This is a genomic window from Akkermansiaceae bacterium (assembly GCA_024233115.1).
In the GTDB taxonomy this organism is placed as follows: domain Bacteria; phylum Verrucomicrobiota; class Verrucomicrobiia; order Verrucomicrobiales; family Akkermansiaceae; genus Oceaniferula.
The window spans coordinates 288,358-346,028 of sequence record JACKQB010000006.1; the positions used below are offsets into that span (position 1 = coordinate 288,358).

45 protein-coding genes and 1 pseudogene (1 of these 46 running past the window's edge) are annotated in these 57,671 nt (G+C 57.0%); 30 read left to right on the forward strand and 16 right to left on the reverse strand.

Annotation, left to right across the window (positions count from 1 at the left end; all coding sequences use genetic code 11):
* From H7A51_17285 to H7A51_17300, 4 genes are all read left to right on the forward strand, one after another.
* A protein-coding gene (locus tag H7A51_17285) for a hypothetical protein (protein ID MCP5537973.1) crosses the window boundary here: on the forward strand, positions 1-957 show its 3' portion. It extends 120 nt beyond the left edge of the window; 957 of the gene's 1,077 nt are visible here — the last part of the coding sequence; its start codon lies off the left edge, out of view; the stop codon is at positions 955-957.
* Between the two features lie 77 nt (positions 958-1,034).
* Positions 1,035-2,081, forward strand: coding sequence for a transposase (locus H7A51_17290; protein MCP5537974.1), 1,047 nt, complete (start codon positions 1,035-1,037; stop codon positions 2,079-2,081).
* A 280-nt stretch (positions 2,082-2,361) separates the two neighbouring features.
* The gene (locus H7A51_17295; GenBank protein MCP5537975.1) at positions 2,362-3,345 is read left to right on the forward strand and encodes an oxidoreductase; all 984 of its coding nucleotides are present in this window, start codon (positions 2,362-2,364) and stop codon (positions 3,343-3,345) included.
* Between the two features lie 228 nt (positions 3,346-3,573).
* Positions 3,574-4,170, forward strand: a complete 597-nt coding sequence (locus tag H7A51_17300; GenBank protein ID MCP5537976.1) for a hypothetical protein — start codon at positions 3,574-3,576, stop codon at positions 4,168-4,170.
* Between the two features lie 26 nt (positions 4,171-4,196).
* Here the strand turns inward: H7A51_17300 and H7A51_17305 are convergent, their stop codons facing one another.
* Positions 4,197-5,312: a permease gene (locus H7A51_17305; GenBank protein MCP5537977.1), complete on the reverse strand. Its 1,116-nt coding sequence runs from the start codon at positions 5,310-5,312 to the stop codon at positions 4,197-4,199.
* Positions 5,313-5,391: 79 nt separating this feature from the next.
* Between H7A51_17305 and H7A51_17310 the strand changes: the two genes are divergently transcribed.
* Positions 5,392-6,228, forward strand: coding sequence for a hypothetical protein (locus tag H7A51_17310; protein MCP5537978.1), 837 nt, complete (start codon positions 5,392-5,394; stop codon positions 6,226-6,228).
* Positions 6,229-6,252: 24 nt separating this feature from the next.
* On the opposite strand, the gene rdgB is transcribed toward H7A51_17310, so the two are convergent.
* Positions 6,253-6,831 carry an RdgB/HAM1 family non-canonical purine NTP pyrophosphatase gene (rdgB, locus tag H7A51_17315; GenBank protein ID MCP5537979.1) on the reverse strand — a complete coding sequence of 193 codons (579 nt, stop codon included), beginning with the start codon at positions 6,829-6,831 and terminating at the stop codon, positions 6,253-6,255.
* An 86-nt stretch (positions 6,832-6,917) separates the two neighbouring features.
* Between rdgB and H7A51_17320 the strand changes: the two genes are divergently transcribed.
* The 4 genes from H7A51_17320 to H7A51_17335 all read left to right on the forward strand — a co-directional run bounded on the left by H7A51_17320 (position 6,918) and on the right by H7A51_17335 (position 10,787).
* Positions 6,918-7,361: a DUF953 domain-containing protein gene (locus H7A51_17320; protein ID MCP5537980.1), complete on the forward strand. Its 444-nt coding sequence runs from the start codon at positions 6,918-6,920 to the stop codon at positions 7,359-7,361.
* A 133-nt stretch (positions 7,362-7,494) separates the two neighbouring features.
* Positions 7,495-8,625, forward strand: coding sequence for a DUF58 domain-containing protein (locus H7A51_17325; GenBank protein MCP5537981.1), 1,131 nt, complete (start codon positions 7,495-7,497; stop codon positions 8,623-8,625).
* A gap of 99 nt (positions 8,626-8,724) precedes the next feature.
* Entirely contained in the window at positions 8,725-10,542 is a 1,818-nt protein-coding gene (locus H7A51_17330) for a transglutaminase domain-containing protein (GenBank protein MCP5537982.1), read from the forward strand.
* Positions 10,543-10,586: 44 nt separating this feature from the next.
* Complete coding sequence (locus tag H7A51_17335) at positions 10,587-10,787, forward strand: hypothetical protein (GenBank protein MCP5537983.1); 201 nt, start codon at positions 10,587-10,589, stop codon at positions 10,785-10,787.
* A 190-nt stretch (positions 10,788-10,977) separates the two neighbouring features.
* Here the strand turns inward: H7A51_17335 and H7A51_17340 are convergent, their stop codons facing one another.
* The gene (locus tag H7A51_17340; protein ID MCP5537984.1) at positions 10,978-12,033 is read right to left on the reverse strand and encodes a peptidylprolyl isomerase; all 1,056 of its coding nucleotides are present in this window, start codon (positions 12,031-12,033) and stop codon (positions 10,978-10,980) included.
* 112 nt (positions 12,034-12,145) lie between these two features.
* Between H7A51_17340 and H7A51_17345 the strand changes: the two genes are divergently transcribed.
* The 6 genes from H7A51_17345 to H7A51_17370 all read left to right on the forward strand — a co-directional run bounded on the left by H7A51_17345 (position 12,146) and on the right by H7A51_17370 (position 18,613).
* Positions 12,146-13,087: a hypothetical protein gene (locus H7A51_17345; protein MCP5537985.1), complete on the forward strand. Its 942-nt coding sequence runs from the start codon at positions 12,146-12,148 to the stop codon at positions 13,085-13,087.
* 100 nt (positions 13,088-13,187) lie between these two features.
* Positions 13,188-15,161, forward strand: a complete 1,974-nt coding sequence (locus H7A51_17350) for a hypothetical protein (GenBank protein ID MCP5537986.1) — start codon at positions 13,188-13,190, stop codon at positions 15,159-15,161.
* 47 nt (positions 15,162-15,208) lie between these two features.
* Positions 15,209-15,886: a type II secretion system protein gene (locus tag H7A51_17355; GenBank protein MCP5537987.1), complete on the forward strand. Its 678-nt coding sequence runs from the start codon at positions 15,209-15,211 to the stop codon at positions 15,884-15,886.
* Between the two features lie 12 nt (positions 15,887-15,898).
* Positions 15,899-16,123 carry a hypothetical protein gene (locus H7A51_17360; GenBank protein ID MCP5537988.1) on the forward strand — a complete coding sequence of 75 codons (225 nt, stop codon included), beginning with the start codon at positions 15,899-15,901 and terminating at the stop codon, positions 16,121-16,123.
* 9 nt (positions 16,124-16,132) lie between these two features.
* A complete protein-coding gene (locus H7A51_17365) occupies positions 16,133-17,071 on the forward strand; it encodes a hypothetical protein (GenBank protein ID MCP5537989.1) in 939 nt (312 codons plus the stop codon).
* A gap of 15 nt (positions 17,072-17,086) precedes the next feature.
* Complete coding sequence (locus H7A51_17370; protein MCP5537990.1) at positions 17,087-18,613, forward strand: sulfatase; 1,527 nt, start codon at positions 17,087-17,089, stop codon at positions 18,611-18,613.
* Positions 18,614-18,621: 8 nt separating this feature from the next.
* Here the strand turns inward: H7A51_17370 and H7A51_17375 are convergent, their stop codons facing one another.
* Together H7A51_17375 and H7A51_17380 are read right to left on the reverse strand one after the other, a co-directional pair.
* A complete protein-coding gene (locus tag H7A51_17375) occupies positions 18,622-19,536 on the reverse strand; it encodes a MoxR family ATPase (protein MCP5537991.1) in 915 nt (304 codons plus the stop codon).
* A gap of 75 nt (positions 19,537-19,611) precedes the next feature.
* A complete protein-coding gene (locus H7A51_17380) occupies positions 19,612-20,811 on the reverse strand; it encodes a hypothetical protein (protein MCP5537992.1) in 1,200 nt (399 codons plus the stop codon).
* Between the two features lie 242 nt (positions 20,812-21,053).
* Here H7A51_17380 and H7A51_17385 point away from each other — a divergent pair, with 242 nt between their 5' ends.
* From H7A51_17385 to glmS, 3 genes are all read left to right on the forward strand, one after another.
* Positions 21,054-22,406, forward strand: coding sequence for a phosphoglucosamine mutase (locus H7A51_17385; GenBank protein ID MCP5537993.1), 1,353 nt, complete (start codon positions 21,054-21,056; stop codon positions 22,404-22,406).
* 83 nt (positions 22,407-22,489) lie between these two features.
* Positions 22,490-23,353: a hypothetical protein gene (locus tag H7A51_17390; protein ID MCP5537994.1), complete on the forward strand. Its 864-nt coding sequence runs from the start codon at positions 22,490-22,492 to the stop codon at positions 23,351-23,353.
* A 72-nt stretch (positions 23,354-23,425) separates the two neighbouring features.
* Entirely contained in the window at positions 23,426-25,261 is a 1,836-nt protein-coding gene (gene glmS, locus H7A51_17395; GenBank protein MCP5537995.1) for a glutamine--fructose-6-phosphate transaminase (isomerizing), read from the forward strand.
* A 238-nt stretch (positions 25,262-25,499) separates the two neighbouring features.
* On the opposite strand, the gene H7A51_17400 is transcribed toward glmS, so the two are convergent.
* Genes H7A51_17400 through H7A51_17410 form a run of 3 tightly spaced genes read right to left on the reverse strand, consistent with a single transcriptional unit; the run spans position 25,500 to position 28,283 of the window.
* On the reverse strand, positions 25,500-26,732 hold the full coding sequence (locus H7A51_17400; protein MCP5537996.1) for a M28 family peptidase: 1,233 nt from the start codon (positions 26,730-26,732) through the stop codon (positions 25,500-25,502).
* Positions 26,733-26,748: 16 nt separating this feature from the next.
* Positions 26,749-27,345, reverse strand: a complete 597-nt coding sequence (gene purN / locus H7A51_17405) for a phosphoribosylglycinamide formyltransferase (protein ID MCP5537997.1) — start codon at positions 27,343-27,345, stop codon at positions 26,749-26,751.
* A 56-nt stretch (positions 27,346-27,401) separates the two neighbouring features.
* On the reverse strand, positions 27,402-28,283 hold the full coding sequence (locus H7A51_17410) for a helix-turn-helix transcriptional regulator (GenBank protein ID MCP5537998.1): 882 nt from the start codon (positions 28,281-28,283) through the stop codon (positions 27,402-27,404).
* A 154-nt stretch (positions 28,284-28,437) separates the two neighbouring features.
* Here H7A51_17410 and H7A51_17415 point away from each other — a divergent pair, with 154 nt between their 5' ends.
* The 7 genes and pseudogenes from H7A51_17415 to H7A51_17445 all read left to right on the forward strand — a co-directional run bounded on the left by H7A51_17415 (position 28,438) and on the right by H7A51_17445 (position 39,784).
* On the forward strand, positions 28,438-29,127 hold the full coding sequence (locus tag H7A51_17415; GenBank protein ID MCP5537999.1) for an RraA family protein: 690 nt from the start codon (positions 28,438-28,440) through the stop codon (positions 29,125-29,127).
* Between the two features lie 38 nt (positions 29,128-29,165).
* A complete protein-coding gene (locus tag H7A51_17420; protein ID MCP5538000.1) occupies positions 29,166-30,332 on the forward strand; it encodes a mandelate racemase/muconate lactonizing enzyme family protein in 1,167 nt (388 codons plus the stop codon).
* Between the two features lie 12 nt (positions 30,333-30,344).
* Positions 30,345-31,130, forward strand: coding sequence for an SDR family oxidoreductase (locus H7A51_17425; protein ID MCP5538001.1), 786 nt, complete (start codon positions 30,345-30,347; stop codon positions 31,128-31,130).
* Positions 31,131-31,154: 24 nt separating this feature from the next.
* A complete protein-coding gene (locus H7A51_17430; protein MCP5538002.1) occupies positions 31,155-34,454 on the forward strand; it encodes a glycoside hydrolase family 2 in 3,300 nt (1,099 codons plus the stop codon).
* 42 nt (positions 34,455-34,496) lie between these two features.
* Entirely contained in the window at positions 34,497-37,481 is a 2,985-nt protein-coding gene (locus tag H7A51_17435; protein ID MCP5538003.1) for a glycoside hydrolase family 2, read from the forward strand.
* 1,007 nt (positions 37,482-38,488) lie between these two features.
* Positions 38,489-38,563 (forward strand): annotated as a pseudogene (locus tag H7A51_17440) (PEP-CTERM sorting domain-containing protein).
* Between the two features lie 120 nt (positions 38,564-38,683).
* Positions 38,684-39,784, forward strand: coding sequence for an aminopeptidase (locus H7A51_17445; protein ID MCP5538004.1), 1,101 nt, complete (start codon positions 38,684-38,686; stop codon positions 39,782-39,784).
* A gap of 145 nt (positions 39,785-39,929) precedes the next feature.
* On the opposite strand, the gene H7A51_17450 is transcribed toward H7A51_17445, so the two are convergent.
* The gene (locus H7A51_17450; GenBank protein MCP5538005.1) at positions 39,930-40,772 is read right to left on the reverse strand and encodes a hypothetical protein; all 843 of its coding nucleotides are present in this window, start codon (positions 40,770-40,772) and stop codon (positions 39,930-39,932) included.
* A gap of 395 nt (positions 40,773-41,167) precedes the next feature.
* Here H7A51_17450 and H7A51_17455 point away from each other — a divergent pair, with 395 nt between their 5' ends.
* Positions 41,168-42,631 carry a family 10 glycosylhydrolase gene (locus H7A51_17455; protein ID MCP5538006.1) on the forward strand — a complete coding sequence of 488 codons (1,464 nt, stop codon included), beginning with the start codon at positions 41,168-41,170 and terminating at the stop codon, positions 42,629-42,631.
* A gap of 105 nt (positions 42,632-42,736) precedes the next feature.
* Here H7A51_17455 and H7A51_17460 read toward each other — a convergent pair whose 3' ends face one another.
* The 3 genes from H7A51_17460 to H7A51_17470 form a co-directional block, all read right to left on the reverse strand.
* Positions 42,737-43,516, reverse strand: coding sequence for a PEP-CTERM sorting domain-containing protein (locus tag H7A51_17460; protein MCP5538007.1), 780 nt, complete (start codon positions 43,514-43,516; stop codon positions 42,737-42,739).
* 211 nt (positions 43,517-43,727) lie between these two features.
* The gene (locus tag H7A51_17465) at positions 43,728-44,510 is read right to left on the reverse strand and encodes a PEP-CTERM sorting domain-containing protein (GenBank protein MCP5538008.1); all 783 of its coding nucleotides are present in this window, start codon (positions 44,508-44,510) and stop codon (positions 43,728-43,730) included.
* Between the two features lie 176 nt (positions 44,511-44,686).
* A complete protein-coding gene (locus H7A51_17470; GenBank protein MCP5538009.1) occupies positions 44,687-46,150 on the reverse strand; it encodes an arylsulfatase in 1,464 nt (487 codons plus the stop codon).
* Between the two features lie 440 nt (positions 46,151-46,590).
* Between H7A51_17470 and H7A51_17475 the strand changes: the two genes are divergently transcribed.
* Together H7A51_17475 and H7A51_17480 are read left to right on the forward strand one after the other, a co-directional pair.
* Positions 46,591-47,796 carry a glycoside hydrolase family 88 protein gene (locus H7A51_17475; GenBank protein MCP5538010.1) on the forward strand — a complete coding sequence of 402 codons (1,206 nt, stop codon included), beginning with the start codon at positions 46,591-46,593 and terminating at the stop codon, positions 47,794-47,796.
* 153 nt (positions 47,797-47,949) lie between these two features.
* On the forward strand, positions 47,950-48,603 hold the full coding sequence (locus H7A51_17480; GenBank protein MCP5538011.1) for a PEP-CTERM sorting domain-containing protein: 654 nt from the start codon (positions 47,950-47,952) through the stop codon (positions 48,601-48,603).
* Positions 48,604-48,652: 49 nt separating this feature from the next.
* Here the strand turns inward: H7A51_17480 and H7A51_17485 are convergent, their stop codons facing one another.
* Positions 48,653-49,510, reverse strand: coding sequence for a PEP-CTERM sorting domain-containing protein (locus H7A51_17485; GenBank protein ID MCP5538012.1), 858 nt, complete (start codon positions 49,508-49,510; stop codon positions 48,653-48,655).
* Positions 49,511-49,733: 223 nt separating this feature from the next.
* On the opposite strand from H7A51_17485, the gene H7A51_17490 reads away from it, so the two are divergent.
* Positions 49,734-51,002, forward strand: a complete 1,269-nt coding sequence (locus tag H7A51_17490) for an SGNH/GDSL hydrolase family protein (GenBank protein ID MCP5538013.1) — start codon at positions 49,734-49,736, stop codon at positions 51,000-51,002.
* A gap of 112 nt (positions 51,003-51,114) precedes the next feature.
* Here H7A51_17490 and H7A51_17495 read toward each other — a convergent pair whose 3' ends face one another.
* Positions 51,115-51,345, reverse strand: a complete 231-nt coding sequence (locus H7A51_17495) for a hypothetical protein (protein ID MCP5538014.1) — start codon at positions 51,343-51,345, stop codon at positions 51,115-51,117.
* A gap of 74 nt (positions 51,346-51,419) precedes the next feature.
* Between H7A51_17495 and H7A51_17500 the strand changes: the two genes are divergently transcribed.
* Positions 51,420-51,752 (forward strand): hypothetical protein, encoded by a 333-nt coding sequence (locus H7A51_17500; GenBank protein MCP5538015.1) that lies wholly within the window; start codon positions 51,420-51,422, stop codon positions 51,750-51,752.
* 85 nt (positions 51,753-51,837) lie between these two features.
* Here the strand turns inward: H7A51_17500 and H7A51_17505 are convergent, their stop codons facing one another.
* Together H7A51_17505 and H7A51_17510 are read right to left on the reverse strand one after the other, a co-directional pair.
* Positions 51,838-53,370 carry a hypothetical protein gene (locus H7A51_17505; protein MCP5538016.1) on the reverse strand — a complete coding sequence of 511 codons (1,533 nt, stop codon included), beginning with the start codon at positions 53,368-53,370 and terminating at the stop codon, positions 51,838-51,840.
* Positions 53,371-53,373: 3 nt separating this feature from the next.
* Positions 53,374-57,030, reverse strand: a complete 3,657-nt coding sequence (locus tag H7A51_17510) for a hypothetical protein (protein ID MCP5538017.1) — start codon at positions 57,028-57,030, stop codon at positions 53,374-53,376.
* Positions 57,031-57,671: the final 641 nt, after the last annotated feature.

A 57,671-nucleotide genomic window follows, 5' to 3' on the forward strand; every position in this document is an offset into this window, starting at 1 on the left:
TATGCCCTTCACAAACAATGGGGCAATGGGAATCACGGTGTCGTGAGACAGAATATATTTATTGCAAAGGATGTGGTTGCTGGGAAGAGCAAGAATGTCCTCATCTGCCGCGGTCATGGTGATGAATACGATGGCCCAGTAAAAGGCTGGGAGGGCAATGAAACACGAGTTGGTGGAGTCTTGGTGTCGAAGGCGTTCTTTGCCTCGGGGAAATTCGAGGTTGTCATGAAGATTGGAACGTCGGAATCCACGTCTACTAGTCCAAGCGATCCTAAGTGTCCTGTTGGAATGGTTCCAGCTATTTGGACCTATGCATACCGCTGGGTTGATTCGGGTAAATCCGACCCTGACTCGTTCACCCGAAGTAATCCCCTATTCAATCCCCACATGAGAAACGAGTATTGGTCGGAAATCGACATGCCCGAGTTCGGCAAGGGGCAGGATTTTTCAACTGGTCTGTATAATACCTTTTTGAACGTCAATCATCAGAGCCGGAAATATCCCACGAATAATGCAGTTGACGGTAAGTATCACACATACACCTCGGTCTGGCGCACGCATCTCATCCCGATGGATGGGGTGACCGATAGCCAGGTTGCAGAATCTGAAGGGTTTTGGTGGATTCAAGACAAGTCGATACCTTTCGGCAGCTATCGAGGCAATCCGCTAAAACGACTCGGCAGAGATCGTTACGCTCTCTACGCGGGTAACGTAGTTAATCATTTTATAGACGGAGAATACGTTGGAAGCAACCCCACCTTTGTGCCCGTGATGGCCGCACAACTCAATATCGGCGTATGGTTCCCAGACTGGGGCGGTGCTTCACCGTGGGCGGAATCTCAGGTATCAATTGCCTCCGTAAAAGTGTGGCAGTTTGGTGACGCCGGCGATGTCCGAGGAATTCTGAAAGAAGACATTCCAGCCAATATGGACTCGGATGGCGTCCCTTTGAAATGATAGAAGGAAAGGTGTCAGGCAAAGAAACAGACCATTAACTCCTTGCCTTGCCCCGTCTCCACCGGTAGAATCCGCTCATGCCCCGGCAAGTCAGAGTGCAGTATGAGGATGCTATTTACCACGTGATGGCGCGGGGGAACCGGCTGGACAAGATCGTTCGCAGTGACGCGGACCGCGAGGTTTTTGAGGCGACACTCGGGGAGGTGGTGGGCAGGACAGGTTGGCGGCTCTATGCCTATGCGCTGATGGGCAACCACTACCACCTCGTTTTCAAGACTCCGAAAGCCAACCTTGTGGAGGGTATGGCGTGGTTCCAGAACACGGTGACCAAGAGGCACAACGCGCGCAACAAACTGCGGGGGCATCTTTTCAGCGGACGCTACAAGGCGGTGCTGGTAGAGGAAAATGACTACCTGAGCACACTCATCCACTATGTGCACCTGAATCCCGTCCGGGCGAAACTGGCGGCTGTGAAGGACGGCATCGAGAGCTATCCCTGGTGCAGTCTGCCGGACTATATAAAGCCCGCAGGAAAGCGCCGTAGCTGGCTGGCGGTGGATTCCGGCCTGGCGCACCTTGGCTATGCGGACACGGCGGCGGGGCGGAGAAAATTGTTGGCTGCCACCGAAGGCCTTGTCGACAAAAGACGACTGACGAGGGCGGGTATCCACCAGCCCGAGGGAGCCAGCCTGCAGGTCACACTGGAGCGGGGCTGGTGTTTTGGCAGTGAGGAATTTCGTGAGAGAATGAGTCTTCTTGTGGGTGATGCCAAGCCGGACACCGGATCATCGGTCAGCAAGGCCAACGGCTACACGGGCAAGCAAATCGACGATCATGCCGAGGCGACGGCGCGACTGTGGATCGGGCGCGGGCTTGAGGCGCTTGGGCTCAACCACTCCGATCTGGAGCGCCTCAACAAAACGGACTGGCGCAAGGCAATGATCGTTCGCAGCATTCGCATGCACAGTTCAGTGAAGCTGGAGTGGATCGCCAAGGAGCTTCACATGGGAGTCAGAAGTGGCGTCACCCGAGCCGAGCAAATGCTCAAGATCCTATTGAAAAACGATAAGGCAGTTCAGAAGTTGTGGCTTAAAATGGAGAAAGTGCATCATTTCTTTGCCTGACCCTTTTTTTGACCCTTTTTTCTTTTTTTTGCTTTTTTTTTGTTTTTGCTTTTTGCCACTCATAATCTCCAGGACTTCAAAGGGTCTGATTCGATGAAGATTCAGGCCAATCCCGGCGATGAATTCCCCCCGAATTGCAAGAAGAGAAGACGCAGGAAGCCAACCCCCTAGCCGTCGAGTAGTCAGGAATAGCTCAAAATTCAACCGGTAATCGGTTCATCACAGCCGGCACTGAAAGCTGGCCGTTCCGTGAACCTTGCTGTAAAAAAACACACGACCCATGTTCAAAGGCATATTAATAGAGAAAGACTACGCGGGCTTCCGCGTATCACTGACAGACATCGACGAAGGGCAATTGCCCGAGGGGGATGTGACCGTGCGGGTGAGCCATTCGACGCTCAACTACAAGGATGCACTGGCCATCACAAACAAGGGGCCGGTGGTACGCAAGTTTCCGATGGTGCCCGGCGTTGATCTGGTCGGCACCGTGGAGCACTCGACCCATTCCGGTGTCAAAGCTGGTGATGCCGTGATTCTCAATGGATGGGGCGTCGGGGAATCGCATTGGGGCGGACTCGCCCAGAAGGCACGCCTGAATGGAGACTGGCTGGTCCCCCTGCCGGAGCAGTTCACACCGCAGCAGGCGATGGCGATTGGCACCGCAGGCTACACCGCGATGCTCTGCGTCCTGGCGCTGGAGCGGCACGGTGTCACACCCGCCGACGGAGAGATTCTGGTGACCGGGGCGGCAGGTGGTGTGGGCAGCGTGGCGACGGCGGTTCTGGCCCGGCTTGGCTTCACCGTCGTCGCGGTAAGCGGCAGGGCATCGGAAGCCGACTATCTCAAGGGCTTGGGTGCGTCGGAGGTCCTGGATCGGGCCGTATTCGAGATCCACGGCAAACCCTTGGGCAAAGAACGCTGGGCGGGGGCGGTGGATGTCGTCGGCAGCCGCACACTGGCCAATGTCTGCGCGTCGACCAAATACCGGGGGATTGTCACAGCCTGCGGATTGGCAGGCGGCATGGATTTCCCGGCCACTGTCGCGCCCTTCATTTTACGTGGCGTTAACCTGGCGGGCATCGACAGCGTGATGTGTCCGCGAGCTGACCGACTCGAAGCATGGCGTCGCCTGGGCAGGGATCTCGATGTCTCGAAGCTGGCTACGATCAGCAGGGAAGTCGGCCTGACAGAATTACTGCCTCTCGCTACGAAAATGCTCAACGGTGAGGTGCGGGGGCGGGTGGTTGTCGATGTCAACCGCTGAGCCGCGAAAGCACCGGTTCAAGGTGAGTGGGAAGCATGCCAACCCGGCAAGGGAGACATGTTAGGGTTGTGTTTTACGGTGTAATCACCCGGATCTCTTACATTTTCCTCTTTGCAGACTGTGGGGTCATGGTTATAGTGTAAATTAAGTTATTACTGCGCTCACCACGTGGTGATGGCCAACACCAAACCTGCCGGCTCACCCCCGGCCAACCAACAACGATCCAAAATGAAAAACAGAACCACAATGATGATTGTGGCATTGACGCTTGGCGTCTTTGCCTCCGTATCACCGGCCTATGCCGAGAAAGACGACCGCGCTGAGCGGGCCCGCAGCCTCTATCAAATGGGGATGACCGCCATGAACGAGGGAAACTTCGCCCTTGCCAAGACCAGCTTCCAGGAAGTGCTGCGCATTTATCCCAACCACCCGCAGGCGCGTGCAAAGCTGATCCACCTAACCGAGAACAGAAACACCCTGGAAATCGGCAAGCGCAAGGCCGAGCTGAGCAAGGTGATCATACCTAACGTTGACCTTGACAAGGCCACTATCCAGGAAGCGCTGGAAATGCTCGCTATCCAGACGGAGCGCGAATCGCAGAAGAAAATCACGCCTAACTTCATCGTCCAGGACCCGACAGGTGGGTTCAAGGGGCGCACGGTCACCCTGAGGCTGAACCGAATCCCCGCTGAGACGCTGCTGCGTTACATCGCCGATCAGGCCGGGGGCAACATCCGTTACGACGACCATGCCATCGTGATCACCCCTCGCCACCGGGGAGGGGCCACCGAACCGAAGGAGGAGGATCAACTGCTGGTCGAGTAGACCTCAAATCAAAGCCAGCCCATTTCTCAACCTGCCCAGGCGTTGATGGCCCACGCGACCACCACCACCTGGGGCAGGCTGATCAGTGGCAGCACCAAGGCCATTTTCCACGAGCGCGTGGTTTCCTTGAGTGCCATGATCTCCGTGTAATCGGTGGCGGCGCCTGCCATCAGGAAAGCAAAACCATTACCCGGCGCGGCGGCCCTGGTAACCAGGTCGGCCGCGATCGGGCTGGACCCTTCCGAGCAGACTTCAATGATCGTGGCGGCCACCAGGGTCAGCAATACGCCAATCCAGGTGGGGCCGAACCAATCGCCGAAAACATCCGCTGGAACGAAAGCCCGGATCATCGCCGCCAGCACGGTGCCAAAAAAGATCCAGCGCAGGATCATGGTGGATTCACTGAGCCCGGCTTTGAGCATGTTGCCGAGCAGGGTGTGGTTGATGCGCGACTTCCGGATGGTTGATTTTATTTCAGGCCAGAGAGCAAAGCCATCGGGAAGCTCCACTTGGTGCGGGTTTGCCGGGATGCGCCCTGCCTTGACCATGTTCTCGACCACCAAACCGGTAATGACCGCGATCACCCCCGACAGGATGATAAAGACCAGGGTCCATTTCAGTCCGATCAGGGCAAAGAGAATCAGGGTCAGCGAAAGCGAGTTCCACGGGCTGGCGATGAGAAAGGCGAGGGTTTGTCCGTACGACGCGCCACGTTCATAGAGCTTCATCGCAACCAGCAGGATGCCGTGGTTACAGAGGTCCAGGATCAGTCCGGCCGACATCGCACGGAGGATACCTGAGAGCGTTCCCGGTTTTCCCAAAACCGCGGCGACCCACTCGCGGGGAACCCAGCCAAGGGCACCGACGGCTAATATCCCCAAGGCAAGCCCCCACCACATTTTATTCATCAGCTCAAAGACCCCCTGGCCGAAGTGGGCGAGCTGATGCGAAACACCGGCCAGGTTTTCCGCAAAAAACAAATGCCCAAAATAACCCAGTAACACAAATACCAGCGAACCCCAAAGTAACCAGTCAAAGCTCTTTTTCCCACCACCACAACACGGCGGCTTCTCCTGCTTCTCCTTGACCGGGTTCCCGGGAGGTGGAATTTCTTTTTTCTGGGAACAACAGCAGGATGACATAACGCTTGGTAACTGGAGGTGTGAGATCGCCGCCCCCTGTTTATTCCGTCTCACTGATCCCCGCAAGCCCTCATATCCGATGAATCACCTCCGACACCCCTTTACCCGCCCCTTTACCCGCCCCTTTACCCGCCCCTTTACCCGCCCCTTTACCCGCCTCCTTGCCTACCTTTTGCCGGCTCTTCTTGTCGCCTGCCTTGGTGCATGCGGGAAATGGAACACAGTCCCACAGCCGGTGGCACCCACGCCCGACAAGGTGACGGCCGACGATTCCGCAGCGGCGAAGGAAGTGATAGCGCGCCGCCAGCCGGTGGAAACCACCTGGGTGTTTACCGTTGATTCCACGCGCTCGCAAGGCAGGTTGGACCTCAGCCTCGACCCGCAGGGCTCCTTGCTTGGCGCCCAACCTGCGCAAGACGCCGCGCCTCTCAAGGGGAGGATCCTGGTCAGTGTCAGCACCGATGCAGAGGGCAACCGCAGTATCAGGCTCAAGGATGTCGTCCTCACCAATACCGTAGCGCTGGCCATGCCATTTCATTGGTCGCGACTGCTGGGCAGCATCTCGGTTCATATTCCGATGCACGTCTTGACCATTTCCAAGCATAGCTTCCACAGGACGTGCCGACTGAACAAGGACGGTGGGTTTTCTTTGAAACAGAACTTTTTTACCGTCGGAGGAAATGCCAGGGTCAACGGCTCGGGTCTGGTGCTGAAACGTGCGGTGGGCAAACGTGACGTGGATCTCACGATTCAAAAAACCGGGGATGTAGATCTGTTAGGTTCGATACGCGTGCAAAAAGGCATCGCCACACTGCGCATTCCGTCGGCGGTCATGCGGGACCGTTTCGATCTGGAGGGCAGCATGCTGGACCTCGTGTTTACCGGTGACATCACCGCCACGGCGCAGGTGCGATGAATCGCCGCCCCGGCTGACAGGACGCTAGGACGCGAGCCAGGCCACCACTTTTTCCATCGCCCGGGCGCGGTGGCTAAGCCCGTTTTTGATATCCTCTCCAAGCTCGGCAAAGGTCTGGTCGTAGCCATCGGGTACAAACAGCGGATCGTAACCAAATCCCCCCTGCCCCCGCAGCGCGTCAATGATCCGCCCTTCCACGGAGCCCTCGAAATGGGCTAACACTTTTCCATTTTCCGCCAGCACCATCACGCAGCGAAACCTGGCGGTGCGGTCCCCCTTGTCGTCGAGTTCGCGGAGCAGCCTGGCATTGTTCGCCGAGTCATTGCCGTCTTCACCGGCGTAGCGCGAGGAGTAAACCCCGGGGTCGCCACCGAGCGCATCAACCTCCAGGCCCGAGTCGTCGGAGAGCACCAGCCCCGGCACCTGCGCGCTGATCTGCACCGCCTTGAGGGTGGCATTTTCCAGAAAGGTCGTGCCCGTTTCCTCGACGGCCGGCAGCCCGGGGTGGGATTTCAAGTCGGACACCTGGTATCCATCGCCAAGCATGGCACGGATTTCCCCGGTTTTGTGACTGTTGCCTGTGGCGACGAGTAGTTTTTGCATGCACGGGTGATAGCATTACCTGTGTGGATTTTCGATATTTTTGGAATAAAACATCGTTTGGTGTCGTCTTAGTAGTGATGAAAGCAATGAAACAACTTATGACCGCCGCCTTCGCCCTCGTTACCCTTTCAAGTGCTGCCCTGGCCGGGAGCGAATGGATGACAGATGTCGACGCCGCCTTGGAAAAGGCCAAGAAAGAGAAAAAGCCCGTCATGGTGGAGTTCACCGGCTCCGACTGGTGCCCTCCTTGCAAAATGATGCACAAGAAGGTGTTCTCCAAAAAAGCCTTTACCGACGCTGCGTCCAAGAAATACATCCTTGTGAAAATCGACATCCCGCGTGGCGACAAGGAACTCTATCAGAAAAACCAGAAGGTTCTGGGCAAGTACAAGGTGAGTGGTGTGCCCACCGTGATTCTCTTTGGAGACGACGGTAAGGAGTTCAGCCGCTTCTCCGCATCCCAGTTCCCGACCGTTGAAGCCTTCCTTGCCCAGCTCGACAGCGCGCTGGAGAAAAAGGAAATGGACTAACCGAAAAGACAGCCACCTATTTTTACAATCAAGCGATGGGCCGTGTGAGTAATCATACGGCTCGTTTTTTTTGCCTGCCGGGAGTGTTTTCCGGGTTTGCTTCCAACAGGATTACTGCCAGAGTGGAGTCCGCATGATCAAGCGACCATCCATCACCCGACGTGGAGCCGCCATGGCCGGAGGCACGGTGGCACTCCTGATCGGTGGGCTGCTGGCGGGCGATGGCCTGTTTCTCATCCTCGGGCTTTGCAGCACCCTGACCATCGTCATGGCCTGGTTGTTAGGGAAACTCAGCCTGCGTCATCTGGGTGTGGATATCCACCTGCCCAGCCACGTGGCGGCCGGGGTTCCCTTTGATCTCGAATTCACCCTGCGCAACAACAGGCCGGTCCTGGATGCCTTTAACATAGAAATCCGTCTCATCCTACCCGGACAGACCGCCTATTCAGCGATCGCCCCCTGGACAGCGGCCGGCTCCGCATCCCGTATCACCCAGCCGACCACGATCCCGGGTCGTGGCTACGAGGACACCCATCATCTGACTCTCTCCACCACCTTCCCCCTTGGTCTTTTCGAGAGCAAACGGCAGCGCAACATCAGAAAAGAGGTCACCATCACCCCCAAGCCGATCATCCCTGTGGAACTGAGCAGCCACGGGTCCCTGCATGATACCCTGCCGCGCAGTGGGACCGCTACCGGCCAGACCTTTGGGGAACCCCGGGGAATCCGACCGTGGCAGGCGGGCGACTCTGCACGGCGTATCCATTGGCCGGCCTCGGCCCGGTCCCTGGCGCGGGGCCACGACCTGCGTGTCCGGGAGTTTGACCCGCCGGGCTTTCACCCCGACCACTGCCACATCGTTTTTCACTCCTACGCGACCGGACGTGAAATGCTCAGGGAGGACCGCTTTGAACGCGCTCTCTCCCTGTTAGCCGGCTCATTGACCGAACTTCAGAAGCTCGGCATCCCATGCACACTGACCTGTGATTTTTTTGATTGGCAACCGGTCACCACGACGACACGCATGCAAGTGGTCGACTGCCTCAACACCCTATCCAGAATACGCCGCAGCAGTGGTGTGGAAGCCCATGATCTGGAAAACACGTTTCGCGCAGTCCCTCCCGGCCACACCCTGATGATCATTTCCGATATGATCCCCGATTCCTGGCAGCATCTGTTAGCCAAACACCCGCAAACCCTCATCATCGACATACGCCAGGTTCGTTACCGACACAAAACCCTGCAACAAGCCATACGGCTTTAAACTCAAAGCTTTAAACTCCAAACACCAAGTAACCTTCAACCATTCTTGCCACCTCCACTAGACCTGGAGTTTGAAATTTAAGATTTAATACTTAAAAACATGCGTAGCCTTACCCTGATCATCGCCGTCGCCGGTGCCTATGCCCTCCTGAGAGGATGGCAGGGCTGCCCGTCGATACTGATGCGGGCCTGCCTCGCTGTCGCAACCCTGGTCGCCGGCCTTGCCTTCTGGGGTATCCGTAAAGACGCATCACAGCCAAGGATGCTCAGCCTACGCAAGGCCACCTGGCTGGATTACCTGTCGCTCGGCGCCGCGGTGGTTTTCACCGAAGCCTGTTTTGTCGTGCTGACCAGCACCCTGGCGGCTCCCGCCCAGGAACTGGTCGCCGGTTTCCGGGAGGTCATCGCCGATCCCGCCAAACTTGGCAATGGTGACGATGGTGATGGCCCGGGCGGGGGCGACGGCGATGTGCAGTTCGACGGCGAGCGCTCGGGCGACTGGAAATTCTCCAAACGGATGGACCGCAACCTGCCGCCTAACAGCAATCACAAACCGAGCAACAAACCCGAGGTGTTTCTCGAATTGGAGAACCAGGAGGATGCCACCGCACTATTCAACTCTCGGATTCACCTGCGGTCGTTTGCATTTTCCCGGTTTAACGGCGTTTCATGGTCGGCCCGACGGAAAAGTGAAACCCTGCTGAAGGATCCCATCGTGTTTCCCCGCCCGCCCGGGGTAGCCGACAAGCAGGGCATCAGGTATCGCATTTACCATGCGGTCAGTCGTTCAGGCCAGAACCTGTTCACCTCGCTCCATGGGACGCACAGCACGGACCTCGCGGAACTAACAGAGCTTGCCGAGTCGATCCACCTGTTACCTGAGGTCACGGCAGCTGAGGATGGTTATACCTATACGGCTACTTCTCACTCCATCCATTTTACAGACCTTATCAATGAGCCGATCCATGCAGCCCCGGGCAGCCCTGACGAGCTCGACCTGCCACCCGAGTTTGCCGACCCGATCAAAAAAACAGCGGAGGCATTTATTTACCAACCCACCCTATCGAGCCAACTCGTCGCCCTGCGAAATTTCCTCCAGGATAACTACACCTATTCGCTGGAGACCACCAATGCCACCGGCGCGAATCCTCTGGAGAATTTCCTGTATCTGGAAAAACGGGGGTACTGTGAACATTTCGCCACCGCAGCCGCCATGCTCTGTCGCACCCTGGGAGTGCCGAGCCGCATTGCCTACGGCTGGTCGGGCGGGCGGCTATACAAGGAGCAGAACATGTTTGTTTTCCGGGCCAAGGATGCCCACGCCTGGACCGAAATCAAGCTCGACGGTTACGGGTGGGTTGTGTTTGACACCACGCCAGCCGACAACGCAGCCACCCCCGAAGCCCATGCCGCGCCGGACGGTGAGGAGGCGCCCGACCCGGCCGAGACCATCATGGAGCAGCAACATGCCTTGGAAAACGAGCCGCGGTCTCCACTGAGCCTGGATATCAGCCCATGGGCACTCGCCACCGGCCTCGTGACCGCCGCTATCTGCTGTGCGATCTTTCTGGTCACCCGCGCATTACACCGACCTCCAACGGCACCGGATGGTCGGCCACTCAGGCATTCCCCCCCCGGATATTTGGTGCATTTCAAGCAAGCCTGTGTCGCGCTGGGCTATCCGATGCCCATCGGCCGGACACTGCGGCAGCAGCTTGATCTTTTACAACACAAGCATGCCTCCCCTGGATTTGCGCAGTCGCTGTTGGACTACCATTATGGCAGGCTCTATGCCGACCATGCTCCAGACCCGGCCACGGAGCGTCAGCTCGACCAGGCGATCCGAAAGTGGAAAAATGCCGCTATGGCAAAAACAAAAAGCAGCCCTGGTGAGAACGGGTCGTTATCGCGTATTTGAAATCCAACCTTGCCAGGCCTTGTGCCAGTTGCATATATGCTGGCATGAAACGCTTCCACTTGACCATGCTTCTTGCCCTATTGCTGGTATCCTGTAGTGACTCCCCGGATAAGCTGGCGAACGACCAGATAGCCTACATGGAAGAAATGACCGAACTCGTCAATGACATCGCCGATGGCAAGATTTCTTCCTCAGAGGCGGCCAAGGAAATCAAAGAGTGGGGCGAGAAAGGTGAAAAAATCTAGAAGCGCATCAAGGAACTCCGCGATGCCGGCACTTCTGATGAGGAATTCACCAAAGCGGGGAAAAAGCATGATGAGCGCAGCCGCAAGGCGATGAAAGCCTACTTTGAAGCCATTACAAAATTACAGAAATCCGGACGAATGACCAAGGAGCTTCAGGAAGCCATGCTGAATATCAAATAGGGACACCCCCTTACAAGCCTAACAAATCCCGGTAAATCTCCACCTTCTCGTGGTTGAGCAAACGGAGCTGGTGACGGTATTGCTCGATGGCCTCCTGCCGGCGACTGTCGGAAATAGCAGCGACGATCTCCGGTTTCATCTTTTCAAACGGGAGTAATTCCGGTGCCTTGATCCCGGTGACTTCGATGATGTGCCATCCGAGTTTGGTCCGGTGTAATACCGGTTGATTGGCGGGGATGGTAAATGCGGCGGCGGCAAAATCCCCCGGCAGCCTGTCTCTACGCATCCAGCCGAGATTACCTCCCTGGTCTTTACTGCGTTCGTCCTCACTGAGTGACTTGGCGGCATGCTCGAATGTTTCCTTCCCGGAAAGAATCAGCGCCAGATGCCCTTCCAACTCCCCCTTGGCCTCATCCGATGGATGATCAAGGGTGGCAAGAAAGATGTGCCTGACATGACGGCGCTCGGGCGTGGTCAGCTCCTTTTGATGATCCTCATACCATTGTCTGGCTTCCTTCTCATCCACCGTGATGTGGGATTGGATTTTGGATAACACATACTTTTCCTGCTCAAGGCGGGCCTGCATCCTGAGGCGCAGCTCCTCGCGACTTTCAATCCCTTGAGCCGCCATGGCCTGCTCCAACTGCCCGGGGGAATCAAAGCGTTTGGTAAAACGCGCCAGCTCCGCATCCACTTCGGCATCAGATACCCGGGCCTGCTCGATATTCACCCTGACCTTGATCCTCACCAGTGCCTCGGCGATCAAATCATCCAGGGCCACCCAGCGGAGCGTTTTGATTTCGGCCTCACTGACTTTCCCCGGATCGCGCCCGCTACGCCAGAGATTCTCCCGCACCCGGCGGTCGACCTGGCTGAGATAGATCGGCGCGTTATACACCTTGGCACAGACACCCTCGGCCATGGCTGTGGCTATCTTGTCTTCCTTGCTGGGAAACATCCGGCGCAACTCACCCCTCAGTGGACCCGAGAATACGAAAAAATCGCAGATGAGGTAAAGCATCAGCACGGACCACAATACCATGCGGACGACAAAGGCTTTGCTCATTTTCAACATGCTTGAAATCTATCGTCCTGAACCACTACGGCAACCTTACAATTCTTTTTCAGACAAAAAAGCCCTCGCCCCCCGCTTCTCATGCACACTCATTCCAAACGCTATGAAATACACACGACGCCTCCTGACACTCCCCATTCTACTCGCCTGCGCCCTCCCTGTTTCAGGACAGGAAGCAGCACCACCGGTCGAGAAACCAGCGGAAAAAGCAGCCAAGGACCCCAATGCCACCGAGTTTATCCGCGTCACCCGCGATGATAAAAACGTGCGCCTGCAAACCGGTATCACCACCTACGTCAAGGACGGTGTCACCGTGGATCTGATCGGTGCCATCCACATCGCTGACGCCAAATACTACACCCAGCTCAACAAGGAGTTCACCAACTATGAGGCCCTGCTTTTTGAAATGGTCGGTGGCGACAAAATGAAGGACGGCAAGGCCGATGATGCCAAAAAAGACGCCAAGGACCCGATGATGGCCATGCTCGGCAATGTTTACGGCATGGTCGGGAAATTACTTCAACTCCAGGGGCAGAAGGACGGCATCGACTATTCACCCAAGAACTTCGTCCACGCCGATCTCTCGCTTGAGGACTTCGAAAAACTCCAGGCGGAAAAAGGTGAGTCCCTGCTCGGCTTTGCCCTGCAAAATGCCCAGAACGGAGCCAAGCCAGGAGCCAAACAACCAGATATGCAAAAACTTCTCACCGCCTTCCTCAACGGCAATGCCAACGGCATCAAGCTGGAGCTCGTTGATACCCTCGGGGGCGCTGGCGACCAGATGGCCGGCATGATGGGCCAGAGCGTCATCATCGGCGACCGCAACGCCGCCTGCCTCAAAGTCCTCGACGAGCAAACCAAGGCCGGTAAAAAGAAACTCGGTATCTTCTACGGCGCCGCCCACTTTCCGGACATGGAAAAAGACCTGCTGAAACTCGGCTACAAAAAGACCGGTCACCGCTGGCTCACCGCCTGGGACATTCCCAAACCTGCTAAGGTCGAGAAAAAAGCCCCGGCACCCGTCGAGGTCCCCGACGCAGCCTGAGACCAATCCCCACACCTTTCAAACTGCCCGTGTCACATGATGGATGTGATACGGGCATTTTTTGTGTAACGATGCCCGTGTTCCGTATGTAACCTACCTGATGAGGCTCTTTCTCCCCTTTCTTCTCAGCCTGTTTGCCATGCAGACGAACTCTGCCCGCAGTTGGCAGGATGATGTGATCTATTTTATCATCACCGACCGGTTTTATGACGGCGACCCTACTAACAACAGCCCGGCAGGCGCCGCCAAAGGGCTGGTCGACCCAAAACAGGAGAATATCGACCTCTATCATGGTGGAGACTTCAGGGGGATCGAACTCGCATTGACCCACAACTATTTCACCAACCTCGGCATCACCGCCATCTGGATCACCCCTCCTGTTAAAAACGTGTGGAATACCTCCTATGATTCAGACGACCGGGGGAAAACCGGCTACCATGGATACTGGACACAGGATTTCATGGATATCGACCCCCACCTAACATCGACAACCAAGATCGACGGCACCCCCTACCCCGAAGGCAGGGAGGGCCGGCTCCAACATTACCGCGACCTGCTCAACCTCGCCCACCGGAAAGGCATCCGTGTCATCCAGGACATCGTCTGCAACCATGCAGGTCCCGTGTTTTACTACGATGCCAACAACAACCGGCAATTCGACCGCTTCGGCAAACGCGAATGGATCGCCCCCTACAAAGAAAACGGATACCACGCCAATACGCGCTGGGCGAACATCCCGCAATGGAACGTGCAACGCACAGGACCCACCGGCCCGCTGGAGGTTTGGGGCAAAACCATCCCCTTCAACGGTATCCTGGGTCAACTCCATACCTACGGACGCAAGGGCTTCAACCACGACAGTCTCGGGAAAAACAACGGCGAGGAAGTCGACTGCGATTTTTTCAGCCTGCGAGACATCTACACCCATCCACAGGGTGATCACTACCGGGAAATCGTGGATGAATTTATCCGCATCTACGCCTTTTACATCAATGATATCGGTGTCGACGGATTAAGGATTGATACCGTCAAACACGTGCACCACCAGTTCTGGACCGACTTTTGCCAGGGGCTACGCAAAGCAATCGGCAAACGGTCCAGGCAGACTCTTGTTTTCGGAGAAATCTATGACGGCTCTCCAGAAATGTTAGGAAAATACACCTACCCCTCCCAGGGTTCCGGCGTTTGCCTCGATGGCACCCTCAATTTTCAAATGTGCTGGGCTATTCGCAACTACATGCGCCACGGTGGCGGTGACTACGGACACGCCAACGGCATTGAGAGAGCAATGCATGACCTTTATGCCTCCCCAAAAAACGGCACCCGGCCCTACTATAATCCTGTACCTGGCCCTGGCGGACTCAACGCACGCCAGCAGTCGATCACCTTTGTCGAAAACCACGATGGCCTAAACCGCTTCCGGGTTGATTCGGTCAGCTCCCGACGCAACACCCTCGCAAACGCCCTTGTCCTCACCCTCGAAGGTATCCCCTGCCTGTATTATGGCACCGAAGACTCACTCCTCGACCCCCATGGAAAAATCGGGCAGGACTCCGAAACAGGGCGACTGACATTCATCAAAGCTAAAGACGGACGGCGTGTTGAACACATCCAGTCGGGTGCGACCTACACCGCCACCCGGTCCCTGATCCAGGCACGCCGCCACCTCCCCGCCCTACGCCATGGACTGACCGCCCCGCTGTGGGTCGACAACCGCGAGGCAAGCGATGACGACGGCACTTTCCTCTTTGCCCGCTACATCCCCGGAAAGCCTGGGCAGACCATCCTCGTCGGATTCAACCTCAGTGGGCAAGAGCACACCCTGCACCCCACGCTGATCGATGGTGATCAACAACCACTTTTTCCACCGGACACCGTGCTTGAGCGCGTCCCCCTCCCCGGCCTCGATCCCGACGGGACAGCCCGGACCACAGCATCGCTGCAGGCCCGTGACAAAATAGCTCTTTCCTTACCCGCCGACTCGGTTTCCATCTGGCGGGTGAAAACAACAACCCTAACAACACCTGCCGAGGAATCATTTCCCCTGCGACCATCGTCCCACCCATTGCCCTGATTCACTTCGACAAATAACATCTCCTGATGTAGACTCCCCTAGAACTCATGATAACATTACCCAAACTTGCCAACTCCCGATCCCGGGGCGCGTTCACCCTTGTTGAGCTCCTGGTGGTCATTGCCATCATCGCGGTGCTGGCGGCGCTTGTCTTTAGTATCGCGGGCAAGATGATGCTTAAGGCGGAAAAAGTGACCTGCACAGCACTGATGAAAGATGTCTCCCTGGCACTGGCTGCTTACGAGTCCGAATACAATAAACTACCCCTGCCCAAACACAAGGATGAGTGGGATACCATCCTCGGTGACCCCGGCGGACTCTATTCCACAGCGCCATTGGTAAGTGTCCTCACCGGCGCAGAAGACTCGGAGTGGAGCGAAAACGATGGCAACAGCTTTGACCTCGCACAGCTTAACCCCACGGGTGAAGTTTACCTCAATCCCAATATCGCGCATGGCAAGAAGGACGGGGGGATCAAAGAGGATGGCAAGTTTTACGATCCATGGGGCCGCGAGCTTATGTTTGCCCTGAACTCACGACGCCGGAACCACGATTTCAATGGCGGCTTCCGCGATGAAACCCTGCACACCTGGGGCTTGGCCGAGTGGGCGGAGATCAAACCGGGCTATGAGGATTTTGTCATCTGGTCCTACGGTGACGACGGGGTAAAAGGCAAGGGGGATAGCGCCACCTTCGCAGGCTCAGACGATGTTAAATCGTTCTAAATCCTTGTGCTCATGAAAGGGTTCATCCTCGGCATCCTCTCGTTACAGCTGGCGCAGGCGGATTGGTCGGCAACAGACCAACAACTGGTCAACGAAATCCTTCCCACTGAAAAAGAGGCAGCATGGCTGGAAATACCATGGCGAACCAACCTCTGGGAGGCGCGCAAGGAGGCGGCCAGGTCAGGCAAACCCATTTACCTCTGGGAAATGGATGGCCACCCACTCGGCTGCACTTGAAACAATGGTGTGACCGACAGGTTGTTGGTCTTTTCAAACCCCGAAGTGCAGAAGCTGCTCCATGAGAAATTCATCCCCGTGGCGTGCAACGACTGGTACCAACGCCGCCGCCAAGACGCCGAAGGCGAATTCTTTCGCGCAATGGCCAACCAGGGCCCGCGCAAAGGACAAGGCGGCTCGACCCGGCAAGGGCATTATGTTTTCACCGCATCGGGAAAGCTGTTAGGATACAATAACAATCGCGGCCCGGAAAAGCGGCTCCGCATGATGCACGACGCCCTCAGGAAATGGCACGCCCTTCCCCCGGCGGAAAAGTCTGCCCCAGTGCCCGGCCCCTACCAAGCTGACCCGAAATTCCAACGCACCCTGCCCAGGGGCGGGACCGTCATCAAGGTCCACTCGCGGACACTTGAGGAGAACAACGGCAGGCTCACTGCGATGGCGCAACCCCAAACCGGTTCGATGGCTGCGGTCGACCATATGTGGCTCACCGAGAAGGAAGTCTCCCGACTCCACAACATCATTCACAACGGCGGCGGTGAACTCCCCGCACCCGTGACCTACCGACTTGCCCGTTATCATCTCGTCGATAACACCCGTGGCGAACCTCCGTTCTGGCAGCGGAATGAGGTCGGGGTGCTGATGTTGCGCGTGGACGACACTGGAAAAATCACAGGACGCTTCGAGCAACAAACCAAGGATGGCCAGCGTGGCTTCCTGGGTAAAGGGCATGGCCAGATCCAGTTCGATGCCGAAGGCAACATCAAATCATTCACATTTCTCGTGACCGGCCGACACTGGGGCGAAGGACCATACACCCGGGGATCTCGACCCGGAAAGTCACCACTCGGGTTTGTTTTCCAACTCTGCGATGGAAAAAAACCGCAAGACACCATCCCGCCGCAGGGAATCCACTGGGAAAAGGGATATTGGGAGGCGGATCATTAAACCAGTTTGCAAGCTATGGCACTTCTGCTGCGTATAGCCGTATGTCTATCCATGATGAAACCGCCCGTCTTTCTAACTATACTCACAAGCTTGCTCATCCAACACAGCCCTGCAGGGGAGCTGCCGGCGGGCAGACCAAACATCCTCTTCTTCCTCGTCGATGACATGGGCTGGCAGGAAACCTCGGTTCCTTTTCACACCGAGCCCACCAAGCTCAATACAATCTATCAGACACCTGCGATGGTCAAACTGGCAAGCGAGGGGCTCGTTTTTACCAATGCCTACGCCTGTGCGGTCTGCTCACCAACCCGGGTCAGCCTGATGACGGGGCAGAATGCAGCACGCCATCGGGTAACTTGCTGGACATTGATAAAAGACAAATCCCCCGAGCGCGAAAACAAGATACTCCAATCCAGCCCATGGAACCTCAATGGTCTGCAACCCGTAGGATCAACGGTGCCCAAGTCCGTGGCCGCCACCACCTTGCCCGAGCTGTTGCGCAAGGCGGGCTACCGCACCATCCATGCCGGCAAGGCTCATTTCGGAGCCAAGGACACGCCTGGCTCGGATCCCAAAAACCTGGGTTTCGATGTCAACATTGCCGGCCACTATGCGGGCGGCCCCGGCTCCTACCATGGCGATAAAAACTTCTCCGCCGCCTGGCGCAAGGCCGGCCATCTCTGGGATGTCCCCGGACTGGAAAAATACCACGGCCAAAAAATCAACCTCACCGAGGCGATCACGCGAGAGGTTATTGCCGAGTTAGAAAATACAGTGGCCATGAAACAACCCTTCTACCTCTACATGTCCCACTACACCGTGCATGCACCCTGGGAAGACGACCGCCGGTTTATTGAAAAATACCAGGGCAAAGGATTACCAAAACAACAGGCCACCCTTGCATCGATGATAGAGGGCATGGACAAATCGCTTGGCGACCTCATGCAGACCCTCCAACGACTGGGGGTCGCAGACAACACGATTGTGGTTTTCATGTCTGATAACGGCTCACCCCGCCAATGCCAGCGGAACCTGCCATTGCGCGGCCATAAGATCACCGCCTATGAAGGCGGCTCGCGTGTCCCCCTGATCGTCAAGTGGCCGGGTGTTACCGGGAAGAACCTGCGCACAGACACGCCGATGATCATCGAAGACGTTTTCCCCACCTTCCTGGAAATGGCCGGAGTGCCCGTGCCCAGAGACATCCCCGTCGATGGCAAGTCACTGGTTCCCATTCTCAAAAACCCAGCGACCCGACAAGCCGAGCGCACACTTTTCTGGCACTATCCCAATTTTTATGACCAACCCGCATTCAGTTCGGTCAGGCAAGGCGACTGGAAGCTCATCTACTGGCACGCCAACCAGAAACTGGCACTCTATAACCTGAAAGACGACCTCGGAGAGAAAAACGACCTCTCTCAAAAACATCCCGAGAAAACCAGCAGGCTTGCCAAGGTGCTCGGTAAGCACCTCAAAGAGACGGACGCTGTTATGCCCGTCGTCAAGTCGACAGGCAAACCGGTCCCCCTGCCTGGCTTCTAACAAGGAAGCTACGGCACCGGGGTTTCTTTCATCGCCGCCCGCAGGATCGGCTCCGGTGATGAGCCGTCATCCGGAAGAAGCCGGTGACGCATGACATGCGGAAACACCGTCTGCACGTGATCCGGGTGCACCGCCTTTTGTTCATCCAGAAATGCATTCGCCTGGGCCGCCCTCATCAGTGCCAGGGAGGCGCGCACCGACACGGTGTGGCTCCCCCCTGCCGCTCTGCGCACCATCTCACAGAGGTTGATGATGTATTCGTTCAGGTTGGCCGCAATGGGCAGCTCACGTGCCTGTTGCTGGAGTTCCAAAATCTCATTGGTTGTCAGCAACGGATCACGGGATGTCCCGTTGATCTCCCCTGCCGCATGAGAATCTAGGATACAACGCTGGGTTTCCGCATCGGGCAATGACATCGGTATGGAAAGTAGAAAGCGGTCGAGCTGAGGCTCGGGCAGCGGGAAGGTTCCCGTCGATGAGGTGATGTTCTGGGTCGCGACCACAAGAAACGGTTTTTCCAGGTCCCGTGTGGAGCCATCAATGGTCACCTGCCCCTCGTTCATCGCCTCTAACAAGGCCGACTGCACCCTCGGCGAGGTCCGGTTGATTTCATCGGCTAACAATAAATTGGTAAATACGGGACCTGGGACAAACTCGAAGTCGCCGTTGTGTTGTTTGTAGAGATGGTATCCGAGGATATCCGACGGCAGCAGGTCCGGGGTAAACTGGATCCGCTTGAACCTGCCACCGATCCCATTGGCCAGCGTTTGGGCCAGTGATGTTTTCCCGACACCCGGCGCTCCCTCAATCAAGGCGTGTCCTTTGGCCAACAGGGCAGTAAGCAGCAAATTGCTCGCTTGCTCCGCTCCAAGGACAGCCGCAGAGAGTCGCTCCTGCAGGGTGTGTAATTTACTGATAGGCATATGACACGACCACTTTCGCAGGAATCATCCCGGAATCAATCACAGAGTCACCTGGTTCATTTCCTTTTACCCCTTTTACTTCCTTTTCCCCGGACCAATGATCCTTTTTTGCACCTCAGCTGATAGATTGCTACTGGCCAGCCATTGTCGCGCGGCCTCGCGATCCTTCCTCAGGTATGCCCGGCCGCTGTGAACCAGCGTCTCATTTCTCATTTTCGGGTCGGTGATGGTGCTTGCCCAGTCGACCGCGGCACGTGGATTTTGATAGGCGATACGCCGCGTAAATCCAGTCACCGCCGAGTCACGCTCGGGTGAATCATTCATCTGGTTGAGGTGGTTTCCGGCGGCTTCGGCGTCCCGTGCTGCCCAGGTGGAAAAGGCCATCCCGAATCCCAGCGCCTTGCCATTTCCCTCGGGCAAAGTCTGCAGCCATGAAACCGCTTTCGATGGGTCCTCATCGGCATAACCCCGTGCCACCTGACTGACGGCAACGTCGCGCAGTTTACCCTCCGGCACACTGGCCGACCAGCGGGCGGCTTCCTCGGGGCTGCCCGATTTCATCACCGCCCTGGCAATCAGGTTCATCATGTGACCGGCATCCTTGTCACCCATTTCCAGTCGCTGCATGGCGAAATCCGTAGCCACTCGGGGGTCGGTATTGGCCAGGCCATAGACGGCTCCCCATTTCAAATCCCTCCTGTTCTGATCTTCTGTTGATTGACTGTTGAACCAGGAAAGAGCCGCTTGCGGGTTGGCACTGGCCCACCCGCTGAAGGCTGCCGCCATGTCCTTCTGTTCGCTTTTGGCGCCAAATTCCACCACCGACTGACCAGCCAGCGCCCCCCAGGCGTAATGAAAATCCTTCCACTCCGGACTATCCGAGGACATGTGGGTGATTTGCTCCCGGAGCAGCTCGGCATTCTCCACCGTCAGCCCCTCCAGCAATTTGGCAAAGGCAATACGCCTCTCAATGGGGTTGTTACTCGTTTGCAAAATGTTGCCGAGCGATTTGATCCCTTGTTCGGATAGATTGACTCTACCCGGCTCACCCAGATCGGGAACCCCGGCTGACCGGCTGTTCCGGGAGGCCGGACGCGGGTGGTAGGCACCCGCCACAGGACCGGTTGACCCGCCAGAGGCGCCGGCCCCTCCGCTCTTTCCAGAATCACCATGGGCGGCAGTCATCGCATCGCCCGCAAAATACTGAGCCCCCACGACAAACGAGGTGATCGCTACAACCGCCCATAGGGCGTGGATGATGAGTGCTTTGTTCATTTCTCTGTTTTTCTATTTTTCCAGGCTGTGAATACGTCGGCAGCCCATGGAACCTTACAAGCACCAACACGCACGGCATGATCATTTTCCCTGCCGCTTACGCACCACCATCACGGCCATGACACTTTGTTCATTTTTTTTTGAACTTAATATTGCCAGATTCGCCATGTGGTGTCATTTTACATTGCAGGGCGTCAATTTTCACCTCCCTACACCTAGCCAGGTAATTTCTCCACACAAGTATGAGCACCCAATTATTCGGAACCGACGGAATCAGAGGCATCGCCAACCAGTGGCCGATCAACCCGGAAGTAGCCCTGAGAATCGGCCGCGCCGTCGCCCGCGTTCTCCAGTCGGACGGCGAACGCCGACACAAGGTCGTCATCGGCAAAGACACCCGACTCTCCGGCTACATGCTGGAAACCGCGATTACCAGTGGCTTGGTTTCAGAGGGCTCACATGTCTTGCTCACCGGCCCGGCGCCCACCCCTGCGGTTGCCCACCTAACCCGGTCGATGAACTGCGACGCCGGTATCATGCTAACCGCATCCCACAATCCATACCAGGATAACGGCATCAAGATCTTTGGCCGCGACGGCTTTAAACTCAGTGACGAACTGGAGTTGGAAATTGAAAACCTGATCCTCTCCGACGACCTGCCGCACCCCGAGGGAGACCTCGGCAAGGCTATCCGTATCGATGATGCGATGGGTCGCTACATCGAGTTTACCAAGAATGCCGTGGGGGCGGACTCGCTGCGCGGCCTGAAGATTGTCGTCGATTGCGCTCACGGTGCCGGCTACCACGTCGGTCCACTCATCTTCGAGGAGCTTGGAGCGGAGGTCATCAAAATGTCCGTTCACCCCGATGGAAGAAATATCAACGAGGGCTGTGGCGCCCTGTATCCGGACAAGGCCGCTGCCCTCGTCAAGGAACACGGCGCCCACGTCGGTATCTGCTTCGATGGTGACGCCGACCGCGTGATTTTCTGCGATGAAAAAGGGGAGGTCATCGACGGTGATCGCGTTCTCTGTCTCTGTGCAAAAGCCCTCCATGAACAGGGCAAACTGAAGGGGAACACCCTGGTGGCCACCGTCATGAGCAATCTCGGCCTGCGTGATGCCCTCGCCGCCGATGGCATCAATCTGGAAACCACAGGTGTCGGTGACAGGCTCGTCCTCGAACGTATGCGTGAAAAAGGTTATAACCTGGGCGGCGAGAACTCGGGCCACATCATTTACTCCGATCACGCAACCACGGGCGACGGCATCATGAGCGCCCTGATGCTCCTCGCCATGATGCGCGAAAAGAACGCGCCACTTTCAGACCTTGCGAACTGTATGGAAATCTACCCGCAAGTCCTGTTAGGATTGAATGTATCCGAAAAGCCGCCTATCGAAACCATCCCCGAGGTTCACGCCGCCATCCAGAATGCGGAAGCGGCATTTTCAGAAAAAGGCCGTGTGCTCGTCCGCTACTCGGGAACCGAACGAAAAATCCGGGTCCTCACCGAGTGCTCCGATGCCGCTCTGGCCAGGAGCCAGGCCGACCTCATTGCCGCAGCCATCCAGAACACCATCGGCGCAGTAAAATGAATCAATCAAGAACTGGATGAGTGCAGCGATACAAGCTACTCTCCAATCGTCCATTTCTCCATTCCTTCAACCATCCATTGATCATGACCACACACCCCGCCCACGAAGCCCATTTCTGGCCCCTGCACCAAGACTCCCCCATGGGTGAACAGCTCATCGCAGGTCGTACGTTTCTCGATTTCCAACAAGAAAACGCCGAGGGCATCGAAAACGCCCATGTGATTGAAAACGCGTGGATCACCAAGGAAGACTGGCAGGCATTGGCCCGACTAGCCCCACAGGCGGTTTTAAAATCCAACTGCGGGAATGTGTTAGCTTGGATCGGCGATAAAAACCCGGACATTTTCACCACCGAAGTCGACGCCTCTGACGCATCCATGCTGGTTCGTTACGCGTGGGATTTTATCCAACTCAATGAAAATATAGTCAGCCAATTATCCCAATCCGACTATCAAGGAGAAGTCAGCCCCGCCGCCCACATCGATGGCTTTGTCCAGGTAGGTGAAGGGTCAAAAATCCTCCCCGGTGTCGTGATCGAAGGCAACGTCGTCATCGGAAAAAACTGTAAGATCGGGCCTAACTGCTACCTGCGCGGCTCCACCACCATCGGTGACAACTGCCATATCGGCCAGGCCGTTGAAATCAAGAATTCCATCATCGGCCACGGCACCTCGATAGGCCACCTGAGCTACGTCGGCGACTCGGTCATTGGAAACAAGGTGAATTTTGGTGCGGGAACGATCACCTCCAACCTCCGACACGATGGCTCCAACCACCGCTCCATGATCCGTGACCAACTCATCGACACAGGCCGAAGAAAATTCGGCGCCATCGTCGGCGACGGCACCCACACCGGCATCCTGACAGCCATCTACCCGGGGCGCAAACTCGGCTCCAACTCCATCACCCACCCGAACGACACGGTGCAGCGAGACCTTGTCTCTTAAACTCCAGCCGCAGCATGATTCCATCGTGCTGGTCTGAAAACTGAACTCTGAAAACTAACAAACTTTAAATAAATGTGTGGAATCGTAGGATATACTGGCAAACGTGCCGCCATGCCCGTGCTTATCAGCGGTCTGAAAAAACTCGAATACCGCGGCTATGACTCGGCCGGTATCGCTGTCGCAACGGCGAGCAACATTCTCATCCGTAAGCAAAGCGGCAAGGTCTCCGGACTCGCCAAGCTTGTTGACGGGGAAAAAGATGCTCTTTCATCAGCGCATTGTGGCATCGCCCACACACGTTGGGCGACGCATGGGCCGCCGACCACATTAAATGCCCACCCGCATGAGGGAAATGAAGGGCGCGTTGTGCTCGTGCATAATGGCATTATTGAAAACCATAACGCGCTTCGAGACCGGTTTATTGCGGCCGGGCATGTTTTTAAATCGGACACCGACTCCGAAGTGCTCGCCCACCTGGTGGAGTCGAATTACAACGGAAATTTAATCGATGCGGTAAAGGCCTCACTCAAGGAAGTGGAGGGCACCTACGGCATCACCTGTATGTCGAAAGACGAACCGAATGTATTGGTCGTCGCCCGCTGCGGCTCCCCCATCGTGCTGGGTCTTGGTGAAGACGAAACCATCGTGGCCTCGGACGCCTCCGCCATCATCACCTACACCCGGCAAGCCATTTACCTCGACGATGGCGACATCGCCCGCATCGAGGGTAGCCAGGTCGATATCCAAAGCATCCATTCCGGTGCCGTCACGCGAGCTACATCGGAAATCGACTGGTCACCGGATGCCGCGGAAAAAGGCGGCTACGAACACTACATGCTGAAGGAAGTTTTCGAGCAACCCCAAGCGATCAAGAACACGATCCGTGGCCGCATCGATCTCAACCGTGGCACCGCCATCCTTTCCGGACTCAATCTAACACCACGTGAAATTGTCGATATCCAGCGACTCCTCATCGTCGGCTGCGGCACCTCCATGAACGCCGGCCTCATCGGTGAATATGCCGTGGAAGACTTCGCCGGCATCCCGGCGGAAGTCGAACAAGCCGCCGAGTTCCGCTACCGCAATCCCATCGTGGGCAGCCGCGATTTGGTGCTCGCCATTTCCCAGTCGGGTGAGACAGCCGACACCCTCGCCGCCGTTCGCGAAGCTGTGGAAAAAGGCTCGTTAGTTGCCGCTTTGGTCAACGTAGTTGGCTCAACGATCGCCCGTGAAACAGGACGTGGCATCTATCTTCACGCTGGCCCGGAGATCAGTGTGGCATCGACCAAGGCTTTCACCAGTCAGGTTTCCGTCTTACTGATGATCGCACTCAAACTCGCCCGCGCCAATCGTCTTTCACGCGAACAAGGCATCCAGATTGCCCGTGAAATCGAACGCCTGCCCGAGCTTGTCCAGGCGGTGTTGGACACCAACGACCAGATCGCCAAAGCCGCCGAGCACTACGCACATTACAACAACGCATTCTACATTGGCCGCGGCTACATGTTCCCCGTTGCCCTCGAAGGAGCGCTCAAGCTCAAGGAAATTTCCTACATCCATGCGGAAGGCTACCACTCGGCCGAACTCAAACACGGCCCCATCGCCTTGCTCGAAGAAAGCATGCCCGTCATCGCCCTGCTCAACGAAGGTCCCGGTCAGGACAAATCGCTCAGCAACGTCGCCGAGTGCAAAGCCCGCAGCGCCCCCGTGTTAGGTGTGATCACCGCAGGCGATGAAGAAGCCCGCAAGACCTGCGACCACGTCATCGAGATCCCCGCCTGCCCCCAATACACCGCCGTGGTTCCCGCCGCCGTCGCCCTCCAGCTCTTCGCCTACCACGTCGCCAGAATCCGAGGCTGCGCCATCGACCAGCCAAGGAATCTCGCGAAGAGTGTGACGGTGGAGTAAAGGTTTGGAGTGCGGAGGCTTGCCTAAGCTTTCTCCTAAATTGGCTTGCCGATTTTTATCCCGGCAGTAGCCGCACTTATTCTTAGCTGCCAGCATGATGAAACCCCGCCACAGGAAGCGAGCTTCCCAGCCCCAAAGCGGAGGCAAGCCATCCGCACTCCAAAATAACAACCTTTCAGGTCGATAACAAAAGCGCAGCCCTTTTATGGACTGCGCTTTTTCCTTGATCTGTTATATTTTACAAAGCCTTGGCGTCATCCAGGCGTGGGTGGCCGTTTTTGAGGTCGTCACGGGTGATGCCTTTGCCACGGTTCATTGTGTCCATGGCTTTGAAGGTTTCCACCATGGCGTGGATGGCGGCCAGGACGTCGGTGGTGTGGCCGGTTTCGGAAATGGTGTGCATGTTGCGGATAGGGAAACCGATCGAGGTGGAGGCACTGTCGATTCCTGCCAGGGAGGCGGCCATGGCGTCGGTTCCGGTGTCGCGACCTGCGAAGTCGACCTGATAGGGGATCTTGTTGGCCTGACAGGCTTTTTCGATCAGGGTGTTGAGATACTCGCTGGTGATCGATCCATTTGTTAGAGTAAATCCCTTACCCATGGCGAGCGGATTCATGCGCTTGGCTCCGATTCCTGGCGCGGCATCGTAGTCGTGGTTGACATCGGATCCGATCAGGATGTCGGGTTTGAGTTCACCGGCGATGGCGGTGGCACCGAAGCGGCCGATTTCCTCGTGGGTGGCGATGGTGTAGAAAACGCGCAGGTTTTTAAGCTGCGACTTCGCGAGGATTTTGGCGATTTCCGCGACGACAAAACAGCCGAGGCCGTTGTCGAGGTAGGCGCCGTAGAAGGTGTCGTCTGAGAAGCCGTTTTTGATCGGACGGTTGAGGATGATCGGATCGCCTGGGCGGATGCCGAGTTTTTCGATCTTTTCCTTACAATTCTCACCGTGCATTTGCAGTTCGAGATACATCATCTCCGGTTTGAGTCCTTTATCACCGGTGCGCTGGGCAGGCTCGGAGAAATGGATCGCGCCGAGTGCCTCGATGGTGCCGCCTTCGATGCAGCGGTAGGTGCCTGGCTTTTTCGGGTCCTGGCTGAAGAGTTTCACCTCATGACCGACCAGGGTGCAGGGCAGAAAGGAGTCGGTGTTGACCCAGATTTTTCCATCCTTGTCGATGTTGCGGACCTGCATGCGGATCTTGTCGGCGTGGCCGATGATCATCGCGGAGGTCATGTCGTCCCGCCCCGGATGGGTGTCGATGACGATACCGGCGTTGCCTTTGAACTGGTGGATTGCCCATGACTTGGGCATGAATTTCTCAAAGTAGGGTTTCAGCACGCCGTAGGACATGGCTGCCTCGAGGCCGATCGGGCTGGGGGCGGCGAGCACCTCGCGCATGAATTCGAACTGGGCTTTGGGCATGGGCTTTTCCCAGGCTTGTTTGGATTTAGTGGATTTTTTAGCCATAATATAAGTTTGTTAGTTATTGGTTGAGACGTGCTGCTTTTTTGATCGCGGCAGGATAGAGTTGGTGTTCTTCGACTTGGATACGGGCGTGCAAGGTATCTGCGGTGTCCTCAGGATGCACAGGAACCCTGGCTTGGAGAATGATCGGGCCGGTGTCCATGCCGGCATCAACATAATGCACCGTGCAACCGGATTCGGTCGCGCCATCGTTGACCGCTTGTTTCCATGCCATCAGTCCGGGATAGGCGGGTAGCAGCGACGGGTGGATGTTGAGAATACGATTAGGAAAAATATCCAGCATCGGCTGTTTCACCAGACGCATGAATCCCGCGAGACAGACGAGGTCGACGCCCAGTGACTTGAGTTTGTTAGCCACCGCAGCCTGGGACTGATCGGGGAATTTGGTTTTGTAGCCTAAGCAATCGATTACTTCGGCAGGAATACCCGCCTTTTCAGCCCTTTCCAAAATATACGCATCCGGGTTATCCGAGAGCACCAGAACGATCTCGGCGTTGAGCGAGCCGTCCTCGATGGCATCGAGAATCGCCTGCATATTCGAGCCGGAGCCGGAGCCAAGTATTCCGAGTTTGAGTTTTTCATCCGCCGTGGACATGACTTGTTGCTATGCCAATCCACGCGTATTGTCCAACTTACAAACTCAATTTGTCATTAGAAACTGGTGCCGCGCCATACGGCGGGTGAGACACCGACACGATTCCGGAACACCCGCGAGAAATACGCCGCGTTTTGATAACCAACCTGGCGGCCGATTTCGGCTACGGGCAACTCCGTGTGGCTGAGCAATTCCTTGGCCAGCCTGACCCTCAAACGTTGTTGGTACGCCTGCGGTCCATCACCTGTCGCCGTTTTGAATTGCCTGCGAAAATGGGTGTAGCTCATACCCGATTTCTCCAACAAGGCATCGAAGTCAATGTCACCAGGGTAGTTTTCATCGACATGTTTGATGGCTTCGCTGATTTGATCCAACGCACCGCCGCGTGTCTGCCGTGCCTTCCAGTCCGACAGACGAGCCAGCAACCCCAGCATCTCGGCAGCCATCCGCGCCTGCAGCTCCTGTGTATCAGCCCGGTGAGTGGCCAGCCCGATCATGCCGTCCAGGATGGCTTCCAGCGCCTTTGACCCGGCATCACCCGGGCCGGTGGGCAGCACGCCGGCTTTCAGTTCCCCGGATTGTTCCAAGGCCTCGGCAACGGAGCCGTCAAACAAGACCCAGGCGGTGGCCCAGCCCGATGATTTGTCGGGATTATACAGGTGCCACCATCCGGGGGTTACCACCAACACATCTCCTGCGTTTAACGAGGTGTCCTTGCCGTTCCGGTCACGTAAAAAGCCACTCCCGGCACGCACGAACACCAGCGCGTAGATGTCAATGACCCGACCGCTGGCAGAGATATCATTCGCCCTACTGGTGAAGCTGCCGACACCATGCACACGCAACCCCCACACCCTGCTCGCCTCGGTGGGTTCAAGGTAGATACCGAATTTTTTCCGCCGCTCGTAGTTGTGGGCAGGGTAGCTGGGCCATGACATCTGGTCAAATCATACAACTCGTGGACAGATCGTGCAAGTATTCATTGAAATGGACAATATTTCCTGGGATGCGTGGTTTTTGTTATGTTCATTGCCTCAAAATCAGGCCACGTGTTTTCCAGCAATTTCATTGCAATCAAAACGTAATCATACCATGCACTGGCAAAACGACACCGAACTCTTCGCGCTCATGCGCGAGCACCTCTATACTGCCGTCGTAGGGGACATATTGGACAAACTCGGCTACCTCCATCAGTTTCTACCGCAGCGACTCCAACCACTACGTGAAGACATGGTGGTGGCGGGCCGCGCGATGACTGTCCTCGAAGGCGACTGCTTTGAGGAGCTATCCGGGACCGGGAAAAACCCGATACTCTCCCAACCCTTCGGCCTGATGCTCGATGCCCTGGATGCCCTCAAGGAAAACGATGTCTACATCTGTAGCGGCGCATCCCCGAGCTACGCGCTGTGGGGCGAGCTGATGAGCACACGCGCGATGAAATGCGGTGCCGTCGGCGCGGTGGTTGATGGATTTTCCCGTGATACCCGTGGCATTTACAAACTCAACTTCCCGACGTTTTCACATGGACGTTACGCCCAGGACCAGGCGCCACGGGGCAAGGTGCTCGATTACAACTGCCCGATCGAAATCGGCGGCATCCGTATCGAACCTGGACAAATCATCTTTGGCGACCTCGACGGCGTCATCGTCATCCCGAAGGAGATCGAAAAGGAAGTCATTCTAGCGGCCTACGAAAAAGCCACGGGTGAGAAAACCGTGCAGCAAAAAATCGAGGAAGGCATGTCCGCCCGCGAAGCCTACGACACCTACGGGATACTCTAACACTTTTAAACTCCAAATTTAAAATACCCATAAACATCATGAAAATCACCCACGTTGACGTCTGGCTTGTCGAAGGAATCAAATACAACTGGACCATGCTCAAGGTGCATACCGACACCGGACACACCGGGGTCGGTGAAGCCACCAACTGGCCGGGCTCCCCCATTGTTGAAGCTGCGGCCAAACACATTGGCGAACGTGTGGTCGGACTCGATCCGATGCGCACCGACTTCATCTGGACCAAGCTTTACCGCGACCTGAACTGGCTCGGCCCCTTCGGTGCCTCCATGTGTGCGATCAGCGGGCTCGATATGGCACTGCTCGACCTCAAGGGCAAGGTGCTCGGCGTCCCATGTTACGAATTGTTAGGAGGTGCTTTCAGAGACAAAATCCAGCTTTACGCGAACTACTGGTTTACTGGCGGCGGCCATACTCCGGAGGACTACGCCCGCCAGGCACGCGAGGTCATCGATGCCGGCTTCACCGGGCTTAAATTCGACCCCTTCGCCCACACCAACTACCTCTACGGCACCGACCTCAACACCAACCTTGCCCTGACCCAGGAAATGCAGGACCGCGCCTACGAAGTCACCGCCGCCGTGCGTGATGCCGTTGGTCCAGGCACCGACATGATGATCGAGACCCACGCGATGATGAACGGACAGATGGCCGTCAAGATGGCGGAACGACTCGCCCCACTCGGCATGACCTGGTATGAGGAGCCCGCCGGACCGGAAAACGCCAACACCCTGCGCGCACTGCGCGAGCGACTGCCCGGCAACGTCTCCATCTGCGTCGGCGAGCGCCACTACACCCGCCACGGGTTCCGACCCGTGTTAGAGCAGCACGTCTGCGACATCGTCATGCCCGACATCACCCGCTGCGGCGGCCCCTCGGAGATGAAACGGATCGCTACCATGGCCGAGGCCTACAACGTGCTGGTGGCACCGCATAACCCGAACGGTCCGCTTTCTACCCTGGCCAGCGCCCACGTCTGTGCATCGATCCCTAACTTTTTCCGCTGTGAGTTTATGAAAAACGACGTGCCCTGGCGCGATGAAGTCATCACCCATCCGATTGATGTGCGTGACGGCCACCTGCATCTATCAGACCGACCCGGCCTCGGCGTTGACCTGATTGAAGAGGAGATGGAAAAACACCCCGGCATCCGCGAACTCAACGGCAAGGAAAACTTCTACGTCTAGAAAACCAGTCCCATGCTTGCAATCGATCTATCAGACAAACGAGCGCTTGTCACCGGAGCCAGCGACGGTGTTGGTGCCGGTGTTGCCACCGCCCTGGCCAAGGCCGGCTGCCATGTCGTCGGTACCGGACGCGTCGAGCCCGACCACCCGCGTGCCCAAAAATTCATCGACACGGTTGCAAGCCACGGCAGGCACGCCCACTACCTGAGCGGAGATCTCAGTCGAGCGGAAACACCCGCCCTTTTTGTGCAACAAGCGGCAGGACTTCTGGGCGGACTGGACATCGTTGTATCCAATGCCGGCCTCAATGTTTTCAAAGGAACCGAGCACTGCAGCGAGGAGGACTGGTCTTATAACATGGAGCTGAACCTCGCTTCCCACTGGCGGCTGGGAAAAGCCGCGCTGCCTTTTCTTCGCGATTCAAAAGGCGTGTTCCAGGTGATGAACTCCAACCACGCCTATTCAACCATCAAGGGGTGTTTTCCCTATCAGACCACCAAGGCGGCTCTGCTCGGGCTGGTGCAAAGCGCCGCCATCGAGTGGGGGCCGGATGTGCGCGTCGTTGGCATCGCGCCCGGCTTTATCGACACACCGGGCAACCAGGTCTGGTTCGACCAGTTCCCCGACCCCGCAGCCGAACGCAAACGCACCGAGGAACTGCACCCGACCAAATCGATCGGCCAGGCGGATGAAGTCGGGGCACTCAGCGCCTTTCTCGCATCATCCTACGCCCAGTTTATCACCGGCAACACCATCCTGATGGACGGAGGTCGCTCTGCCATCATGCAAGACATCTAACATACAACCTAACTGTCTGTTCCCATGTATCACAAATACCTCACCATACTCACCCTGTCGATGGCAGCACTCGCATCGACCTACGCTGACACCCAACACACGGTCGCCTACGATGATCTGGGCAGCCGTCAAAAATCACCCCATCTGGAAAGTGGCGCCAGTTACACCTGGCCGGACACTGTGCCGGCAGAGGTCAAGGACCGGACCATTGCTTTCGGAGAAACCGTCAGCCTGGTTTACGGAAATGCCGTGCGTGGTGAGCAATACACCGCCAAGCTCGTGCTGTCGGCAGACCAGGAGGCCCGCCACGTCTCGATTCTAGTGGATGGCGAAGTGGTGGTCAAGGATGTGGTCGTGGCAAAAAACTCAGAGCATCCGGTCAAGCTGACGATTCCGGCAAAAGCCCTCGCCGACGGCATGTTCCAGCTCGAGATCCACAACAGCAAAGGTCGCAGTCCGAACGCGACATTGAGCTCGGCGACCATCCTGTCGTCAACAGCCACCCCCCTCACCGTGGTCACCCCGGATTTCGGGCTTGAAAACATCCAATACACCCCGATACCCGACTCCCAAAAAACGGAGCCGTCGTGGCTGCTGTCGTTGAATGGCACCTGGAGGTTTTCACCCAAGGCCCCCGAATCATTTGCATCCCTAACACCTGATAAAAACTGGGCAAACATCGAGGTGCCCGGACAGTGGATCAACCAGGGGTTTGACATCGACCCCAAGCAACCGACCGCGTATATGCGGACTTTTGAAGTGCCCGCAGCATGGAAAAACAGGTTGGTCAAACTCAGGTTCGACGCGGTGTTTTCAGACTGTGAAGTCTTTGTCAACGGCAAGCCCGTGGGCGCCCACACCGGTGGGTTTACTCCTTTCGAAATCGATATCACCGCCGCCATCATCCCCGGGCCTAACACACTCTCGCTGAGAGTCACCAGTTGGTCGCTTGCCGATCAGATGGCGAGTGCCAGTAAATACGCCTGCCATCCGCTCGGGGGGATTTCACGCGATGTCACCCTGTTTTCCGTGCCCAAAACCCACCTAAAGGATGTGATTATCCGCACCGACTTCGATGCACAATTCAACGATGCCCAACTTGATCTGACGCTGAAAATCGCAGGTGAGAAATCCGCCACCACTCCGGTCCGGATGATCCTCAGAGACCACAACGAGCAGGTGGTTTTCGACACCAGCAAAGCGCTCACACCCGGCACCCACCAGCTCAGCCTACCTGTCAAGCAGCCGAAACACTGGACGCCGGAAAGCCCTTACCTTTACCAGCTGGAAATCAGCGTGGCCGGTTCCACCACCCGGCACCAGGTAGGATTCCGCGAAGTCCAAGTCACCCAGTCACAAGTCCTGGTCAACGGCGCACCTGTGAAACTGCGCGGCATCAACCATCACGAAGCGCATCCACTACGCGGCCGCAGCCTGCCCAATGGGCTCTGGGAACAAGACGTGCTGCTGTTCCGCGACGCCAACATCAACCTGATCCGTACTTGCCACTACCCGCCGGCAACACACCTCGGCACGGCCTGTGACAAGCATGGTGTGTGGCTTGAAATCGAAGGCCCGTTTTGTTGGGAAAAGCTTTCTAACAACACATCCCACAGAATCCTGACGGTGCGGCAGCTCGCCGAGATGGTCAAGACCTGGCGCAACCACCCGTCGGTGTTATATTGGTCGATTGCCAACGAATCCGCCTGGGGGAAAAACTTCATCGCTGCATCCAAGGTCATGCGTGAGCTCGACCCCACCCGGCCGCAGACATTCAACTGGATGTACAAGCAGCTGATTACCCAGGACGAATCCCATTGTGAGCTAGGGAACATCCACTACCCCGGCTACAACGGAGAGCCGATCGCCAAAAAATACTCCAAGCGCCCACTGATGTTTGGAGAATACGCCCACTTGAACGCCTATAACCGACGCGAACAAATGACCGACCCCGGCCTGCGCGACCAATGGGGTGAACCGCTCAGCTCCATGTGGGAAACCATGTGGCACGAGCAAAGCATCGCCGGTGGCGCTATCTGGTCGGGTATCGACGACACCTTCTTTATGGGTGACGACATCACCGTCGGCTACGGTGCCTGGGGGCCTGTCGATCCGTGGCGTCGACCCAAACCCGAGCACTGGCATGTGAAAAAAGTTTACTCACCGGTCCACATCACCAACCGTCACGAGCCAGCCATCGGAGCGAAAGACATCACGCTGACCGTGGAAAACCGGGGCGACTTCCTCAACTTCAACCAGCTCACCTTTTCTTGGAAACATGGGAACGAGACAGGCACGGTGACACCTGACATCGCGGCGCGGGCCAAAGGGGAAATCACCATCGCGCCACCATCCGGCATCAAGCGCGGAGAGCCTGTTAGCCTGACCGTCACCCACCCGCTGGGCTACGTGGTGGACGAGTTTATTTTCCAAACCACAGCACCGGTTATTCCAAAACCTGAATTAGGACGCGTCACCCTAACAAAGTCCGACACCCACATCGAAATCCGACAAGGGAAAAGCCTCTATCGATTCCACCGCAAGACGGGTGCATTCACCTGCGCTCACGGCGACACAGCCATGATCCAGTGGGGGCCGCATCTCGTTCTCACCCCACACAACACCGAGGGCAATATCCAGATGATGGGGAAAACCAAGACCTTCGACGCCTTCCATCGCACTGCCAGCCAATGGCAGCTACGCAGCGTGGAGGCGAGCCAGGCAGGTGATGCCGTCACCGTGCAAATCCACGGCAACTACAAGGAGGCCACGGGGCAGTTCACCTTTACCTTCAGCGCCGACAGCCCACCGCGTCTGGATTATGACTTCACTATGAAAGTGGAGCTCAGCCCGCGTCAGACAGGTGTCGTATTTGACTTACCTAACCGTTTCGATTCCCTCACCTGGTTACGCCAGGGTCAGTGGACGACTTACCCGGACGACCACATTGGTCGGCTACGCGGCACCGCCAAGGCGCGCTACGGCAACTCGCCGGACGTGATCGAGATCGGCCCGCGCACGAAGCCGGAGTGGCCATGGAGCCAGGACAACACACGCTTTGGCTCGAACGACTTCCGCGCGACCAAGATGAACATCCGGCATGTCACTCTGGCGTCGGACAACGCATCGCTGGAGATCTTTTCCAACGATTCGCCGTGCCACTTCCAGGCGCTGGTCAGTGGCGAGCGGACCAAGGCGTTTGTCTACGGCTACGCCAACGCCGGGGCCGAGCGGTTTTTGAAACGCCTCGCGTCACGCGACTATCGCCCTCTCAAACCCGGCGACCACATAAAAGGAAGTTTCCACCTGAGTGTTGGAAAATGATTTTTGACCAACCCCATCCTTAAAACCATAAAACAAAGAAGCATGATCAAAAAAAGAAATATCCTCACCGTGGGACTTGTTGCGGTTGGACTCATGTCCAGTCTATCCATCAAGGCGCACGCCACGCCCCGGAAAGATGACGCCGAGGCGCATCATCTGTCGCGCGTCTCCCCGCTTCCGGCAGCGGCAGAGTCGATCAGTCTCAACGGCACCTGGAATTTTCTCGAATCCGTGCCGGCTGGTTTTCCTGAAAAGGTAGAGTCACTCACAAAAAAAATCACAGTTCCCGGCGAGTGGCTTATGCAGGGGTATGAAGTCAAAAAAGAAACGCCCGCCGCTTACCACCGGACATTTACCGTTCCGGAGTCGATGCGGGGACAACGGGTCAGGATACGTTTCGATGGCGTCTATTCGACCTGTCATGTCTACGTCAACGGCAAGAAAGCCGGCACCCGCACCAGCGCCTTTCTGCCTTTCGAGCTCGACGTCACGGATTTGATTTCCATCGGATCAGAAAACCAGCTCGCTCTAACCGTGCAAAGCGAATCCCTCGCCGACACCATGGCCAAGGGCAGTCACTACGCCAAACACCAGATAGGTGGCATCAACCGTGAAGTCACCTTGTTTGCTTTGCCTCAAACCCATGTTTCCGACATCGGTGTCCGCCCGGTCCTGGACAAGAATTATCACAACGCCACGCTCATGCTTAGCCTGGGAGTCACCAATGACTCTGCCCAGACACAAACAGGCCTCAGCGCCAGCCTGCACCTCACGCCGCTCGGCATCAAGGGCGTGGATGCCGATTTCAACGGACAAAGCAAAGAACTAAGCCAGGTCGAGCTCGGTGATCTCAAGGCAAAGGGCACGTTCAGCACCGAGCTGTCCTGCCCGGTCGAAAACCCGGAGAAATGGCATGCCGAGCACCCGTTCCTCTATCAACTCCAGATCCGGCTCAAGCAGGACGGCAAGGTGATCGAAACCATCAACCAGCGCGTTGGTTTCCGCTCGATCGAAACAAAGGACAACCAGGTATTCATCAATGGCAAACGGCTCAAATTGAGAGGGGTTTGCCGCCACTCCATCCACCCACTGACAGGGCGGACCACCACTCCGGAACTGGTCGAGCAGGACTTGAAGCTCTTCAGGGAGGCGAACTGTAATTTCATCCGCACATCCCACTACCCCCCGGAGAAGCAGCTGCTCGATCTGTGTGACGAAATGGGAATGTTTGTCATGGATGAAGCTCCCATCTGCTGGAGCAACGCTACAGAAGCCAGCAAGCCCTACGTGATGCGCGTCACCCAGGAGCTTTATTACCGCGACCGGAACCACCCGTCGGTGATCATCTGGTCACAGGCCAATGAAAGCCGCTGGAGTAAGGCTTATGAAGAATCGGTGGAGATGCTGAAGAAACTCGATCAAGACCGACTGGTGATGTTCAGCCACTCCGAGTATTACGGGATTCAAGGGCGCGGCTTACTCGACATCGGAACCAAGCACTACCCCGGTGCTGACGGACCCAGGAAATACGAGAATTATTTCAGACCCATCATCTACGACGAGTTCCTCCATCTCAACGCCTACAATGAAAGGGAATTCCTAACAGACCCAGGCGTGCGCGACCAATGGAGTCGCTATGCCTGCCAGATGTGGACAAACATACTAACAAGCCGTGGATCACTCGGCGGCAGTGTCTGGGCTGGCATTGATGAGGTCTTTTTCCTGCCGAAGGACAAAAGCACCGGCTACGGGCCATGGGGGATCATTGACGGGTGGCGACGCGAGAAACCAGAATTCTGGGGGTTGAAAAAAGCCTACTCGCCGGTCAAGGTCGCGTTGAAAAACTATCAACTGGTGGACGGTCAAATCATCCTGGATGTTGAAAACCGCTACGACAGTATTGATTTCTCCGGCCTCGGTATCGACTGGAAATACGGCGACTTGAAAGGCCGGGTCCACTCTCGGCTTCCAGCCGGCAACACGGGGCATTTCATCGTCAAACTTCCTGCAGGTGCCGCCGATCGAGGTGTGCTCGAACTGGAAATCACAGACCACCAGGGCGTCGCGATCGACAAGTATCACCTTCCCATCGGTCCGCTGTCCCACGATCTCAAACCGACCCCCGCCGTCACCAAAAAGCTGACCTTCACTGAGGACGAAAACGTTTACCGTGTCGGCGGCAGCGACTTTGAAATCCTGGTCAGCAAACGTTCCGGATTGATGGAGCAAGGAACGTTCAACGGAATACCCCTGATCAACAACGGCCCGTCGCTGATGATCCTGCCGCTTGATAACAACAAGGTCCGCGTGGTCGACAACATCCCCATTTTAAAGGATGACGCCGCCAACTACAGCGCGTTTCTATCAGGTGTCTGCCAGCAATGGAGCTGTGAAGGCATCGATCTTGTCAAACGCAGCGCCACCGAAATCCAATTCAAGGTCACAGGCGCATACAAAGAAGCGTCAGGTTTCTACATCTACACCATCCGTGGTGACGGCTCGTTCGACATCGAATATACGTTTATCGTCAAACAAGATGTTAGACCGCGACAGCTGGGTATTGTCCTTGCCTGCGACAAGGCGTGCCAGACCTTGGAGTGGAATCGGAAAGGACAGTTCTCGGTCTATCCGCCGGATCATATTGCCCGACTTCAAGGCACCGCCCAGGCGTTTTACCCGGATACCTTATGCGGCATCTACGGCCCCCGCACCAAGCCGGCCCATAGCTGGAGCAAAGACGCCAACGCCTACGGCTCGAACGATTTTCGATCAACCAAGCACCACATCTATTCGGCGAAACTGCTCAACCCCGCGAAGCGTGGTCTGCATGTGATCTCGGATGCATCCCAGCATGTCCGCTGCTGGGTGGAAGACGACCAGACCAAGCTTTTGACGGCCTACTTCAGCCATGCCGGGGCAGAACACTACCTGCGTCACCAGACAAGTCAGGACGTTGTCGAACTGAAGGCAGCCGAGCAAGAAGCCAACCTGGTGGCCGACAAGGTGCGCTATCAATTTGCCCGCTAAACCCGGCCTCCGCAGCTCTACCTGCTTGCATGTCGGGCTGCGGTCGGGGTGTTTTTTGCCCGCGAGCTTTGCCAGAATACTTCAAACAGCCTAATCTAACATGATCAAATTGTGCAAGTCATGGACATATCGTGCAAGAACAGACAAAATTTTTCGGTTTACGCCGTCAAATCGAGCTTTCTTAGTGTCCATGCCTATGGACGCATTGTAGCCTCGCCCCGATTGATGAAGTGCCTGTGCACTCGCATGATCCACTTTTCTAACGAAGAAGATACACTATGAAAAAGACACCACTCATAATGACAGCTTCATTGTTCGCCGTCGCCATTCCGGCGCAAGCGGCGTTCACTTTGCTGGACAACTTTGAAGGCCACACACTCGGCAATGACGTTGACACTGCCGGTGGCTGGACTGAATTTGGCACCGCCGGTGGCTCCGTGGTTGCCGATCCGGACAATGCCGGCAATCAGGTCGCCCAGCTCACCGGTGCGGCCAACAACGCAGGATACCAGCTCGCGCTCGGTGGCCAAACCATTAGTGACGGCAGTGAGGCGACGATCTTTTTCCGTTACCGCACCACAGGAGCCTTCTCTGTTTACCTCACGGATAAAGACGCTGTTGGTGCCAACTGGTGGGAAAATGATGATGAGGTTGGTCTGTATAACAAGGACACGGGGGGGACTTCCGACATTCGAGCTCACCATAACACAGCTGTTCAGACCTCATTGAATCAAAACCAGTGGTACAACGTCTGGATCCACGTGCAGAACACCACAACACCATCGGAGCCGCTCGTCGCAGGCAGCGAGCGCTACTTTATCTACATCGACGGCGTGAAGTTGGGGCCTGGTGACGGGAATGGTGACGATTCCTACGATACACGCTCGTGGGATGCTAACGTTCCCGACCTCGACTCGCTGTTTTTTGTCAGCAATTACGGGGTTGCCGGCGGTATGATCGATGACATCTACATCGATAACACAGGTCTGAATCTGGTTAACCCGGCGGCAGTGCCCGAGCCATCTTCCACAACCCTGCTCGGTCTTGGTGGACTCGCTCTGATACTCCGTCGCAGGAAGTAGGATTTTCAAAACAAGCCAACACTTCTCAACCCAGGCCAATTTCCATGTTGGCCTGGGTGTTTTTTTCGCCCGGCCAATCCACCCTTGCTTCTTTGCTCATTTTACTTACTTCTCAAAGGCATGCAAGATCCTCGTATTTCCCAACTGGCCCGACAGCTTGTCCGATATTCCACAAACATCAAAAAGGATGAAAAAGTCCTCCTCCACCTGGTGGACGTTCCTGATGAGCTTGGTATTTGTTTGATTCGTGAAGTGAGGGCTAGAAAGGGCATCCCGGTGGTCAAAGTCGAGCAGGGACGGATTGCGCGTGAGATGTCGATCGGCGCCACCGATGCGCAGTACCAGCTCATCGCCAATCACCAGCTTGCCGAGATGAAGGACATGGATGCCTACATCGCCATCCGCGGCTCACACAACATCTGCGAAACCAGCGATGTGCCTGCGGCGAAAATGAAAACTGTGATGACGCACATGCGCAAGGTGATGAACCACAGAGTCGATAACACCCGGTGGGTTGTGTTGCGCTGGCCCCACCCCGCGATGGCCCAGCAGGCGGGGATGAGCACGGAGGCATTTGAGGATTTTTACTTCGATGTCTGCCTGGCTGATTACAAATCCATGCTTCCCGCCATGCGTGCACTCAAGCGGCTGATGGACAAAACCGACCGGGTGCATATCAAAAACAAGGGCACCGACCTTCGTTTTTCGATCAAAGACATCCCTGCCATCGTCTGCGGTGGTGAGCATAATATCCCGGACGGCGAGGTGTTTACCGCCCCGGTCAAAGACAGCGTGGAGGGGGTCATCAGCCACAACGCCCCGACCGTCTACCAGGGGATTCCCTTCGACAACATCCGCCTTGAGTTTAACAAAGGCAAGATCGTCAAGGCGGAGTCACCGGGCAAGACCAGGGAGCTCAACAAGATCCTCGATGCCGATGCGGGCGCGCGTTACGTCGGGGAGTTCGCCCTCGGTTTCCACCCGGGCATCAAGGAGCCGATGCGCGACATCCTGTTTGATGAGAAAATCGCCGGCTCGTTCCACTTCACACCAGGCCAGGCCTACGAGGAAGCCGACAACGGCAACCGTTCGCAAGTCCACTGGGACATGGTCACCATCCAGCGCAAGGACTACGGAGGTGGGGAAATCTGGTTCGATGACAAACTGATCCGCAAGGACGGCATGTTTCTCCCCAAATCCATCTTGGGACTCAACTACTAGCAGGCAATGCATTCGCTGGGCGTTCTGCCTTGAACCCCTGCCCCCCCCGGCAGGCACCCTGCCATTTACCGATTCACCCAAACCAAAAAGCGGGCAACACCCCGTCATCCATGGGTTGGCCGCATCGAGACGCTGGGGATTACGATCACGAACCCAGCACCCTGGCCATCAAGCCGACGCGACCTTTGACATTGAATTTTCGGTACAACTGCCTCGCATAATCATGGATGGTATGAGTCGACAGCTGCAGTCTATCAGCGATTTCGCTTTCGGACAGATCGGTAAGCAACAGCCTGTATGTATCCATTTCACGGTTGCTCAGCAACGCCGACGACTCTAACAACCCACGTTCCAGACACAAGCGCCTTTGCAAGCCGGGAACGCTGCCTACCGCCATTTGCAAAAAATCGCGATCCTCCGCTGTGTAGGGGGCAGCTCCCATCGGACGATCGATGACGATGCATATTTCGCAGCTATCGGTAACCGGTGTGCTTGCAAATATACGCTCCCCGATACCATAGAAATCGTGAAATTTCTTTGAAATCCAGTGATTTTTCCATTCCTGGTCAGTCGCCACATCATGCCGGATCAATGCCCGGGTATATCTCCCGGCCCCTTTGAGCAACTGCCTCGAAGCAGGATCGATTCCCTCTCTGCGTGCGTGCATCAGCCAGCGCTCGACGATTTTTTTGAAGACCCGTTCCGGGTTGAGATACTCCGCCGACATGGGCAACCATCCGTTCATGGTATCAAAAATCGTTTTATAATGGGCCGATGATATATCCCTCGGTAACCTTATTTCCTGACGCATCACTAACCAGGAAGCGTCTTTTGCGTTCAGAATAGCACAGGTTTCACGCAGAAAATACTTCAGGGCAGCCGTGGCATCCGCTACCGCAAACTGGGCAAGCTGAGACCAGATTTTCTGCAATGCAACCACGCGCTCGACGGCTACGCCTCCCGCCTTTGGCTCTTCCGACTCTAACATAACGTTAATAGCCTAACTTAATCCGGGGTAGACAACAAGTATATTCTAACATTACTTAAGATTTACAATAGCCATACAGTCAGACCACCATCAAAAACTACGCGTTTTATCCCCCCCTAATCAGGGGTATTGTCAGTAGAGGAAATCATGGTAAACTGCGCCATCTTGTGTGTTACAAGTTGTCGCGCAGCGATCTGGCTAGTTTTCTGATGTGTGTGTTACATTCGATGACCGTCCATGCCAATGGATGACAGGAGCTGCGCGGCATATTTTTTCCCAACGGGGCCTTTTTCTCTGCGGGTCCCTGAATGGGGAGGCTCGCCATGACGCTGAAGCCTCTGCCCGCTTGAGCTTTTACCTTGCTAACGGCAGTATGCGCGCGGATATTAACGGAAATGTTACAACGCATATTCACCCTACCGCTTTTGATCGTCGCCGGATGCCTTATTCCATTGCCACTCAAGGCCCAGGCTTACTCCCCGAGCCGGGAGAACCCGCCTGTGGTGACCAGGGAGTTCCGGGCTGCCTGGGTCGCCAGTGTTTATAATATCGACTGGCCTAGCCGCAAGGGCCTCCCGGCCTCAGCCCAACAGGCGGAACTGCGTGCGATGCTCGACCAGATGGTCCGCTTGAACCTGAACGCGATGATCCTCCAGGTGCGCCCACACGGGGATGCCCTCTACCCATCGAGCATCGAACCCTGGAGTCCCTGGCTGACGGGAACGATGGGAAAATCACCCGGCTATGATCCGCTTGCCTACTGCATCTCCCAGGCGCATGCACGCGGCATTGAGGTGCACGCATGGTTTAATCCGTTCCGCGCCCTGCCCAATGCATCCATGCCGACCTCAAGTAACCATGTCTGCCGCACCCATCCATCGCTGATCCGCAATTTCAAGACCTGCAAATGGATGGACCCTGCCAGCAGCTTCACCCGCCAGAGGGCGTTGGCGGTCATCCTCGATGTCACCCGCCGCTACGATGTCGACGGCATCCACATTGATGATTATTTTTACCCTTACCCTGACGTGGATGCAAGTGGTAGGGCCAAACCCGTTTTCCCCGACGGAAAAAGCCCGGCGCAAAGACGCGGCTACGTCGATGACTTTGTGCAGCGGATGTACACATCCGTCAAAAAAACCAAACCCTGGGCACGCGTAGGAATCAGTCCGTTTGGCATCTGGAAACCGGGGGTCCCCTCCGGCACCACGGCGACCATCAACGCCTACGAACACCTGGCGGCGGATTCGCGCAAGTGGCTGGCCAACGGCTGGTGCGACTACATGTCACCACAGCTCTACTGGCGTATCCAGGGACCGCAAAGCTACACCAGGTTGCTCAGTTGGTGGCGTGGCCAGGGGAGTCGCCCGGTCTGGCCCGGAATCGCCACGGCCCGTATCAAGGGCAGTGAGGACCCAGGGCGGCCTGCCTCGGAAATCATCAACCAGGTGAACCTTTCCCGCACCACGGGACGCAATTACGCCGGCCACGTCCACTGGAGTATGAAATCACTGCGGGAAAACCGGGATGGTATTTCCTCCCTGCTCGCCAAAAACACCTACACCACCGCGGCTCTGGTTCCCCCGATGCCGTGGCTCAGCCAGGACAAACCAAAAACCCCCGCTCTCAGCGCGGCAAGTTCCGGCGCGACGACCCTGGCCAGGTGGTCAACTGTGCGGGGAGCCTCCAAGTACGCGGTGCAAGCCCGGTACGGAACAAACTGGTTCACCGTCAAGGTGCTGCCGGCCACCCTGACCAGCCTGTCGCTCAGCGGCAAGCCCGACGCGATCGCCGTCAGCTCGGTCGACCGCTACGGCACCACCAGCACACCCGCCGTGGTGACACGACGGGGACGGTAGGTTTTCTCACGAACCACCCCCGATGAAAAAAGGGCCCGCGCATCACGCACGGACCCTTTCCAAACACACGAAAAACAATAACCTATCAAATTTTTTTCCAGCCGATTACTTGCGGCGACGGAGCATCAGCGCAAGGCCACCGAGACCGAGCAGTGCGGCTGAGCTTGGTTCTGGCACGGCTTGGGTCAGGACGATGTCGTCCAAACGGTAGGTCTCTTGTGAACCGGCGTTACCGATGTTCAAAACATTGAAGGTGAATGCCGGAGTCAGATCCTCCACGGTGACGTCTTCAACATGATTGGTGCCATTGAGTCCAAAGGTGAAGCTCACGTGGGTGGCGTCCACACGTTTGATGGTGGCGTTCACCGTATGCCAGCCAGTGCCGGTGAGGTCGAAATTATTCCCGCCGTCAGCCTCAGTAATCTTAGTTGTCGCTGACAACCCACTGGCTGCCTTCCACAATCCATCTGTTGTTCCATCCCCCCAGTTAGCAACGAATGTATAGCCTTTACTTCCGTTACCCAGGTGGAAACGAAAACCACCACTAGCAACCGTTGGCGTGCTAGTAGCCTTAATCTTGAAGCTGAAATCGAGAGTATGACCATTTTCCAAAGTCACGTCCGAAAACGTGGTAATCATGGGGCGGAAGGTCCCGGTATTGGCCACCTGCATCACATTGTTCTGAGGAGCGCCATCGTCCACTAAGCTGGATGTAACGTCTCCGTTGAAGGGAGTCCATTCAGTGTCGTTCGGATCATCAACATCATCGCCGAGAGTGGGGGTCGCACCGACGTCAAAAGTGTCGTTGAAAATCGTCGCGGCTGTGGCCGTGGACGCAAAGGCGGCGAGGGTGGCCGCCGTGAGGATGGTATGTTTATATTTCATATCTGAATGCGGGGTTGAGTGAACTTACCTGTGTTTGTTCGTTTGCTACCTGTATAGAATGGTGGAAGGCGTATCAAGCAGGAAGATACGACAAAACAGGCGACTGTTTCATATATGGACAATTTCCCACGGACCGGTTCGCCGGGGTATGAACCCGGGGGAGGCAGGCTTTTGCAAAACAACGCGGAGCACCATGAAAAACTGCCGCCGCTTACTTACGGCGACGGAGTATCAGCGCAAGACCACCGAGGCCGAGCAGTGCGGCTGAGCTTGGTTCCGGCACGGCTTGGTAGGTCACCAGAACATCGTCCAGGAGGAAGGCCTGTTCTGAACTTCGGTTACCGATATGGAGACGATTGAAGGTGAACGTTGGAGTAAGGTCCTCCACGGTGACAGCATTCACGTGATTGGTGCCGTCGAGGCCGTAGGTGAAGGTCAGGTGGGTGGCATCCACGCGGGTGATGGTGGCGTTTACCGTGTGCCAGGTGGTTCCGGTGACATCAAAATCATCCCCGTCAATGCCAAAACTATTGTTAGCTGATAGACCACCGTTGCCATGCCAAATAGCGTTTGTGCTTCCGTCACCCCAACTACTGAAAAATGCGTAACCACCAGCGTTTGTATCATTCAGAACGAATTGGAAAGCCCCACTCGCGACCGTCGGCCCGCTAGTTGCCCTGACCTTGAAACTAATATCCAGAGAGTCACCATTTCCCAAAGTTGCCTCGGAGAATGTTGTGATTGCATAGCGAAAGGTTGTGTCGGGTGAGAACCCCAAGGTATTGTTTTGCGGCATACCATCGCCCACAAGTGTGACCGAGGTCCCCACATGGGAAGCTGTCCAAGCTCCATCGTTCGGGTCATCGCCATCATCGCCGAGAGATGGGGTTGCTCCGACATCGAAGGTGTCGCTTAAAAGTGTTGTCGCGGCCGTGGCCGTGGAGGCAAAGGCGGCGAGGGTGGCCGCCGTGAGAAGTGTGTGTTTGTATTTCATATCTGAATGCGGGGTTGAGTGAGGTTGTTCGTGTCAGGTTGCTTTTCCTATGCCTTACCGGCGACGGATCGATCCGTAACTTACGCCTGAATTAAGGCATCGAAGGGGGCGCGACAAGTGGAAAAACCGGCAAAACGGGCGGCTGTTTCACATATGGACAATCCGCCCCCTTCGGGCTATTTCTCCGGGGTGTAGCTGTTCCTGGCGTCGCCGAGGATGGTGATCGGGAAGTTCGGGTTCTCCTGGTGCTGCTGCATCATTTTCTGCTTCATCTCTTTCACCCGCTGCGGGTGTTGTGCCGAGACATCGTGCTGCTCGGCGGGATCGGTGGCGAGGTTGTAGAGTTCGATGTGGGTGTTGCCGGCGTGGAGGTCTTTTTGCACCGCTTTCCAATCGCCCTGGCGCATCACCTGCCAGCCGCCGTAACCCCAGAACTCCCAGTAGAGGAAATCGTGCGCCGCTTGTTTTTCCCCCAGCAGCTCGGGCAGGATGCTGATGCCGTCGGTTTGCGGGCACTTGGCGCCGGTCAGCCCGGCAAAGGTCGGCATGAAGTCCCAGAAGGCGCCGATGTGTTCGCTGTTGCTGCCGGCCTTGACCTTGCCCGGCCAGCGCACGATCAACGGCACGCGGATGCCGCCTTCGTAGAGAAACCCCTTGCGACCGCGCAGGCCGCCGCAGCCGTCGAAAAACTCGCGGTCGTAGCCGCCGACAAAGGTGGCGCCGTTGTCCGAGGTGAAGATGACGATGGTGTCGTCCTCCAGCCCGAGCTCCTTGAGCAGGGCGTTGATGCGGCCGACCGAGCGGTCGAGGTGGGAAACCATCGCGGCGTAGGCGGCGCGGGGGTGGGTGTGCGGCATGTAGGCGTATTCCTCGCCCTCACCGGTGAACGGTTTTTCGTCCCCAAAGACCTTGGTGTAGGCCGCGAGGTCCTCGTCCGGCACTTGCAGTGACACGTGCGGGATGGGGTTGGCGAAGTAGAGGAAAAACGGCTGGTCCTTGTTCTCGCGGATGAAATCGAGGCAGACTTTTTCCATCGCGTCGGCGGCATAGACCTTGCCGGTGAAGCCGTGTTTGTTGCCGTCCAGATACTCCTTGCGGTCGTTGCGGTAGAGGTAGGTGGGGTAGTAGTTGTGCGCCTGGACCTGGCAGGCGTAGCCGTAATAGAGATCGAACCCCTGCTTGTTCGGGTTGCCGGAGTTCTGCGGGTGGCCGAGTCCCCACTTGCCGACACAGGCGGTTTTGTATCCTTGCCGCTGGAACAGATGGCCGATGGTGAAGGTACCTTCCTTGAGCGGCCACTGGCCGACAAAGCCATCGTCCACTTCCTCCTGGATGCGTCCCTGCAAATGCGGCGAGTTGTGACGGATCTGGGCGTGCCCTTGGTGCAGTCCGGTCAGCAGGCTGCAACGCGCCGGCGCGCAGACCGTCTGGCCGGAGTAAAACTGGGTGAACTTCATGCCCTGCGTCGCCAGTGCGTCGATGTGCGGGGTCTTGATTTTTTTCTGCCCGTAACAGCCCAGCTCGCCGTAGCCGAGGTCGTCGGCGAGGATGAAGATGACGTTAGGTTTGCGGTTTTCCTGCGCCTGGGCCGGGGCAATCACGAGAAAAACGGAGCTAACAGCGATGAGGGATCGGATCATTCGAGTGGTGGTTTTCACAAGCAATAGCATGGCCAACTTGAGCTGCCGACGCAAGCCATCTGACGATGGATTTCCCGCCTTGTTCCATATACGAACGGATTGCCACAAAGGAAATTGCCTCTCCCCGGACAAACAGCTAGTTTTCCACATGAGCCACCCGGGCTGGATGGCCAAATATGGGGAGGCCAAGCTGTCTAACCACTGATTACGCTGATTTTAAACTGATTTCATATCCTCCGCATTCAAAATGTGAATCTCCAATGCCTTCATGACTCGAATTCCTCTTCAGAGGGCATGCCCTCCAATGATCAGTCTAAAATCAGTGTAATCAGTGGTCAAATAAAGGACTCAACCCCACCTATTTCCCGGACCTAACCGCCCTGAACACCCCAATGACTCCGAAACAATCACCACGAACCAACCCACCTGTGATAAGCACCATGAAACCGACCCGACCCATGCCCCTCCCGACTTGGAAATCCGCCGCCCTGGCGATTGCCCTGATGACCGCCTCCGGCCAGGCCGAGGAAACCACCACCCCCACTAAGGAAGCTCCGGCGGCGGAAAAACCGGCGGTGGTCGATGCCGGCATCGTCGCCAAGCCGGTCAAACGCGCCGACATCATCCGCAACATGAGCGCCGTCAGCGCCTGGATGCACAAAAACCGCCAGCAGGTCAAAGGCGGACAGTTCGGCGACACCCACTGGACCGTCGCCACCTGGTATGCCGGCGAATACGCGCTCTACGATGTCACCAAATCCCCCGAACACCTCAAGCCGCTGATGGCGATGGCGGAGACCACCGAGTGGGAGCTCGGCCTGCGGGTGCTTTTTGCCGACGACCAATGTATCGCCCAGACCTACGCCGACCTCTACATGAACGTCAAAAAGGACCCCGTGCTCATTGATCACATGCGCTACATCGCCGACTACATGATGCGCCTGCCCGGCGACCTGTCGTTGGAAAACCACCACCGGGTCAAGCTCATCGGTGAGTGGTCCTGGTGCGACTCGCTGTTCATGGCGCCGCCCGCATTCGCCAAACTCTACCAGGCGACCGGCGAGCGCAAGTATCTCGATTTCATGAATAAAAAGTGGTGGAAAACCTACGACTACCTCTACGACAAGGAGGAAAAGCTGTTCTTCCGCGACTCCTCGTATTTCGACCAAAAAGAAGCCAACGGCAAAAAGGTCTTCTGGGGTCGGGGCAACGGCTGGACGATGGGCGGCCTGGTGCGCGTCATCGACTGCCTGCCCAAGGACTACCCGGACTACCCGCGCTACATCACGCTTTACAAAGAAATGGCGGAACGCATCGCCGGCTTGCAGCAGCCCGACGGCTTGTGGCGCGCCAGCCTGCTCGATCCGGACTCCTACCCTTCCGGCGAGACCAGCGCCTCCGGGTTCTACTGCTACGCCCTGGCCTGGGGCATCAACCACGGCCAGCTCGACAAAGCGACTTACCTGCCCAAGGTGAAAAAAGCCTGGTTCGCGCTCAACGCCGCGCTGCACCCGGACGGCCAGCTCGGCTACGCCCAACCGATCGGCCAGGACCCCAAGCACTGCTCGTTTGACGACAGCGAAGTGTATGCCGTCGGCGCCTACCTGCTGGCAGGCCGCGAGGTGCTCGGCCTGTTCGCTGAATAAACCAACTTCGCATCATCCTACTATTGCACCAAAACCTCTCAACCTCCGGAACCTGGCATCACGTGGTTAAGCCACGCTTTTCTGGAGCCTTCCCCCGAGCCGGGCGATGTCAGCCGGCTTAAACCCTAACAAAAACCAAACCCTAATACACATATGATGAAAAACCCTAAAACGATCCTCACCGCGCTGGCACTCAGCTTGCCGCTTGGTGCCCACGCCGCGACGTTTGCGAGCTACGATGCAGGCGCCAACGCCAGTGGCAGCTACCGCCATATCGCCACGAATGAAACCTGGTTATGGGTCTACACCGCGTCAGACACCCACCCAGGCGGAACCGAGTGGGGAGACTCGGAAGCATACGACGGCTATTCGTGGACACTGACCTTCGATCACGCGATTGACTTCAACCAACTCGGAGCCATCCTTCCCTTTGTCGATCTGGACCAGCCCGACGACTACCAGGGAACGATGACCGTATCCGGCGGCACAGCCACCACCAATACGCTCAGTATGAACTTTGTCAACGGCACCACCCCGGTTTACAACGGCGGCGACGGAACCTGGAGCGTGACCCTCTCAGGGCCCTCCAATAACAACGTCAGCACCAACCTCAATGGCTCGACCGGAACCTTCACCTCCCTGGCCTTCACCATGGATCCGGTGGCTCCTAATAACGGTGATCTGCTTGCCATGAGGGTTTTCACACAGTCTGGCTATGAACTCGTCCCCGAGCCCTCCAGTGCCGTCCTGATGAGCCTCGGAGGTTTGGCCTTGTTGATGCCTCGCCGCAGAAAAAGCGTTGCTTAAAAGTGCACGCGACCAGAGTTTGCACTTACAGTCTATTGACAGGAAAAACCTACAAGCGGCGGCGGCTCAGAGCCAGGGTGATGATACCTCCGCAGAGCAACACGGCCGACGAAGGCTCCGGCACGACGGCAAATGTTCCCGTTCCAGTGAATTCCGTTCCCCCGAGGGCAAGGTCGTTGAGTTCCGTCGCGGTGTAGGTGCCGATCGCGAGCGAGGTGCCGTTCAAGGTGCTGCCTTCTCCAAAGGTATACGTTTTTCCAGCATTGAGATGAAAGATCCCGTCGTCCCCCGTGAAGACATAGTCGGCCGCGTATAAATTGTTGGCGATGTTCAAGGTCCCCTGGGCCATCAGGATGTTGCCGGCCCAGGTATTGGCAGCGTTAACGATATTCACAGTGGACCCCACCGCATCGGTTGAACCCACACCCACCCTGATCGTACCTGCACCGCTCAGCAGAGTGGTCAGGGTCAGGACGCGGGTGTCTGAGTTGCCGTTGAAAAAATTCACCTGCACCCCGTCGGCGATGTCCATGGTTCCGGCCAGGGATTTGCTCCCGCCTGAAGACAGACCGACGCTGGCATTGCCAGTGAAACTCAGGTTGTTGATGGTGGTTGTTGTGCCATCCCCTGCAACAATACCCAGCGAGCCAGTACTAAATGTCAGGGAATCCCCGCCGAATGTGTCGCCTGGGCTACCCGTCGGCGTGCGCAGTGAATAATTCGATGACACCAGATAGTCTCCCCCCGAGTGAGGTGCCAGTCCATCACTCCAATATCCCGAATTGTTCCAGCCCACGCCCCCGGGCATGGAGGCCGTCAAGGTCACGGCCGCATGTAACCCGGTGGTGAGCAGGGAGGTCATCAGGACAAGGGCGAGTTTGGTTTTGCTGTTGGAAATTGTCTTCATGGAGGTATAATGAACGTCGGTTAAATCGTTGGAGGGGAATCTCAAGTTGCATCCTTGGGATGCCCCACGGGGGACTCCATTACAATTATAAAGACAAACCCTGTCAAAAACAAATGCGGCAAAAAACGCACCCCTAAGCCCGTATGGCCCTAAAAGAACGAAAGGTGCCGCTTGCTCCGGCGTAATCAACTGCGGCACCCTCGAGACCCCTAACATTCACATCATGATCAAATCGAACTCCACTCTGTTACTCCCTTGTTTTTCCCTTTTGTTAGGAACCCTGCATTCAGGAGCCGCCACTCCGGACCCGCTTGTCCAATGGCATGAAGCGGCCGATCTCAACGGCGCGGAGAAACTGCTCTCCTATCATTCCAAGGTGACCGATGCGCAGCAAGGCAAGGTGCTTCAGATCAGCGCGGAACCTGTTACAAAAATAAGTAAAAAATCGACCACCTGGCTGAAGGCGTTCACCCGCTTGCCCGTCACCGCACCACCGGAGGGAAGCGCCGGGATTTCGTTCGAATACAAAGGCAACGGCAGCCCCTATTTTGCCAGTGTGATGGTGGGCAGGGACGACAACCTGTTTCTCGGCTACGAGGTGACGTTCCCGCTCGACTCCACCGAGTGGCGCAGCATGACCGTGCCCTGGTCGGATTTCGTCAACAACTCGCTGCCTTGGGACAAACAGGCGCGACTCTCCATGAAGGATTTCGCCATCACCCCGGAGGAGGTCAAGTGGGTCGGGTTCGGTCGCGGCAACTGCTTCCACAATTTCTACACACCGAACTTCGGGTTTTCGATACGCAACATCCGCGCGGTCAGCTCGCTGCCCCAACAAACGGCAGCCTCCTACTCCAAAGGCCTCAACCACGTCACCGGCCTGATCCAACAGAAGCAGCCGGTCAAGATCCTCCTGCTGGGCGACTCGATCACCGACTTTGGAAAAAACCGTTCCTACGGCTGGCACTTCGCCCAATTTCTCCAGAAAAAACGCAGGCTGCCTGCCTGCCCGGTGGCGAACACCGGCGTCGCCGGGCACTCCGTGCGCGCCGGTTCGATTGTCCTGCCGCGTTCGCTGCGTGCCATGCCGCAGCCGGACCTGGTCTGCATCATGTACGGAGCCAACGACTGCAAGGCGGTGACCCACGGCTTCGATGAGGCTGTGTTCGCAAAAAACCTCGGCCACATGATCGACCGCGTGCGCGCCGCCACCGGTGGCAAAGCCGACATCGTGCTGCTCAACGGAGTGCCGCGTTTGAATAAAAAGGGCGGCACCACCACCGGCGAGGTCGAAAAAATCGTCGGTGCCTTCAATACCGTGGCCAAGGAAAAAGAGGTCGCTCTGTGCGACACCTTCACCGCCTACCTCGCCCTCACCCCCGACCAGAAACAAGCCTACTACCGCGACACCGTGCACCAGAACCAGACCGGCCTCACCGCCATCGGCGAGATGCTCTTCAAGTTCATCGACAGCACCGTGCCGCGCGACTAAAGACGGAGCCACCCAAAGGGAGCCAACCTTTGGTAAATGTCAGGCGACAACACTTAAGCTCTGCGGCGGCCAGCGAGGAAGAGCCCCCTTGCATTTTATCCAACCGCTTTCTTCATCTCCTCGAAGACTTCGGGATGCGCTTCATTTTGGCACCACTGTTTAATCGACTTCCAATCGATTTTTTTAGATTGCCGAAGGCATACGAGGACAGCTTGATCAAAGTAATCGCGTGATTTCCAGCTCCACCGACAAGAACGGATTCGATGCCGTTTTTCTCCAGGTGAAAGGCGACGTATTTCCAGAGCTCTTCCTCGGTGCAGCTTTTCCATGGTGGGGGTTTCATGATCGGGCGCTCAGTTAAGACTTGATAAAGCATTCATATGACTGTATATACAAGTCATCATTTAAATGAAGACTGTGTTACAAGATCTCTTTGGAAGCCGCTCGGCTGAGGGGGTCCTTATGTATTTGTATCATTATGGCGAGGGCTATGGAAGAGGCATTGCCTCAGACTTGGAATTATCCTTGGAGTCGGTACAGCGACAACTTGACAAGCTGGAGCGTGTTCGTGTTCTGGTGACTCGTAAGCTGGGTAGAACGCTCGTCTTTTCATGGAATGAAAAATCAAAGACAGCTCGAAAGGTCAAAGATCTGGTTGCGACCGTTTACGAGGGGATTCCTTTGGAAAGAAGGGCAGAGATTTTTTCTGCTCGAAGACGCCCCAGATCGAAGGACAAGCCGGTTTTGTAAATTCTTTGGGCTCTGCGTAAGCAGTGGTCATATGCTTCCATCACTCGATGCCCTCCAGCTTGATCGCCGCGTTGCTGCAAGCGGGTCATTTCGCCTTTTTGGCGCACTGGTCGAGGTAGAGGGAGGCGGGGGTGATGTCGCCCTGGTTGAGTTTCTCGGTGTAGATCCAGTCGTTGACTACGTCCTTGGTGCTGCCGCCGACGTGTAGCAGGCCGTCCTCGCAGCGCACGCCGACGACGATGCTGCCGGGGATGCCTTTGTGGGCGTTGCTATCGATTTTTCCTCCGCGCTCCTTGAGCAAGGAGCTGTCATTGGTGTAGCCGCTGAACAGCAGGTGGCTGGGGTTCAGCGATTTGCCGCAGTTGATGTTCCAGAAGATGTTGTAGTTGCCGCTGTGAGGGGAGCAGGCGCCGTCGCCTGTGATGCGGGCGCCGTCGATCTGCTCGAAGAGGTTGTTCATGGCAAAGCCGTCGCCGGAGGCTAACAGGATGTTGCCGCCCTGGTCGAAGGTGATTTTGCGGAAGACATTGCCGTGGGCGCTGCCCATGAGCCCGACGCCTTTCTTGGCGGTCACGGAGTAGTGGATGTTCTGCACCAGGCAGTCCCAGCTGCGGTTCAGGCGCACGGTGCCCTCGAGTGCTTGGTCGCCGGAGATTTCGATCTGGTTGATGGTGCCGTTTTTGACGTCGCGCATCGAGATCGCGTTACAGAAATTGTGCACCACCAAGTTTTCTAACACAATATCGGCGGCATCGTAAACGCTGATGCCGTAGGCGATGGGTTTGCGCCCCTTGAATTGCAGTTTCAGCCGGTTGAAATGGACTCCTTTCAGCATGTCGGTGCGCATACGGAAGTTCGACAACCAGGTGGGGCCGTCCCAGGGGATCGGCATCGCCGGGGAGAAGCGGAAACCCATACCCGGACCAAAGACCTCGGTGACGGTGACCGCGCGGCGATAGGGGGTGTAGGCGCTGAACAACCTGTGCTCACGGGTGACCACGTCCTCTTGCTGGGTGGGTTCGGTGAGCAGGTAACTGAGTTTGCCACCGGTGTTGATGCCATACAGATCGAGGATATCGCCGACCTTGAACTCCACCTTGGGTGAGGTCGGTTTGATTTTGCTGCCATGCCTCAGCACGCCGGTGGTGAGTGTGTGCATGGTTTTGGTGTTGGCGTTCAGTTTGCCGATTCTGAACAGGGGGGTGCTGTAACCGATGTCGGCGGAGGAGTTTAAGACGATCACCGTGTCTCCGGCACCCTGCACGCGGAGGTTTCCGGTCTGGACCAGCAGGCTTTGGCTGACCAGGTATTCGCCGTTCTCGAACAGCAGCTCACCGCCCTGGTTGGCCTCGATGGCATCGAATGCCTTTTGCAGCGCCTCGCTGTCGTCCTTGTCGTCGTTGGGCAACGCGCCGAAGTCCTTGGCGTGGAATTTTTTCAAATCCGCGGGCAGCTTTGTCTGGTTTCCGGCATGGGAAAAATCGACGATGCGCGACTGCTTAGGTTTCTGGTAGTAGTGGCTGAGGATGTCCGGCACCGTGGGTGCTTTGGTCGGGGGCTGTTCCTGGGCAAGGCAGACGCCGGCGGCCAGCAGCGTGGTGATGAGTGAGTGTTTCACGGATTATTTCGGTTGTGGTTCGGTGGCCGGGGTGATTTCGAGCTGGTGACGACCGGCGGGGATGCTCAGCACGGTGTGGTCGCCGCCGTCGGTCACCTCGATGCCGCCGACCGCCCGGATGTTCAGTTGGGCCGGGATGGTGAGCACCGCCTGGGCGGTGGTATGGATGATCAGGTGGTTGTTATCGCGTCGGCATGAAAAATGCCCGGGCATCCGGACCGCGTCATTTTTCTGGATGGAATAGAGCATGAGGGGATCGCCCGGCTGCACGGTTTCGGGCAGCTTGTCCTTCAGGTAGATTCCGTGGGTGACCCACTCGGCGGAGCCGCCGGACTTGGCACCGGTCTGCACCGTGCGGAAATCCTGCCTGGGGAAATAGACCAACCTGCCGAGGCCGTCCTGGCCGGTGGGTTTGAAGCGTTCGCAGGAATCGAAGTGGACAAACTTGCGGTGGTTTTCCAGCCGGTTGACCCGCAGGGCGGCGAGGATGAACGGTGGGTTGCCCTGGAGATCGATCCGGTAGTGGTGGTCGCCGAGTGCGGTCACCTTTTCAATCTGGTAGTTCGACTGGTGGGTGGGGTTTTGTTGGTGGCCTACAAAAACGATGCCACCGGCATAAGTGCGCGGCGCGGCGAGCAGTGCCGAGCTCTTGACGATCAAGGCGCTTTGCCCCGGTGTGCCGGTGATGTCCCCCTGCACCCCCACCAGAGTCAGCTCGGGTTCCGGTGCCATTTCCAGCGACCATCCGGCGGCGGAAAAGGACGTGCCCTGATAGAGGGTCAGCTCCATCTCCGCGGGAGAGAGTTTGCCGAGACGCCCCTGCATGTGCAGCGCCGCCTTGTTGTTCTCAAAACGGTCCTCGCCAGGGTTGGTGATCAGGTAAACGGGATTCTTCGCGGCGTCCTTGAGAATCACCGCCGAGCGATCGGTGAGTGCCGGGTTGTCGTCGGCCACATAGTCCACGCTGGAGAGCACGGCGCCCTGGGCTTTTTTAAACGGTTCGAGGATATTGATGAAGGTGCTGCTGAGGGTGCCGTCGCCTTGTTTCTGACGGTGCTGGGTCAGGTGGTCGAGCGCCTCTTGGTAACACACCAGTTTGTTGGTGTAGGGGCCCGGACCGACCACCACACCCGGCCAGGGGATGCGCGCGCCGAGGTTTTTCTCGTTGGCAGGTGAGCCGTTGGTCTTGGCCCACATGCGCAGCTCGATGGGCTCGCGCAGGAAGGGCTCAGGCTCGCGGTCGTAGATGTAGCGTTTCGGGTCCACCGTCCATTGCATCGACCACGCTTGTTGTGGTTTGGGCTGCCAGGAGCGGATTTGGGTCACCTGCTCGGAATCGTGGCCATAGACATTGGGATCGACCTCATTTTTCATTTCGGCGATCAGCTTGAAGGTGTTTCTGCGGGCGATCTTACCGCTTTCCGCACCTGGTTTCGGCTGGGCGTGGGCGTTGAAATACTCCAGCAGGTTGGGCTCCGGCTCGGGTTTCGCCTTGCCCAGGCTGGACGTGCCAGGCTCGCCGGCGACGTGCCAGTAGACATCATGGCGATCGCCACCCACGAGGCGGTAAACACTCATCAGCACCGAACGGCCGCCGGGCATGCCGACCGAGACCAGCTGGCGGTCGTGACAACTGATCTGGCCGTCGAATTTTTCGAAATTCTCCTTTGGCAGCTCCACCTGGACCAGGCGCAGCGAGGGGTCCTCCGCCGAGGCGTAGTAGGCGTGCATGCGGGTGTTCGGGTCATCGCCCTGATTGCCGTTGATGGTGGCGGTGTTGTGGGCCTCAAGGGACGCCTGGAACCAGGGTCGCTGCGGTTTCAGCTTGAACGGGGTCTCGGGAAATCCGGGCTGGCTGTAATCCGCCGTCATGCCGCGCGCGGCGTATCCGAGCTCGGGCAGCAGGCTGACGCCCTCGTAGAACAACTGGAGGTTCAGTCGGCTGCCCTGGGTGTGCAGGGTGGAGCTGCGGAAATCCATGATCGACTCCATGCGGTCGCCCGGTTTGCCGGAGCGCAGGCAGGCAACACCGCGCGACGGCTGGAGCTGGGAGACCGGCAGTTTTCCGTAGGCGGGTTGTTCGTACGGCTTGAAAACCGTCGAGCGGAAAAACCCGAGGTGGGCGTCGCCGCTTTGGTTTTCAATGCCCCAGAGGGTGCGGATCGGGTAGCTGCCTTGGCGGATGATTTCATGCAGCAGCGGGCGCTGCGCGGCGAACTCCGCCACCACCTTGTCGCCGAAGCGTTCCTTCATGCCGTCGAGCAACATCCAGTCGAGCATACCGGCGTAATGGGACGAGCCCTCGACCGAAGCCCCGTCGTCGTAATAGTGGTTGGTGAGATAGTCGAAATAGACGTGTTGCAAGTTCTCAAACAGCACCTGGTCCTGGCTGGCGATGGCGATGGACAGGCTGTCCGGCAGGGTGTAGCCGAGGAAATTTCCGCGTCGTTGGGCGGCGTGGCGGACGAAGCAGAACAGGTCACGCAGCGCGGACTCCACCTGCTTCCGGGATGCTTCATCGAGGTCGGCGGCGACCGCGCCGTAGGCTTCGGCGAGCAGCGCCATCAAACCGCGTTCGTTGGGAAACATCCTCCAGATCGACAGGCTGGATTCCTCCAGCGACAGCAGTTCGCCGTCCTTAAAATGTTTCAGCAATGCGGCGGACTCCTGCTTGCTCAGCGGGCCGGACTCCGGCTTCCAGCGCGTGCCGCGCGGGGGTACCAGGGACGTTGGAAAATCACTGCTTTCGGCCGGTTGGTAGTGGCGGAAGTTGACACACCACGGTTGATTGGCGAGGCGGGCGGGCAGTGCCTTGACCAGCTCGACCAGCATCGCGCGCGCCTTCGGGTCTTGCTTTCCGACGGCAGTATAAATCAGAAAACCGAGATTTTTTTGCAGGAATTCCGCCTGGGCCGCCGCCATTTCCTGACCTGGATGGAACCATTCGCTGGCGTCCTCCGCGCCTTCCGGCGCGTAGTAGTGATAGACCAGCTCGCGACCGTCCGGCAGCAGCGTTTTCACGTCCAGGTTCGGTTTCGCCGGATAATCCGCGGGCATGTCCGCCTCATTCAGGAAGACCTCCGCGCCGCAGCACTTCGCTTGCAGTGGTTTCTTCGCACGTCCGGGACCATAGTTCAGTCCGGCAAAGGTTTTTTGGCAAAACGGACATGGTATTTTGCCGCGGTTCGACTGCGCCGGGAACGCCGGCAACATCTGAGCCCACAGCGCGCCGCCCTTGCCGTCTTCCTGGGAGTAAAAGGGGGTCTTTTTCACCACCCAGTCAGACTCTAACATAATCGAATTACTAAACGTCATCGCCGGTCTGCCCAACTCGCCGAGGAAGGCCGCGGAGGTGTTGTAGTTCCTTCCGAACCGCCCCTGTTGGCTGGGATGGGGATCGAGCCAGCCCTTGATCATGCGCATGGGGTCACTGCCGAAAATCTGACTGGCCGGCGGCACCGGGTCGTGTTTCACCGAGACCACGCTGTCCTTGAGCCACGCGGCCTGCGGCCATGCCCGCTGGGGGGAGTTCTCCGCGTCGGCGGCAGGTGTGTCAGCGCCCGCTGGAGCGGCAACCAGGACGGCGAGCGCCGGAGCCGCCAGCGTGCGCACAAGGTGACGCATCGTGACACGGGGTGAATGGGTGGATGGTGTTATCATGTTGTGAAAAATCGGGCACCCGCTGTCGGGTGTAGGGAGAAATGAAACGCACCACGGCGGCCACGACCCGGATTGCGCATTGCGGGAAAATGTTAGTTTTCCAATTCGAGCATCGCCGGTGCCACCTTTTCGAAGGTGGGGTTCTTGATCACCTGCACCGAGCCGTTGCAGTAAATGACGATGATCTGGTTGTCCCGCCACTGTGCTGTGGGTAGCACGTTTTCCTCAAACGCCGTCCTGCCGTCACACGCGCGCAGGTGGCTGTCGTTGAGCGCGGTGGTCATGTACGGCTGGCCGGCAAGGTCCTTTGTCTTTATCGTCGATATGCCCGATAGCTGGGCCACGGCCGGAATGGTGCCGTTGTCCCACGGCGTGTAGCTGATTTCCTTCCAAGAGGGGGTTCTGAACTCCGCCTCGCTGATTGACCTGACAGCAGGATCGGCCTTGTCCCTGACAAGGCCATCGAGTTTGCCATTGTAATCGTTGTAAATGTAGGGACCTAGATAATTCCACCAATAGGCCTTCTCAGTGTTGTTCCAAGTGCTCCCCCACGTCGTGGCGGGAAAAATGCCGAAGTTCTCCATGGCGAACGCCTCCGCACCGATGTGCATCTGCTTGAGGTTGTTCACAGAGGCTGTGGT

Bases quoted from the DNA above. Each gene is read 5' to 3' on its own strand.
- H7A51_17290 (MCP5537974.1), top strand. From the start codon at position 1,035: ATGCCCCGGCAAGTCAGAGTGCAGTATGAGGATGCTATTTACCACGTG.
- H7A51_17295 (MCP5537975.1), top strand. From the start codon at position 2,362: ATGTTCAAAGGCATATTAATAGAGAAAGACTACGCGGGCTTCCGCGTA.
- H7A51_17300 (MCP5537976.1), top strand. From the start codon at position 3,574: ATGAAAAACAGAACCACAATGATGATTGTGGCATTGACGCTTGGCGTC.
- H7A51_17305 (MCP5537977.1), bottom strand. From the start codon at position 5,312: ATGTCATCCTGCTGTTGTTCCCAGAAAAAAGAAATTCCACCTCCCGGG.
- H7A51_17310 (MCP5537978.1), top strand. From the start codon at position 5,392: ATGAATCACCTCCGACACCCCTTTACCCGCCCCTTTACCCGCCCCTTT.
- rdgB (MCP5537979.1), bottom strand. From the start codon at position 6,831: ATGCAAAAACTACTCGTCGCCACAGGCAACAGTCACAAAACCGGGGAA.
- H7A51_17320 (MCP5537980.1), top strand. From the start codon at position 6,918: ATGAAACAACTTATGACCGCCGCCTTCGCCCTCGTTACCCTTTCAAGT.
- H7A51_17325 (MCP5537981.1), top strand. From the start codon at position 7,495: ATGATCAAGCGACCATCCATCACCCGACGTGGAGCCGCCATGGCCGGA.
- H7A51_17330 (MCP5537982.1), top strand. From the start codon at position 8,725: ATGCGTAGCCTTACCCTGATCATCGCCGTCGCCGGTGCCTATGCCCTC.
- H7A51_17335 (MCP5537983.1), top strand. From the start codon at position 10,587: ATGAAACGCTTCCACTTGACCATGCTTCTTGCCCTATTGCTGGTATCC.
- H7A51_17340 (MCP5537984.1), bottom strand. From the start codon at position 12,033: ATGAGCAAAGCCTTTGTCGTCCGCATGGTATTGTGGTCCGTGCTGATG.
- H7A51_17345 (MCP5537985.1), top strand. From the start codon at position 12,146: ATGAAATACACACGACGCCTCCTGACACTCCCCATTCTACTCGCCTGC.
- H7A51_17350 (MCP5537986.1), top strand. From the start codon at position 13,188: ATGAGGCTCTTTCTCCCCTTTCTTCTCAGCCTGTTTGCCATGCAGACG.
- H7A51_17355 (MCP5537987.1), top strand. From the start codon at position 15,209: ATGATAACATTACCCAAACTTGCCAACTCCCGATCCCGGGGCGCGTTC.
- H7A51_17360 (MCP5537988.1), top strand. From the start codon at position 15,899: ATGAAAGGGTTCATCCTCGGCATCCTCTCGTTACAGCTGGCGCAGGCG.
- H7A51_17370 (MCP5537990.1), top strand. From the start codon at position 17,087: ATGGCACTTCTGCTGCGTATAGCCGTATGTCTATCCATGATGAAACCG.
- H7A51_17375 (MCP5537991.1), bottom strand. From the start codon at position 19,536: ATGCCTATCAGTAAATTACACACCCTGCAGGAGCGACTCTCTGCGGCT.
- H7A51_17380 (MCP5537992.1), bottom strand. From the start codon at position 20,811: ATGAACAAAGCACTCATCATCCACGCCCTATGGGCGGTTGTAGCGATC.
- H7A51_17385 (MCP5537993.1), top strand. From the start codon at position 21,054: ATGAGCACCCAATTATTCGGAACCGACGGAATCAGAGGCATCGCCAAC.
- H7A51_17390 (MCP5537994.1), top strand. From the start codon at position 22,490: ATGACCACACACCCCGCCCACGAAGCCCATTTCTGGCCCCTGCACCAA.
- glmS (MCP5537995.1), top strand. From the start codon at position 23,426: ATGTGTGGAATCGTAGGATATACTGGCAAACGTGCCGCCATGCCCGTG.
- H7A51_17400 (MCP5537996.1), bottom strand. From the start codon at position 26,732: ATGGCTAAAAAATCCACTAAATCCAAACAAGCCTGGGAAAAGCCCATG.
- purN (MCP5537997.1), bottom strand. From the start codon at position 27,345: ATGTCCACGGCGGATGAAAAACTCAAACTCGGAATACTTGGCTCCGGC.
- H7A51_17410 (MCP5537998.1), bottom strand. From the start codon at position 28,283: ATGTCATGGCCCAGCTACCCTGCCCACAACTACGAGCGGCGGAAAAAA.
- H7A51_17415 (MCP5537999.1), top strand. From the start codon at position 28,438: ATGCACTGGCAAAACGACACCGAACTCTTCGCGCTCATGCGCGAGCAC.
- H7A51_17420 (MCP5538000.1), top strand. From the start codon at position 29,166: ATGAAAATCACCCACGTTGACGTCTGGCTTGTCGAAGGAATCAAATAC.
- H7A51_17425 (MCP5538001.1), top strand. From the start codon at position 30,345: ATGCTTGCAATCGATCTATCAGACAAACGAGCGCTTGTCACCGGAGCC.
- H7A51_17430 (MCP5538002.1), top strand. From the start codon at position 31,155: ATGTATCACAAATACCTCACCATACTCACCCTGTCGATGGCAGCACTC.
- H7A51_17435 (MCP5538003.1), top strand. From the start codon at position 34,497: ATGATCAAAAAAAGAAATATCCTCACCGTGGGACTTGTTGCGGTTGGA.
- H7A51_17445 (MCP5538004.1), top strand. From the start codon at position 38,684: ATGCAAGATCCTCGTATTTCCCAACTGGCCCGACAGCTTGTCCGATAT.
- H7A51_17450 (MCP5538005.1), bottom strand. From the start codon at position 40,772: ATGTTAGAGTCGGAAGAGCCAAAGGCGGGAGGCGTAGCCGTCGAGCGC.
- H7A51_17455 (MCP5538006.1), top strand. From the start codon at position 41,168: ATGTTACAACGCATATTCACCCTACCGCTTTTGATCGTCGCCGGATGC.
- H7A51_17460 (MCP5538007.1), bottom strand. From the start codon at position 43,516: ATGAAATATAAACATACCATCCTCACGGCGGCCACCCTCGCCGCCTTT.
- H7A51_17465 (MCP5538008.1), bottom strand. From the start codon at position 44,510: ATGAAATACAAACACACACTTCTCACGGCGGCCACCCTCGCCGCCTTT.
- H7A51_17470 (MCP5538009.1), bottom strand. From the start codon at position 46,150: ATGATCCGATCCCTCATCGCTGTTAGCTCCGTTTTTCTCGTGATTGCC.
- H7A51_17475 (MCP5538010.1), top strand. From the start codon at position 46,591: ATGAAACCGACCCGACCCATGCCCCTCCCGACTTGGAAATCCGCCGCC.
- H7A51_17480 (MCP5538011.1), top strand. From the start codon at position 47,950: ATGATGAAAAACCCTAAAACGATCCTCACCGCGCTGGCACTCAGCTTG.
- H7A51_17485 (MCP5538012.1), bottom strand. From the start codon at position 49,510: ATGAAGACAATTTCCAACAGCAAAACCAAACTCGCCCTTGTCCTGATG.
- H7A51_17490 (MCP5538013.1), top strand. From the start codon at position 49,734: ATGATCAAATCGAACTCCACTCTGTTACTCCCTTGTTTTTCCCTTTTG.
- H7A51_17495 (MCP5538014.1), bottom strand. From the start codon at position 51,345: ATGAAACCCCCACCATGGAAAAGCTGCACCGAGGAAGAGCTCTGGAAA.
- H7A51_17510 (MCP5538017.1), bottom strand. From the start codon at position 57,030: ATGATAACACCATCCACCCATTCACCCCGTGTCACGATGCGTCACCTT.